Origin of the sequence: Pseudomonas syringae group sp. J309-1 (genome assembly GCF_032582135.1) — a bacterium.
GTDB classification, from domain to species: Bacteria; Pseudomonadota; Gammaproteobacteria; order Pseudomonadales; family Pseudomonadaceae; genus Aquipseudomonas; species Aquipseudomonas quasicaspiana.
Map to the genome: position 1 here is coordinate 113,637 of NZ_JAWHNU010000001.1, position 54,515 is coordinate 168,151.

Annotated in this window: 49 protein-coding genes, 1 tRNA gene and 6 pseudogenes (1 of these 56 only partly in view); 37 read left to right on the top strand and 19 right to left on the bottom strand. The window is 55.8% G+C overall.

The annotated features are described in order from the left end of the window. The 3 genes in view from RX972_RS00550 to RX972_RS00560 are tightly spaced (at most 5 nt apart) and all read left to right on the top strand, a layout consistent with a single transcriptional unit that may run on beyond the window. A protein-coding gene (locus RX972_RS00550) for an NAD(P)-dependent oxidoreductase (protein ID WP_316872154.1) crosses the window boundary here: on the top strand, positions 1-324 show its end. It extends 567 nt beyond the left edge of the window; only the last 324 of its 891 coding nucleotides appear in the window; its start codon lies off the left edge, out of view; it ends in the stop codon at positions 322-324. Positions 325-327: 3 nt separating this feature from the next. Beyond that, complete coding sequence (locus RX972_RS00555) at positions 328-1,845, top strand: aldehyde dehydrogenase family protein (protein ID WP_099270512.1); 1,518 nt, start codon at positions 328-330, stop codon at positions 1,843-1,845. A gap of 5 nt (positions 1,846-1,850) precedes the next feature. Next, positions 1,851-3,008 carry a M20 aminoacylase family protein gene (locus tag RX972_RS00560; RefSeq protein ID WP_316872155.1) on the top strand — a complete coding sequence of 386 codons (1,158 nt, stop codon included), beginning with the start codon at positions 1,851-1,853 and terminating at the stop codon, positions 3,006-3,008. A gap of 218 nt (positions 3,009-3,226) precedes the next feature. On the opposite strand, the gene RX972_RS00565 is transcribed toward RX972_RS00560, so the two are convergent. Continuing rightward, positions 3,227-4,603 (bottom strand): L-serine ammonia-lyase, encoded by a 1,377-nt coding sequence (locus RX972_RS00565; protein WP_316872156.1) that lies wholly within the window; start codon positions 4,601-4,603, stop codon positions 3,227-3,229. A 127-nt stretch (positions 4,604-4,730) separates the two neighbouring features. On the opposite strand from RX972_RS00565, the gene RX972_RS00570 reads away from it, so the two are divergent. Continuing rightward, a complete protein-coding gene (locus RX972_RS00570; protein ID WP_122664687.1) occupies positions 4,731-5,645 on the top strand; it encodes a LysR substrate-binding domain-containing protein in 915 nt (304 codons plus the stop codon). A gap of 194 nt (positions 5,646-5,839) precedes the next feature. Here RX972_RS00570 and RX972_RS00575 read toward each other — a convergent pair whose 3' ends face one another. Together RX972_RS00575 and RX972_RS00580 are read right to left on the bottom strand one after the other, a co-directional pair. Further along, entirely contained in the window at positions 5,840-7,168 is a 1,329-nt protein-coding gene (locus RX972_RS00575; RefSeq protein WP_099270516.1) for a DUF3100 domain-containing protein, read from the bottom strand. Between the two features lie 681 nt (positions 7,169-7,849). Beyond that, entirely contained in the window at positions 7,850-9,907 is a 2,058-nt protein-coding gene (locus RX972_RS00580; protein WP_316872157.1) for a methyl-accepting chemotaxis protein, read from the bottom strand. Between the two features lie 294 nt (positions 9,908-10,201). On the opposite strand from RX972_RS00580, the gene RX972_RS00585 reads away from it, so the two are divergent. The 11 genes from RX972_RS00585 (at position 10,202) to RX972_RS00635 (ending at position 20,020) form a co-directional block, all read left to right on the top strand. Then, a complete protein-coding gene (locus RX972_RS00585; RefSeq protein ID WP_316872158.1) occupies positions 10,202-11,323 on the top strand; it encodes a J domain-containing protein in 1,122 nt (373 codons plus the stop codon). Between the two features lie 121 nt (positions 11,324-11,444). After that, positions 11,445-11,521: transfer RNA gene (locus RX972_RS00590), tRNA-Met, on the top strand. Between the two features lie 166 nt (positions 11,522-11,687). Beyond that, positions 11,688-12,929, top strand: a complete 1,242-nt coding sequence (locus RX972_RS00595) for a tyrosine-type recombinase/integrase (RefSeq protein WP_122705608.1) — start codon at positions 11,688-11,690, stop codon at positions 12,927-12,929. A gap of 282 nt (positions 12,930-13,211) precedes the next feature. Continuing rightward, positions 13,212-14,051: a hypothetical protein gene (locus RX972_RS00600; protein WP_241154060.1), complete on the top strand. Its 840-nt coding sequence runs from the start codon at positions 13,212-13,214 to the stop codon at positions 14,049-14,051. 92 nt (positions 14,052-14,143) lie between these two features. After that, the gene (locus RX972_RS00605; RefSeq protein WP_122705606.1) at positions 14,144-14,425 is read left to right on the top strand and encodes a helix-turn-helix transcriptional regulator; all 282 of its coding nucleotides are present in this window, start codon (positions 14,144-14,146) and stop codon (positions 14,423-14,425) included. After that, positions 14,422-15,030 carry a hypothetical protein gene (locus tag RX972_RS00610; protein ID WP_122705604.1) on the top strand — a complete coding sequence of 203 codons (609 nt, stop codon included), beginning with the start codon at positions 14,422-14,424 and terminating at the stop codon, positions 15,028-15,030. The genes RX972_RS00605 and RX972_RS00610 overlap by 4 nt, the downstream gene beginning before the upstream one ends. A gap of 453 nt (positions 15,031-15,483) precedes the next feature. Beyond that, complete coding sequence (locus RX972_RS00615; RefSeq protein WP_164706106.1) at positions 15,484-15,642, top strand: hypothetical protein; 159 nt, start codon at positions 15,484-15,486, stop codon at positions 15,640-15,642. Beyond that, positions 15,639-15,920 carry a hypothetical protein gene (locus RX972_RS00620; protein WP_087264580.1) on the top strand — a complete coding sequence of 94 codons (282 nt, stop codon included), beginning with the start codon at positions 15,639-15,641 and terminating at the stop codon, positions 15,918-15,920. Before RX972_RS00615 ends, RX972_RS00620 begins: the two co-directional genes overlap by 4 nt. Continuing rightward, the gene (locus tag RX972_RS00625) at positions 15,917-16,198 is read left to right on the top strand and encodes a DUF3077 domain-containing protein (RefSeq protein ID WP_122705599.1); all 282 of its coding nucleotides are present in this window, start codon (positions 15,917-15,919) and stop codon (positions 16,196-16,198) included. Before RX972_RS00620 ends, RX972_RS00625 begins: the two co-directional genes overlap by 4 nt. After that, entirely contained in the window at positions 16,195-19,089 is a 2,895-nt protein-coding gene (locus tag RX972_RS00630) for a DUF927 domain-containing protein (protein ID WP_122705597.1), read from the top strand. The genes RX972_RS00625 and RX972_RS00630 overlap by 4 nt, the downstream gene beginning before the upstream one ends. 88 nt (positions 19,090-19,177) lie before the next feature. Then, on the top strand, positions 19,178-20,020 hold the full coding sequence (locus RX972_RS00635) for a chromosome segregation protein SMC (RefSeq protein ID WP_122705595.1): 843 nt from the start codon (positions 19,178-19,180) through the stop codon (positions 20,018-20,020). Positions 20,021-20,505: 485 nt separating this feature from the next. Here RX972_RS00635 and RX972_RS00640 read toward each other — a convergent pair whose 3' ends face one another. Continuing rightward, positions 20,506-21,432, bottom strand: coding sequence for a LysR family transcriptional regulator (locus RX972_RS00640; RefSeq protein ID WP_316872161.1), 927 nt, complete (start codon positions 21,430-21,432; stop codon positions 20,506-20,508). Positions 21,433-21,585: 153 nt separating this feature from the next. On the opposite strand from RX972_RS00640, the gene RX972_RS00645 reads away from it, so the two are divergent. Then, the gene (locus RX972_RS00645) at positions 21,586-22,791 is read left to right on the top strand and encodes an MFS transporter (protein WP_122705707.1); all 1,206 of its coding nucleotides are present in this window, start codon (positions 21,586-21,588) and stop codon (positions 22,789-22,791) included. Between the two features lie 203 nt (positions 22,792-22,994). Here RX972_RS00645 and RX972_RS00650 read toward each other — a convergent pair. Next, positions 22,995-23,333: pseudogene (locus RX972_RS00650) on the bottom strand (isochorismatase family protein); the annotation flags it as partial. Between the two features lie 1,119 nt (positions 23,334-24,452). On the opposite strand from RX972_RS00650, the pseudogene RX972_RS29340 reads away from it, so the two are divergent. The 4 genes and pseudogenes from RX972_RS29340 to RX972_RS00665 form a co-directional block, all read left to right on the top strand. After that, a pseudogene (locus tag RX972_RS29340) lies at positions 24,453-24,707 on the top strand (HAMP domain-containing protein); the annotation flags it as partial. A 159-nt stretch (positions 24,708-24,866) separates the two neighbouring features. Then, entirely contained in the window at positions 24,867-25,583 is a 717-nt protein-coding gene (locus tag RX972_RS29345) for a methyl-accepting chemotaxis protein (protein ID WP_370445645.1), read from the top strand. Positions 25,584-25,938: 355 nt separating this feature from the next. Further along, a complete protein-coding gene (locus RX972_RS00660) occupies positions 25,939-26,211 on the top strand; it encodes a hypothetical protein (protein ID WP_122705586.1) in 273 nt (90 codons plus the stop codon). Positions 26,212-26,246: 35 nt separating this feature from the next. Beyond that, positions 26,247-26,438, top strand: a pseudogene (locus tag RX972_RS00665) (hypothetical protein); the annotation flags it as partial. A gap of 377 nt (positions 26,439-26,815) precedes the next feature. On the opposite strand, the gene RX972_RS00670 reads toward RX972_RS00665, so the two are convergent. Both RX972_RS00670 and RX972_RS00675 read right to left on the bottom strand, forming a co-directional pair. Beyond that, on the bottom strand, positions 26,816-27,106 hold the full coding sequence (locus RX972_RS00670) for a hypothetical protein (protein ID WP_122705584.1): 291 nt from the start codon (positions 27,104-27,106) through the stop codon (positions 26,816-26,818). Between the two features lie 194 nt (positions 27,107-27,300). After that, entirely contained in the window at positions 27,301-27,576 is a 276-nt protein-coding gene (locus RX972_RS00675; protein WP_122705582.1) for a hypothetical protein, read from the bottom strand. Positions 27,577-28,551: 975 nt separating this feature from the next. Here RX972_RS00675 and RX972_RS00680 point away from each other — a divergent pair. The 4 genes and pseudogenes from RX972_RS00680 to RX972_RS00695 form a co-directional block, all read left to right on the top strand. Then, positions 28,552-29,085, top strand: a complete 534-nt coding sequence (locus RX972_RS00680; RefSeq protein ID WP_316872163.1) for a hypothetical protein — start codon at positions 28,552-28,554, stop codon at positions 29,083-29,085. Between the two features lie 430 nt (positions 29,086-29,515). Further along, positions 29,516-29,926: pseudogene (locus tag RX972_RS00685) on the top strand (Fic family protein); the annotation flags it as partial. A 254-nt stretch (positions 29,927-30,180) separates the two neighbouring features. Then, entirely contained in the window at positions 30,181-30,525 is a 345-nt protein-coding gene (locus RX972_RS00690; RefSeq protein ID WP_316872164.1) for a hypothetical protein, read from the top strand. 125 nt (positions 30,526-30,650) lie between these two features. After that, positions 30,651-30,850: pseudogene (locus tag RX972_RS00695) on the top strand (IS5/IS1182 family transposase); the annotation flags it as partial. A 45-nt stretch (positions 30,851-30,895) separates the two neighbouring features. Here the strand turns inward: RX972_RS00695 and RX972_RS00700 are convergent. Further along, positions 30,896-31,342 (bottom strand): hypothetical protein, encoded by a 447-nt coding sequence (locus RX972_RS00700; RefSeq protein ID WP_027901250.1) that lies wholly within the window; start codon positions 31,340-31,342, stop codon positions 30,896-30,898. Next, a pseudogene (locus tag RX972_RS00705) lies at positions 31,339-31,737 on the bottom strand (hypothetical protein). The gene RX972_RS00700 and the pseudogene RX972_RS00705 overlap by 4 nt, the downstream one beginning before the upstream one ends. A gap of 474 nt (positions 31,738-32,211) precedes the next feature. On the opposite strand from RX972_RS00705, the gene RX972_RS00710 reads away from it, so the two are divergent. After that, on the top strand, positions 32,212-32,946 hold the full coding sequence (locus RX972_RS00710) for a hypothetical protein (RefSeq protein WP_316872165.1): 735 nt from the start codon (positions 32,212-32,214) through the stop codon (positions 32,944-32,946). Positions 32,947-33,134: 188 nt separating this feature from the next. Here RX972_RS00710 and RX972_RS00715 read toward each other — a convergent pair whose 3' ends face one another. From RX972_RS00715 to RX972_RS00725, 3 genes are all read right to left on the bottom strand, one after another. Then, complete coding sequence (locus RX972_RS00715; protein ID WP_027901252.1) at positions 33,135-33,425, bottom strand: type II toxin-antitoxin system RelE/ParE family toxin; 291 nt, start codon at positions 33,423-33,425, stop codon at positions 33,135-33,137. Further along, the gene (locus RX972_RS00720; protein WP_027901253.1) at positions 33,418-33,663 is read right to left on the bottom strand and encodes a type II toxin-antitoxin system ParD family antitoxin; all 246 of its coding nucleotides are present in this window, start codon (positions 33,661-33,663) and stop codon (positions 33,418-33,420) included. Before RX972_RS00720 ends, RX972_RS00715 begins: the two co-directional genes overlap by 8 nt. 242 nt (positions 33,664-33,905) lie before the next feature. Next, positions 33,906-34,169 (bottom strand): hypothetical protein, encoded by a 264-nt coding sequence (locus RX972_RS00725; RefSeq protein WP_027901254.1) that lies wholly within the window; start codon positions 34,167-34,169, stop codon positions 33,906-33,908. A 388-nt stretch (positions 34,170-34,557) separates the two neighbouring features. Here RX972_RS00725 and RX972_RS00730 point away from each other — a divergent pair, with 388 nt between their 5' ends. The 8 genes from RX972_RS00730 to RX972_RS00765 all read left to right on the top strand — a co-directional run bounded on the left by RX972_RS00730 (position 34,558) and on the right by RX972_RS00765 (position 41,489). After that, positions 34,558-34,773 carry a type II toxin-antitoxin system prevent-host-death family antitoxin gene (locus RX972_RS00730; RefSeq protein ID WP_095100015.1) on the top strand — a complete coding sequence of 72 codons (216 nt, stop codon included), beginning with the start codon at positions 34,558-34,560 and terminating at the stop codon, positions 34,771-34,773. Between the two features lie 285 nt (positions 34,774-35,058). Beyond that, complete coding sequence (locus tag RX972_RS00735) at positions 35,059-35,520, top strand: hypothetical protein (protein ID WP_122705576.1); 462 nt, start codon at positions 35,059-35,061, stop codon at positions 35,518-35,520. A gap of 94 nt (positions 35,521-35,614) precedes the next feature. Then, the gene (locus tag RX972_RS00740; protein ID WP_316872166.1) at positions 35,615-36,049 is read left to right on the top strand and encodes a RidA family protein; all 435 of its coding nucleotides are present in this window, start codon (positions 35,615-35,617) and stop codon (positions 36,047-36,049) included. A 704-nt stretch (positions 36,050-36,753) separates the two neighbouring features. Beyond that, on the top strand, positions 36,754-37,473 hold the full coding sequence (locus RX972_RS00745) for a gluconate 2-dehydrogenase subunit 3 family protein (protein WP_122705571.1): 720 nt from the start codon (positions 36,754-36,756) through the stop codon (positions 37,471-37,473). A 36-nt stretch (positions 37,474-37,509) separates the two neighbouring features. Next, a complete protein-coding gene (locus tag RX972_RS00750) occupies positions 37,510-39,279 on the top strand; it encodes a GMC family oxidoreductase (RefSeq protein WP_316872167.1) in 1,770 nt (589 codons plus the stop codon). Positions 39,280-39,290: 11 nt separating this feature from the next. Beyond that, positions 39,291-40,667 carry a cytochrome c gene (locus tag RX972_RS00755; protein WP_316872168.1) on the top strand — a complete coding sequence of 459 codons (1,377 nt, stop codon included), beginning with the start codon at positions 39,291-39,293 and terminating at the stop codon, positions 40,665-40,667. Between the two features lie 257 nt (positions 40,668-40,924). Next, entirely contained in the window at positions 40,925-41,179 is a 255-nt protein-coding gene (locus RX972_RS00760) for a type II toxin-antitoxin system RelE/ParE family toxin (RefSeq protein ID WP_316872238.1), read from the top strand. Continuing rightward, entirely contained in the window at positions 41,118-41,489 is a 372-nt protein-coding gene (locus RX972_RS00765; protein WP_316872169.1) for a helix-turn-helix transcriptional regulator, read from the top strand. Before RX972_RS00760 ends, RX972_RS00765 begins: the two co-directional genes overlap by 62 nt. 241 nt (positions 41,490-41,730) lie before the next feature. Here the strand turns inward: RX972_RS00765 and RX972_RS00770 are convergent, their stop codons facing one another. Both RX972_RS00770 and RX972_RS00775 read right to left on the bottom strand, forming a co-directional pair. Beyond that, positions 41,731-42,294, bottom strand: a complete 564-nt coding sequence (locus RX972_RS00770) for a GNAT family N-acetyltransferase (protein ID WP_316872170.1) — start codon at positions 42,292-42,294, stop codon at positions 41,731-41,733. 180 nt (positions 42,295-42,474) lie between these two features. Continuing rightward, complete coding sequence (locus tag RX972_RS00775; protein WP_027899651.1) at positions 42,475-42,846, bottom strand: PH domain-containing protein; 372 nt, start codon at positions 42,844-42,846, stop codon at positions 42,475-42,477. 90 nt (positions 42,847-42,936) lie between these two features. On the opposite strand from RX972_RS00775, the gene RX972_RS00780 reads away from it, so the two are divergent. Next, the gene (locus RX972_RS00780; protein ID WP_027899652.1) at positions 42,937-43,251 is read left to right on the top strand and encodes a hypothetical protein; all 315 of its coding nucleotides are present in this window, start codon (positions 42,937-42,939) and stop codon (positions 43,249-43,251) included. Here the strand turns inward: RX972_RS00780 and RX972_RS00785 are convergent. After that, on the bottom strand, positions 43,242-44,573 hold the full coding sequence (locus RX972_RS00785) for a PLP-dependent aminotransferase family protein (protein ID WP_316872171.1): 1,332 nt from the start codon (positions 44,571-44,573) through the stop codon (positions 43,242-43,244). The two genes, RX972_RS00780 and RX972_RS00785, sit on opposite strands and share 10 nt — an antisense overlap. An 87-nt stretch (positions 44,574-44,660) precedes the next feature. On the opposite strand from RX972_RS00785, the gene RX972_RS00790 reads away from it, so the two are divergent. Then, a complete protein-coding gene (locus tag RX972_RS00790; RefSeq protein WP_099270532.1) occupies positions 44,661-45,557 on the top strand; it encodes a DMT family transporter in 897 nt (298 codons plus the stop codon). A gap of 458 nt (positions 45,558-46,015) precedes the next feature. On the opposite strand, the gene RX972_RS00795 is transcribed toward RX972_RS00790, so the two are convergent. The 4 genes from RX972_RS00795 to RX972_RS00810 are packed head-to-tail and all read right to left on the bottom strand — an operon-like array spanning position 46,016 to position 51,305. Next, positions 46,016-47,782: an ABC transporter ATP-binding protein gene (locus RX972_RS00795; RefSeq protein ID WP_099270533.1), complete on the bottom strand. Its 1,767-nt coding sequence runs from the start codon at positions 47,780-47,782 to the stop codon at positions 46,016-46,018. Then, positions 47,772-48,887 carry a beta-glucosidase gene (locus tag RX972_RS00800; RefSeq protein ID WP_316872172.1) on the bottom strand — a complete coding sequence of 372 codons (1,116 nt, stop codon included), beginning with the start codon at positions 48,885-48,887 and terminating at the stop codon, positions 47,772-47,774. The genes RX972_RS00795 and RX972_RS00800 overlap by 11 nt, the downstream gene beginning before the upstream one ends. A 49-nt stretch (positions 48,888-48,936) precedes the next feature. Beyond that, positions 48,937-50,127 carry a UDP-galactopyranose mutase gene (gene glf / locus RX972_RS00805; protein ID WP_316872173.1) on the bottom strand — a complete coding sequence of 397 codons (1,191 nt, stop codon included), beginning with the start codon at positions 50,125-50,127 and terminating at the stop codon, positions 48,937-48,939. Further along, the gene (locus RX972_RS00810; protein WP_316872174.1) at positions 50,115-51,305 is read right to left on the bottom strand and encodes a glycosyltransferase family 1 protein; all 1,191 of its coding nucleotides are present in this window, start codon (positions 51,303-51,305) and stop codon (positions 50,115-50,117) included. The genes glf and RX972_RS00810 overlap by 13 nt, the downstream gene beginning before the upstream one ends. A gap of 333 nt (positions 51,306-51,638) precedes the next feature. On the opposite strand from RX972_RS00810, the gene galE reads away from it, so the two are divergent. After that, positions 51,639-52,664, top strand: coding sequence for a UDP-glucose 4-epimerase GalE (gene galE / locus RX972_RS00815; protein ID WP_027899658.1), 1,026 nt, complete (start codon positions 51,639-51,641; stop codon positions 52,662-52,664). Between the two features lie 150 nt (positions 52,665-52,814). After that, positions 52,815-53,651, top strand: a complete 837-nt coding sequence (gene yghU, locus RX972_RS00820) for a glutathione-dependent disulfide-bond oxidoreductase (RefSeq protein ID WP_316872175.1) — start codon at positions 52,815-52,817, stop codon at positions 53,649-53,651. Positions 53,652-54,515 lie beyond the last annotated feature (864 nt).

Sequence of the window (54,515 nt, forward strand, 5' to 3'; positions counted from 1 at the left end):
GTGAGCATGGCTGCCAAAGCGGGCGTCGATCCGGAAAAACTGATGCTCGGCCTTAATGCCGGTTCCGGCCGCAGTGGCGCCACCCAAGTGATGTTCCCGACCTGGGTACTGAACAAAACCTACAACTCCGGCTTCACCATGGGTTTGATGCGCAAGGACGTCGGCCTGGCCAGCGATCTGGCTGATAGCCTGGATATGGACCTGCCATTGGCGCGCATCGTCGCCCAACTGTGGGCCGCCAGCAGCGAAACGCTGCCAGATAGTGAAGACTTCAACTGCATCGTCCAGCGGACCGATGCCCAGCTGTTCGGCAAAGGGGAATAACCGATGAGCACGCAAAAATTGCTGGACTTGATGCGCCCGTACTGGGGCGACCGCAACACAGTAGCCAGCTACGTTGGCGGCGAATTCGTAGAAGGCCATGGCGAGCCGGTGGAAGTGCGCAACGCCCACGACGACAGCCTGATGTTGAGCTTTCCCGATGCCGACGCATCACTGGTCGCAACCATCGATGCCGCGGCGAAAACCGCCCAGTCCCAATGGGCAGCCCTGACTGCTCAGGCCCGTGGCCGCTTGATGTATCAGGTCGGCGCGCTGATTCGTGAGGAAGCCGCCAATCTGGCGCAGATCGAATCCATCACCGCCAACAAGCCAATCCGCGATGCCAACGTTGAAGTGGCGAAAGTCGCCGAAATGTTCGAGTACTACGCCGGTTGGGCCGACAAGCTGCATGGCGAAGTCATCCCGGTGCCGACCTCGCACCTCAACTACGTAACCTACGAGCCGCTGGGCACGGTGCTGCAAATCACCCCATGGAACGCGCCGATTTTCACCTGCGGCTGGCAGATCGCTCCGGCGATCACTGCTGGCAACGCCGTGATCCTCAAGCCGTCCGAGCTGACTGCTTTGTCTTCGCTGGTGGTCGCGGTGCTGATCGAGCGCGCCGGTGTGCCAAAAGGTCTGGTCAACGTCGTGGCCGGTTTCGGCCACACCATTGGCCAAGCGCTGATCGCCAAGGCTGATATCCGCAAAGTAGTCTTCGTAGGTTCCCCCGCCACCGGTCGTCACATCGCGACTGCCGCCGCGCAACGTTGCATTCCTTGCGTGCTGGAGCTAGGTGGCAAGTCAGCGAACATCGTCTTTGAAGACGCTGATCTGGAAGTCGCCCTGCGCGGCGCTCAGGCCGCGATTTTCTCCGGAGCTGGTCAAAGCTGCGTATCCGGTTCACGCCTGCTGGTGCAGGAATCGATCTTCGAACGCTTCACGACTGCGCTGGCCGCGGCAGGTAAACAATTCAAGGTCGGCGACCCGAGCGATCCGGAAACTCAGATCGGTCCGATCAACAACGCCAAGCAATATGCACACGTAAAGAGCATGGTCGAAAACGCGCTCCAGGATGGTGCAAAGCTGGTGGGTGTCGATGCTGATCCGCTGCCGAACGTGCCGGGCTATTACGTGAACCCGACGGTGCTGGCGGGTGACAACGCACTGAACTGCGCGCAGGACGAAATCTTCGGTCCGGTTGTCGTAGCAATTCCGTTCAAAGATGAAGCTGAAGCGATCCGTATTGCCAACGACAGCCGCTTCGGTCTGGCAGGCGCGGTATGGACGCGCGATGTTGGCCGCGCTCACCGCGTCGCCAAACAAGTGCGCGCCGGGACCTTCTGGGTCAACGGTTACAAGACCATCCACGTCAGCTCGCCTTTCGGCGGCTACGGCGACAGCGGCTACGGTCGTTCGTCGGGCCTCGACGCACTGCGCGAATACAGCGAAGTCAAAAGCGTCTGGGTCGAAACGGCTGCCGTACCTGCGGTCAGCTTCGGTTACGGCGCGAGCCTGGAGTGAATCTGATGAAGCTATCCCAAACGTTGATCGAAGACGCCACGGTATGGCGTCGCGACTTCCACTCGGCCCCGGAACTGGGCTTTGAAGAACTGCGCACCTCCGAGCGGGTTGCGCAGTTGCTCGAAAGCTTTGGCATTGAAGTGCATCGCGGCCTGGGCGGCACGGGCGTGGTGGGTACCTTGCGCACCGGCGAAGGCCCAAGTATCGGCATTCGTGCCGACATGGATGCCTTGCCGATTCAGGAGCTGGGTACCCACTCCCACGCGTCGACGCACAAAGGCTGCATGCATGCCTGTGGTCACGACGGCCATACCGCGATTCTGCTGGCCACCGCTCGCCACCTGAGCGAGACCCGCAACTTCAAAGGCACCGTGTATTTCGTGTTCCAACCCGCGGAAGAAAACCTCGGCGGCGCAGGCAAAATGATTGATGACGGCTTGTTCGAGCGCTTCCCGATGGACGCCATCTACGGTCTCCATAACTGGCCGGGCGCCCCTGCCGGGCAGGTGATCATCAATCCGGGGCCGATGATGGCTTCGCTGGATACCTTCGAAATCACCCTGACCGGCAAAGGCAGCCACGCCGCCATGCCGGATAAAGGTGCCGATCCGATTGTTGCCGCTGCGCAGTTGGTGCTGGGCCTGCAGACCATCGTATCCCGCCGCCTTTCGCCACTGGACTCAGCAGTGGTCAGCATCACTCAGTTCAACGCCGGTGAAGCGATCAACGTGATCCCGGAAACGGCGGTGCTGCGCGGTACGGTGCGCTGCCTGCAAACCCCGGTGCGTGACAAGGTCGAGAAGTTGATTGGCGAGTTCGTCGAGCAACTGCCAGTCGCCTTTGGCGTGACCGGCAAGCTGGCTTACAAAGTGGGCTATCCAGTCACCGAGAACAACGTCGATGCAGCGGCCACGATTCGTCGTGCAGCCATCACGGCGGTGGGTGAGGAAAACGTGCAGTGGGGTTGTAACCCGTCCATGGCGTCCGAAGATTTCGCCTACATGCTCCAGGCTCGCCCCGGCGCTTACATCTGGCTGGGCGTGGACGGTGAAAAACCATCAGCGGCGTTGCACAACCCGTACTACGACTTCAACGATCAAGTGATCGGCGCAGGCGTGGCGGTGTGGACGAAGCTGGTGGAGCAGGAATTGGCTGCGGGCTGAGAAACTGGTGATTTTCTTCGCCCAATTGTCCGAGTTGAAATGAGATCCCCTGTGGGAGTCTCCCCGGTGTCCCTGACACCACGCTGTCGCGCAGCAAACACGGACCCTGTAGGAGTGAGCTTGCTCGCGATTCGGCCTGTCAGTCGATGAATATATTGCCTGTGCTGGAGCTATCGCGAGCAAGCTCTGCTCCCACAGGGACATTATTCCGAGCTGGATTAGCACTCCACCCACTTCACCGCCAACCCACCCCGTGACGTTTCCTTGTATTTATCAAGCATGTCCGCGCCGGTGTCGCGCATGGTGCGGATGGCCTGGTCCAGGGAAATGAAATGCTCGCCGTCGCCACGCATGGCCATTTGTGCGGCGTTGATCGCTTTCACAGCAGCAATTGCATTGCGCTCGATACAGGGTATTTGCACCAGACCGCCAACCGGGTCGCAGGTCAGGCCCAGGTTATGTTCCAGCCCAATCTCCGCAGCGTTTTCCACCTGCTCAGGCGTCGCGCCAAGAATCTCTGCCAGGCCCGCTGCCGCCATGGCACAAGCAGAACCCACCTCGCCCTGACACCCCACTTCCGCACCGGAAATCGAAGCGTTCTTCTTGCACAGAATGCCCACCGACGCCGCACTCAAAAAGAACCGGACAATGTCATCTTCATTGGCATCCGGATTGAATTTCATGAAGTAGTGCAGGACCGCCGGGATGATCCCCGCAGCGCCATTGGTAGGCGCCGTCACCATACGCCCGCCTGCCGCATTCTCTTCGTTGACCGCCAGTGCGAACAGGTTGACCCATTCCATCGCGCTGAGGGTCGAGCTGATCACGTTGGGCTTGCCCAGCTCCTGCAAACTGCGATGCAGCCGGAATGCACGACGCCGCACATTCAGGCCACCGGGCAGGATGCCCTCTTCTCTCAGGCCTTTGTTCACGCAGTCCTGCATGGCGGCCCAGATGTGCAGGATCCGCGAGCGGATTTCCGCTTCGGTGCGCCAGACTTTCTCGTTCTCCATCATCAGCGCAGAAATACTCAGGCCGTGCTTTTTGCACAGACGCAGCAGCTGGGCGCCGCTGGAGAAATCGTAAGGCAGCTCGGTGGTATCGCTGTCCAGAATGCCGCTGGCGGCTTGCTCGGCATCAACGACAAACCCACCGCCGACCGAATAATAAGTCTGCTCATACACTTCACCAGTGGCACCATAGGCGCAGAGCGTCATGCCGTTGGGGTGATAAGGCAGGCTCTCTTCCAGCAGACGCATGTCGCGCTGCCATTCGAAGGTAATGCGCTGTTCGCCGCCGAGCAGCAGAACCTGTTGCTCCAGCACAGCGTCTACACGAGGTGCGACCAGCGCCGGGTCCACCTGATCAGGCCACTCGCCCATCAGGCCGATAACCGTCGCACGGTCACTGCCGTGACCAATGCCGGTGGCCGACAACGAACCATACAAACGTACCTCGACGCGCTCGACCTTGTTCAGCAGATCCAGCTCGCGCAACTGCACGGTGAAGATCGCGGCAGCACGCATGGGTCCGACCGTATGCGAACTAGAGGGGCCGATGCCGATTTTGAACATGTCGAAGACGCTGATAGCCATACGGTTTGCTCGATTCGTGAGAGGCTGTCGCCTCGAAAGACACTTTGTTATGTGCTGGTATTTTTAGGCTCCAGCCAAGCGATCCACAAACGAAACTTCCTAAGCCATGGTTAAGCAGAACTGATAGATGAGCAAAATCCTCAACGCGCAAATGCACGCATGGCTTCAGGTCTTCGCCTGTGCTGCCCGGCACCTGTCGTTTACCCGCTGCGCGGACGAACTGCATGTAACGCCCGGTGCGATCAGCCAACAGATGCGTCAGCTCGAAGAGCGACTGGGGTTTGCGCTGTTCCATCGGGTCGGTCGTGGTCTTGAACTGACCGCCGAAGGGCAGCGGCTGGCCATCGTTGCCAACGAGGTTCACAGCCGTATTGATGATGAGTTGAGGCTGTTGCACTCGGGCCGCATCGGCGGCGTGTTCAAGCTGCGCTGCATCCCTTCCTTTCTGAGCAAATGGCTGATGCCGCGCCTGCCGCAACTGGAACAGGCGTTTCCGGACATTCAGCTACGAATCATTGCCGAGGACAGCAGCGGCTCCTTGCGCGATGACGATTTCGACCTGGCCATCGACCTCAACGACGGCAGTTACCCGGGGCTGATGACGACTTCTTTATTGGAGGAAGAGCTGTTCCCTGTCTGCTCGCCCGCGCTGCAAGCCGGCAAGCCACCGCTGGATACTCCCAGTCAACTGGTGCATTACCCATTGCTGCACGACATCACTGCCTGGCGCGGCAGCTATGAATACGCCGAGTGGGAGTTTTACCTGAATGCTATCGGCGCTTCAGGCGTTGATGTGCGTCGTGGTCACACGTTCAATCGCAACCACCTGACCATTGAAGCGGCGATCATGGGCATGGGCGTGGCGATTGCGCGCAAGGCGCTGATCACCAACGAACTGGAAGAAGGTTCGCTGATTATCCCGTTCGGCCACCCGATTGCAGCGCGCAAGAAGTATGTATTGGTCTACCGCGAAGGCGCCCTGCAAACCCCGGCACGCCGGGCGGTGCATGACTGGCTGGTGGAGCAGGCGTTGGGGATGTGATGGGGTAATGCTTTTTCTGCATTATTGACCTGTGGGAGCAGGGCTTGCCCGCGATAAACGATAACGCGGTATGCCTACTGGCTGCGTCTCATGCATCGCGGGCAAGCCCAGCTCCCACAGGATCTCGACCATGCAGTGGGAGCGGATTTTACCGCACAGTCCTGCTCCCACAGTGATCATTCACAACTCAAGAGTCAGTGAAAGAACTCAGCAATCAGCACCGCACCAATGAACGTACCGAAGTTGGCCAGGAACGACACCAGCACAATGCGCCAGCCCAACAGGCGGAACGCTGGCAGGTCTTTGGCTACCGACAAACCGGCGAACGCCAGCATCGGCGTGATCACGGCGAGCATGTTGATCGAACCCACCATCTGCGCGATTTCTGCGGCCCAAGGGCACGCTGGCGAAGTCATGAACATGGCAACCAGAGACACGGTGCACACCGCCGGGATCTTGCGGCGCAGGGCAACACAGATCATTTCGCCAATGAACACCGCCAGGATCATCACCGCGATACCACCGAAGGCCGCTGGCGACAGCGTCTTGTAGCCGACATAGTTGGCGATCAACGCAAGCGCACCGGCTGCCAGCCATGCACTGATCCGACCGCCCCAACCCAGTTCCTTGACCTCAAGGGACACCTGGTCATGCTTCAGACCCGTGCTCATCACCGAAGCCTTGGTCGTACGACCGATGATCGGCTCAAGCACACGGTAACCCCAGACCGCCAGCGGCAAGGAAATGAACAGCGTGAAGTAGGTGCCGATGGTCGTGGTGATCAGGTTCGACGCGGCGGCAAGCGCCATGACTTCCTTGGCCACTTCCGGGGTCTGCTGCGCCGCAATCGCGCCCGCTGCCGCTGCCATCATGCTGCCGGAACCGATGCCTGAGCCCATCGCCAGCGAGTTGGGATGGAAGATCCCGAGGCTGGTAATGAAGCCTGCAACAACGGCAATGAACAACGCGCCGAACAATGTCCCGGTCAGATACTCGGCCAATACACCGCGACCTTCCGGGGAGTCCATGCCGTAGCGCTCGCCTATGATCGCCAGGCTTGGCTCACGACCGACAGAGAACGTCGCACCAATGGCTTCTCGCTTGATACCCAGCATCAGCGCCACTGGCAGACCGAGAATCACGGTGCCGACAAAGTGGCCAAACTCCTGGAACAACAGCGCCCAGCCCGAAGCAAACACCAGCGGCAAAGAACCGCCGACGACCATGCCCAATTTGGCGATGAACACCAAAAGCGCCGGTTGCAGGATGGAAGCAGAACGCACCTGATCGCCGAGGCTCAGGCCGATCGGGCCCGGCATACGGCGGCTGAAAATGCCGATGCCCGCGCCGATCAACAGCGCCCAGACCATCGGCAGCAGAACGACTTTGCCAGGGCCGAGGGGAATACTGATCGCACCGATTGCCTCGGCCACCACGAGAATGACCGCTGCCCAGATATACAGTTTGACGGTCGATGAAACGGCACGATTTTCGCCCAGCGTCGCAGCGTGAGAATGTTGCATGGTTGTCCCCTCACCTGTTGACCAATCGTCATGCGACTGGCCAATAGTTGTTGTTTTTTCAGGAGGTGCCGACGGCACCCAGGGCAGATTCAAAGTCCATGTCAGGCATGGAGACTCGCGTGCTGCGAGCGGTAAAACTTGATGCTCTCGCCTGCTTTATGACGCCCCTTGTGAGGGTTGCTCCGTCAGCAGATCCGGCCTTTCGCCCCCGGCTGGTGGCGTCGGGGTGCAGTTCGAGTATGGGTAGGGAGAGGACACGCACCAATATTACAGAATGAATTTATTGTTGCCTAAAAGAGAACACCAAATGAGGCGTGCGCTCTGTTGAAAACTAGATGCCCGCCCGCGAACTGATATGCGACGCAAACCCTGTGGGACCGGCTTCAGCCGGGAGAGCGGTATTTCTGACGAGGAATATGTAGTGAATGTCCCGACGCCCTCCCGGCTAAAGCCGGTCCTACGGAAGAGCGCAATTTCATGTGGGAGCTGGGCTTGCCCGCGATGCATGAGACGCAGCTTTAAAACACACCGCATTATCGTTTATCGTCGGAATGCCGCCCAGACCAAGCCCTGCTCCCACAAGGGAAAGCATTCCAATGCAAGGAAGGGTTAACTGAATTGAATGGGTAATTTTACAGGACAACCCCCGAATTGCTCGGGGGGGCGGGTCTCACTCAACCCTCAATCCAGCTGAAAGCGCGACGTGTTATCGCTCAACGCGCGGCTGCCTTTGCTCAACGTATCGGCAGCCTGATTCACAGCCCGCGCACCTTCAAGCAAACGTCCGGCGGCCTGATCGACCTGCTGAATGTTGCCACTGACTTCGTCGGCCGTGCTGGCCTGCTCTTCAACCGCAGTGGAAATCTGCGCCAGGGTATCGGTCACGCCCTGCACCGCACTGGCGATTTCAACCAGACGCTGACCCAGATCAGTTACCGACTGCGCGTCGTTGACCGCCTGACCGCACGCCGACTCCATCAAGCCCACCGCCTGGCTCACTGTAGAGCGCAGGCTATCGACAGTGCTGGCAATTTCCGCTGTAGACACCTGAGTCCGTTGTGACAGGCTGCGAACCTCATCAGCAACCACCGCAAAACCACGCCCCTGCTCACCCGCTCGCGCCGCTTCGATGGCTGCGTTAAGCGCCAACAGGTTGGTCTGCTCGGCGATACCACGAATCGCATCGACTACCGACTGAATCTGTTGCCCTTGCTCACTGACTCGGCCCAACGCCGCAGCGGTGTCCGTCAGGCGTTGATTAAGCTGCTGAATGCTAGTCGTCGTGCGCTGGCTGTCACGGCTGCTTTCCTCAGCGATCTTGCGAGTCTGCCGGGCGCTGTCGGAAGCCTGCTCACAACTCTTCGCCACGCCTTGTGAAGTTGCCGCCAGCTCAGTTGCCGCTGCTGCGATCTGGCTGATCTGGTACTGCTGCTCTTCAACCTCATTCAAGGTGCCGCTGGATTGGGTGTTGAGGGTCAACACCGCACTGCCCAGTTGCTTGGTCTCATGATTCACGCCCAGCAGACTGGTGCGCAACTGCACCACTGCCACGTTAAGCGCCGTGCTGATCGCCGCCAGTTCATCGCGACCTTGCACTTCAACCTGAACACAGAGATTACCGTCACGCAGCGACTCGGCGAGCGTGGTTATGCCGCTGGCACTGCGACGGATCGAGGCTTGCAGGCAGGCGAACAGATACATCGCGGCCAGCAACAAGACGCCAAAGCAGATGCCCATCGGAATGAACTGCATGTTGGATTTCTGGTGGTAATACGCGAGACGGGCGTCCAGCGACTGCAACGACTGATTGCGCAAGTTCGTCAGATCGTTGAGCAACGCATCGACGCTGCGCTCGTACGCAGGGGCATCAAGTTTGATCGTCGCGCCGAACACTCCGTCATCCAGTACCTTCAACTCGTTAGTGAGCCGTTGCATGGTGGCGTTGTAGTTTTCGGCCCACGGTTTCATTTCGGCAGGAAGCTTGGCCTGCAGGAAGTCGCCAGTCTTGATCAGTTGATCCCTGGCATCGCTAATCCGCCCGCGCAGCTCACGCATCTGCAAACGGCTTTGCAGGCTGAACTGCCCGGTGACCACTGACGTCTGGCCAATACTCGCCATACGACCGATACGCTCGACCAGATCAGGGATTTGCTGGGTCGACATCTGCATCAACAGATACGTCTCCAGCCATGGGTCAAGGATCAGGCCGCTGTCCGTCGCAATTTGCTCGCGCAAGGCCTGCACATTGCCCAAGGCATTGGTGAACCGGTCATAACCATCCGGCCACCAGCCGACGGTGCGCAGGGAGGCGATGTCCATGCCGGTCACCGAGCCCTTCAGCGTGTCGTAACGCTTGAATGCATCAGCGCTGGCTTCTTCTTTTCTGAGCGAGGCCCCGAGCGACTCAAGTGCCTGCGCGATACGCGGGCCTGCGGCGTCCATCGCCGTCATCGCGGCTTTGGCGGCGGGCGTCGGCTCCTTCAGAATGTCAGAGGCCTTCCAGCGCGCAGCATTGTCCCGCTGATGGGAAAGCTCGCTGTCGAGCTGATCCAGTGCCAGCAATTGAGTCACACCCGAGCGCTCGCCCACGATCGTCTCGAGTTTGCTGCGATAGTCCTGGCCGATCATCCAGAGGCTGCCCACCAGCGGCAGCATGAACAGAAGAAACAGCATCTGAAACTTACGCGCGAAGCCAAAACGGCTAAGCATGCGCATACCCGGCGACAAAATACTGTACATGACCGACCTACTCCCCCAGAACACCCGGCAGAAACGGCAGGAGCCATTGCAGATGTCTTCGAAAAACTACTACCGGCAAAATGCCATGTTATTGATTGGATTACGATAGCCGCCCAGCGCTTCTTGATTGGCGCCATTGCAGAAACCGTCAACTTTACGATCACCTAGCAATATTCAGACCGTGTAGGCGATTGCTGTTTTCACCAGTAGGAAGCTTCCCGCTTGGTGGACAGCCCCTACAAAAGTACGTCACCAATGGTTACGCTTTATCATTTCCCGGAGGAGAGACCCCAAATGGTCGGCAAACACCCCCAGCTAAGCGTGGCGCCCCAACCCGCCGGAGCCAAACCCAATCCTCAGCAAAAACGCTTTAATAGCCTGCTGAAAAAGATCGAAACCCACCGAAGCACGCTGGAAGGCTGGAGCACCGCTGAACAGGCGTACACGCAACTCTGGGCTGAAGAGTTCACGCCAGCCGTTGAGCAGCTCAGTGCTGTGCAGCTGGAGTTGCTGCGCACGGTGGACGCCGCCAGCTCGCAGATAAAACTCAGCAAACAAGACCGGGCAACCTTGACTGACATCGTCTGTGGCCTGGTCGAAGACCTCATGGACGAATCGCATCCTGACAGCCAGGAACTCAAGGAGATTTTTGCCAGGCATTCCGGCGAAGACTTCGACGACGTTCAGCAAGAGGAACTGGCGCACTTCAAAGCGCATATGGAGCATAAGTTTGATCTCGACCTCTCGGACGGTGATCACATCACCTCTGAACATGAGTTTGTCGAATTCCTGCAAGAGAAACTGTCGAGCTACGCCGATGCCGCCGACCGCGATGAGCAGCTCTCAGAACCGCCGAAAAAGTCAGCCCATGAACGGCGCAAAGAAGAGGACCAGGCCAAGAGTAGCCAATCCGTACGTGAGGTCTATCGCAAACTCGCCAGCGCCCTCCATCCCGACCGGGAAACGGACGAACACGAGCGTACGCGCAAAACCGACCTCATGCAGCGAGTCAACAAGGCCTATGCCGAGAAAGACTTGCTGAGCCTGCTGCAACTGCAACTTGAGATCGAACAGATCGACACGGACCATATCAGCAACCTGCCACTGGAACGCATCAAGCACTACAACCGGGTGCTGGCCGAGCAGGTCAAGGATCTCGAGGAAGAGATCCACGTGCAGAACATGATCTTCAACGGCCGATTCGCCCTCCCTCCGTATGAGACCACCAAGCCCGCGCAGGTACCACGTAAGTGCAACAAAGTGCTGAACGAGCTGGATGCCGAGCTTTTCGATATGGAACAGGAGGTCGCCTTCCTGCAAGAGTCGCCGAAAAACATCAAAGTCTGGCTGCGCGCGCAACGAAATCAGCTTGACGATATGCTGGACTCAGGCCTGCTGGACGATCTTTTTCGCTAGCGGCAACCGGGTTTCGTCCTTGCATACCGGGGACGAGACCCTAACCGCTTGATCACACGCATAAAATTTTCAGAGCAAGGGTTGACACATATCTCTTATCCGCGAATAATGCGCGCCACTTGGCTACATAGCTCAGTTGGTTAGAGCATAGCATTCATAATGCTGGGGTCCGGGGTTCAAGTCCCTGTGTAGCCACCAAGTACCGATCCATAGATGTCTACAGCAGTCTATGAATCACCTCAAGAAGCCCGCCTAGTGCGGGCTTTCTTGTGTCTGGCTGTCCACTTCTATCTACCCCTATACCTACACACCGTGTATGCCCACGTGTATGCTTCAGAAATAATTGAACTGGAGGCATACACGGATGAAACGCGCCGATATAAAGCGACGCCCTCTCGCGGATACAACACTTTCCAGCCTGGAGCCTGAGGCGGGGGCATATCGCGAACTGGACAGCCCAGGGCTGTATTTCAGGGTCAAACCAAATGGCCAAAAGTCCTGGGAGCTGCGCTACAAAAAGCCAGACGGTAAATGGTCATGGCTTGGTCTTGGCGGCTACCCGGAAGTAGGCGGAGCTTTCGCTCGGCAGAAAGCGGCCGATCTCCGGGCAGATGCATCGGAAGGCAAAAATCCAATCACCTCCAAGAAAGCTCGTCAGGCTGCTGATATCGACGCAGCCAACGATACCTTTGAAGCACTAGCCAGGGAGTGGCACACGTCTCGCCTAAGCGGCTGGGATGCTGGCACCGCCAAAAGAATACTCGGCGCTCTTGAACGCCATGTATTCCCCTCGCTCGGTAAACGTCCCTACACCTCGATCATGTCTATGGAGTGGATGGATCTATTGAGAGGTCTTGAACGTCAGGGGATTTTGGAGCAGATGAGCCGGGTAAGGGCTTACTGCAAAGATATCTATGATCTGGCTCGCGTGACCGGCAGAGCCGTCAACAACCCGTTGGAGGGGGTGCATAAATTTCTGTCCTCGGGAAAGGCGGAGAATTACGCCCACGTATCCCCCGATGAACTTCCGGGGTTACTTCGAGCGATACGCTCCTACCCCCACGCCAGAGATGTTCAGCTCGGCCTAAGGCTGTTGACCCTCATGGCCGTGCGGCCCAGCGAACTCCGAGAAGCACATTGGGTAGAGTTCGATTTCGACAAAAAGCTGTGGACCGTTCCAGTAGAGCGCAAGGGTCGTAAAAAAGGTCGTGAGCACCTGGTACCGCTATGCAATCAAGCAATCGAAGCACTATTGGAGCTTCAGCAAATCACCGGCGCTTACCCACTCCTGTTTCCCGGTAGAAGCGACCGCACCAAACCCCGCAGCGATACCGTATTCCTGATGGCCCTTAGACGCCTTGGTTACGAAGGACGCCAGACCGGCCATGGCTTCCGCCATATCGCCAGCACAATTCTCAACGAACATGGATATTCTGCGGACCACATTGAGGCCCAACTCAGCCACAAGCCACAAGGTGTTCGGGGGATTTACAACAAGGCTCAGTACTTCGAGCAACGCAAACAGATGATGCAATGGTATGCAGATCATCTGGATGCGCTTGAAGCTGGCAATGTAGTGCAAGGCCAATTTGGAAAGGCAGTATGAGAGCGCATATCCATCCCCCTTTTAAAACCGGTGTAACGAGTGTTACTCGTGTAACGCATCTCGTAGAAAGCCCGGTTTCATTAGCTTTCATGCCTGTTACACGCCTTGGCGATCTGTCGTGCACCCGATGTAACGCGCCCCCTGCGTGTAACACCAAAGTCAACGTCAGGTTGCTGAGGGCTGGTGCTCTGCGCCTGCGCTTAAAGAGCGATTTTCGCTGGGCTCGGTTTCCGAACGTAGGGCGCGGGATCCCCCATGACTCGGTGCTTGAGATACTTGGCGATGACTGAAAGCCAGCCTATTTTGCAGTCAGTACTAAGCGGTGACTTGTTCAACTCTCTCTCAGCAAAACCGCTCTTTGAGCTTTGCCGCGAACAGATCGCTGACGCGTGCCACCTGATTGACCAATGCTGGTTGCGCATACATCGCGACGATATAAACAAAGACCTCAGCAGCATGTGCATTAAAACAACAATGCACGAAGAGACAATCTTTCAATATGCCTCCACCGGCCCCAATGCCTCCCTTGCGCACTGGGTCCGCATGTACAGCGGCTGCACCAGCGCGTCAGAGTACGAGGCACATGCCGCCTACATCATGGCCTGCGCCATCAAAGCGCTGGAAACACTCGCCGAATGGATGCAGACCACCGATAAAAAAGCCTGGTCTCATACATCTGCCCCCCCGAATGACTGGACGCGGGATCTCTACTGTCAGTTCGTTGAGATGCATGTCGATTCGGCTGAGCGCATCGAGGCGCTTGATCAGTATGCCCTCTACCTAGAACCGATTACTTCCCTGCCCTGCCTCATTGACGATGAGCTGAGACCTGTGGCTGATCAAGCTATCAAGAACGTCCACCGTAAAAAAGGCGGCATCATCAGCGGCATGGAGCGCAATAGGGAGATTAGCGCTCGAGACGCGGCTATCGTTAAGCAGGGGCGTCACTACCGGGCCGCGGGAATGCCTGACCGTCATATTACAACTAAGGTGCATGCCTGGCTTAAGAGTGAGGTTGCCAAGCCACTCGAAAGGCGACCTGAGTGGATCACTCTCGAAACTGAGAAAGGACTCAGCCGCAAGAGTGTGGAGGCAATCCTCAAAAGCAATTTCGTACTTTAAACCTGAAATTTCAATTGGAAGTGAACTGCTCACAGCTCGCAATTCTCTAGACCATTGCTCTCGCCAGTCCAAATCAAGCGAGAGCAATACCTATGAACACCTCCGTTACCGAAATTTCCCACAAATCATCCGCCAACGCCCCTTCATTGTTTGATGCAGCCTCGACCCTGATTCGTATGCGCGAAGTGGAAGGGATCGTGGGCATGAAACGATCCACCATCTACAAGCTCATGCAGCGTACTGATTGCGGCTTCCCCCAGCCCGTCAAGCTGAGCAACAGCAACGCTCGTGGCGCTCCGGTTGCTTGGGTTCTGTCTGAAGTGCAGGCATGGGCACGCAGTCGTATTGAGGCGCGTGATCAGGTGGCAGCATGACTCACCGCACCTCAAGCGCCGCTGGGCCATTTCTCGATTCTTACAGCGTTGGCTTTCGACTGTATCGAAAAGACGAAATCAACTGGAAGCATCGCACGATTGCAGGCGTCAGCTGGAACGGCCAAGAGCAGGAAGCGTTCTTTTTCAACGCAGAAGGCATGGCTCTCCCCCTCAAAGCCGACCCATGGAGACTGCCCGAGTGGATCCGCGAACATGCAGTCCGACGCGAATTTGCAAGCGTGCATGGCGACGGTTATTTCGCGATGAAAGAAGGTCGCCGCAAAGCGTTAAAGGCTGCCGGGTTAAACGACTGGGTGACCTACTGGCTCGTCGATCAATCGGGCGGCTTTGCCAACGACGCCGAGGTCTGGCAACGCCATGTCGATGCAGACCTAGCAACCGAGCGAGCCGGGTGCGAAACAGTCCACACAGAAATGCGCCTACAGAGTGACCGAGCAGAATACATCCAGCAGTGCGTAGCTGAGCGCCTTGAGCTTCTGGCGGTAACGCATCGTCGACGGTGCGCAGAGGATCAGAAGATCCTGGCCTGGTTGAAAAGTGAAGTCCCGCCGCCGCTGTTTGCAAAGGATGGCAACGCACCATGACCTTGCACCCGGTCCCGCAGCGCCTTGTCCATCTGGCGCGCCGCATCATCCGCTCGCCTTCCACTCGACGCCTGCACTAACGAAAACGCCCCCGGCGGCAACCGGAGGCGTTGAGGTAAATCTGTATGCCCAGACAATTTATGCCGCATGAAAAAAATCTGCAAGTCCTCTGCCTAGTTGCGCTTTCAAAAAACGGACGGTACTCTTTGCCCGTCGCTGCCAATTCAGCGACCGGACGTCGCGGTCCGATCAACAGTAGGCGCACAGGCGCCCCCATTACGATTGCAGGCGCTTTTTTTGTGCCCGCCGTTCCGTTTTATGGTGGCTGTGCGTGGGAGACCTTCGGGTCTGCCGGGTTCCTATTGTCCCGGTCCGCGAACCCGCGTACAGCTGCCACCCTCTATCGTTTCGCGGCGATTCGTGGCAGCTCCTCAACAATAGGAGTTTCGCCCCATGCACGCCCTCAATCCGTCCAAAATTCGCGCCGCAGCTCATCGAGCAATGGCTCTCGCCGCTTTACACGCCAATTCCAGCCTCGCCACTCGCATCGCCCGTTACAACGCCCATATGACCAAAGCCCGTGCCTTGGAAGCTACTGGGGGCGTGCAATGAAACAGACACTGAGCCACTCGACCCCCGAAGACATTTTCTCCCTGACTGACGTCGAAGCCGGAGTGCCCATCGACGCAATCACCTGCGCCATCAGCCGAGCCGATGCCGTCCTGCTCTTGCTTGAGGATCAGTTCGAAGACGAACGCCCCAGCCTGTCGAACCACGTGATCGCGTCCGCGCTTTGGGACGTGCGCGGCACACTGGGACTAATTCACAAATTAGCCATGCACGCTGACCGTACCTCCGCACCTGTCGCACACGTGGAGGCTGGATCATGAAAACCGATCATCACCTTAAAACCGTCGGCAAGACTTTGTTTGGCCGATACGACGCCGAGAACATCCCATTATTCTCTGTCAGCGCGGGGGTTTCGATTGAAGAGGCGCTGGAACACGCCTCATGCCTGATGGGCTGTGTCCGAGAACTGACCCTCGTTGACTCCGTGGGTGGTGATGCAGACGTACGGGTATGGTCAGCACATTATCTGGGCGAGATGGCGAAGGCCATCATCGACGACGTGACGATGGGCCTCAAGCATTCGAGGACTCGCCCATGACGTCTCCCTCGAATAAATCAGCCAAGCGCCCCAGTTTTGCCGAAGTGAAGCGCGCCGCCGTGGGTGCCGTTGAACAGGTACTTGCCCAATGGCTTCCAGGCGGCAAACGTGTAGACGGCGGCAAGGAATACACCGCGCCGAATCCAACACGGGCCGACAAGCGTGCAGGCTCTCTCAAAGTGAATCTGGCTAAAGGAACATGGGCCGACTTTGCGACCGGCGATAAAGGCGGTGACCTCATTGATCTGGTGCGCTATCTGGACGGCGGTACTGACGTCGAGGCCTGCAAGAAGCTGGCTGACTTCCTGAACGTAGTTGCCGATAGCTCGCAGTCCGCTTCTCATCCCAGCAAAAGTAAAACTCCGGAATGGGTCGCTATTCAGCCGATCCCTGACGGGGCCATGAAGAGATGCCCTGCTAAACACCGGCAGCACGGCACGCCATCAAAGGTGTGGGTTTATCGTGACCCTCAGGGCCAGCCGGTCATGGTGCTTTATCGTTTTGACTTGGAGCGGGACGAAGACGGCAAGGCCCGCAAAGTATTTGCGCCTCTAACCTGGTGCCAACGTGCCGACGGCCAAACGCAGCAATGGCGCTGGCAGGGCTTGCCCGAGCCGCGCCCTCTTCTTCGCCTTGATGAGCTGGTGCAGCGTGCAAAGGCTCCGGTCGTGCTGTGCGAAGGTGAAAAGGCCGCAGATGCGGCGGCAGAGCTATTTCCAGAATACGTCGCCACCTGCTGGCCAAACGGCTCGAACTCCTGGCACAAGGCAGACCTTTCCCCGCTTACGGGACGGCATGTGGTGCTCTGGCCCGACAATGATGCTACCGGCAAAAGCTGCATGGAGGCAGTTGCCAAACAACTACAGAAGCTCGGCGTTGAGTCGGCTCGCGAGATCGATCTGGCCTTGTTCAAGCGTAAGCCCACGCTGAAAAATGGCGCACCCGGTTTCGCAAAAGGCGGTAGCTGGGAAGACGGCGACGATGCGGCAGATGCTCTTGCCAAAGGATGGTCAGCCGCTCACATGGCAGAGTTGGAACGTAGTGGTGAGCTACTCGTTGCCGGATCCGACTCACCAGTGGCGACCCCGGCAGACCCCAAGGCCAAGCCTGCCCCTAAGCGAGCCGCAAAGCCCAAAAATGACCTGATGCCGGGCGGCTTCCGCCTGACGCCAGAAGGCGTGTTTTATTCGGGTGACGATGGCGAAGCCCGCCCGGTGTGCTCACCTCTGGAGATCCTCGCTCGCACCCGCGACGCGCAGGGGCATAACTGGGGCTTGCTCGTCGAGTTTGACGATCCCGACGGCGCGAAAAAACGCTGGAATATCCCTGCCCGCACCATGACCGGTGACTTTGGTAAGGACGTACTCGGCCCACTGGTGGACATGGGATTACGGCTGGCGGGTAGTCGATCCGGACGCAACGCACGCAATGACCTGCAGAGTTACCTCGGTGGTTTCGACAGCGCCCAACGAGCACGATTGGTCACTCGCCTAGGCTGGCACGACAGCGCCTTTCTGCTGCCCGAGCAACAGGTCGGCTCTCATACCGAACATCTGCACTTTTACGAGGCCGGAGCCCAACTGCCACCGATCAGCGAATCAGGCACCTTGGAACAATGGCAGGAGCAGATTGGCGCTCTGTGCATCGGCAATCACCGCCTCGCATTCGTGGCCAGCGTGGCGTTCGCGGGTCCACTGCTGCACATGCTGGGCCATGAGTCGGGTGGCTTCCACTTATACGGCGACAGCTCAGGCGGCAAGACCACGCACCTGCAAGTTGCTGCCTCAATTTACGGCGGGCCACGCCTTGTCCGTTCGTGGCGCTCGACAGACAACGCGTTGGAGTCCATCGCCGCCGCGCACTCTGACGGCCTTCTGGTGCTGGATGAGATCGGCATGTGTGATCCGCGCATCATTGGCGAAACGGTTTACATGCTGGGCAATGGCACCGGCAAGGCCCGCGCCAATGACCGGGGGCAATCAGGCCGTCAGGTTCAGGAATGGCGCTTGCTGTTCCTGTCGACCGGAGAGAAGACCTTGGCGCAGCACATGGCCGAAGCCAATAAGGAGCTCAAAGCAGGCATGGAGGTGCGCATGCTCGCCATTCCAGCGGACGCAAGCAAAGGCATGGGCATGTTCGATCAGCTCAACGGCTTTGATGATGCTGCCGCCCTCTCCGACGCGCTCAAAGCGCGCGTGGCAAAGTTCTACGGCACACCCCTGACCGCCTTCCTGTCAGCGCTGTGTGAGCCCAGTAAACGGCACGGCTGGTCATCCATCTTGCGCCATACCTTGGAGGCGTTTGTTGCCAGAGCGTTGCCAGCATCCGCTAGCGGGCAGGCACACCGCGCCGCTGCCCGATTCGGATTGGCAGCTGCCGCAGGCGAGCTGGCCACCGCCATGGGCATTACAGGTTGGCCCGATGGCACGGCTACCACTGCTGCGCGGGTTTGCCTAAGCGCTTGGCTCAATGAGCGCGGCGGCGCGGGTAACTTTGAATCGGACGCCATTCTGGCGCGGTTGCGCCAGGTCATCGAACGCTTCGGTGAAAGCCGCTTTACACGCTGGGAGTCGGCGGCCGCCAAGATCGATGAGCACGGTCCGCGCACCATCGACCGGCTGGGCTTTCGCAAGTCTTTGGAGCATGGCCTCGGGGATGAATTGCACACCACCAATACTTACTACGTTTTGCCGGAGGCATGGCGTTCAGAGGTGTTCAAGGGCATGAACATCAACGCAGTGAACAAGGAGCTGATACGTCGCGGCGTCCTTGAGCCGGGACCAGATGGCAAAGCCTCTTGCACCGTGCGCCTGCCAGGCTTGGGCGCTCAGCGTTGTTATGTAGTGAAAACAGTACCGGGAACGGATGAAAGCGAGGCAAAGGCCGCCTGACAGCAGCCTATCGAATGAGGTTGAACCGGCCCGCTCTGGCCTCGCCAGCCAATCCAAAACTTCCCTCTAGATAACACAGGACATACACATGAATAGCATCGAGCAATTGAAAGACAACCGCGCCACATTGGTCACTGAAATGGAGGCCATCCGAGCAGAACTGCCCTCCCTGGAGGCAGCACTTGAAAGTGACGAGGTAATCAACAACGGTCGCGAATCCCACTTTAGAGATGAAATCAGCAGCCGCAAACTAAAAATCGATGCGATCAATCAGCGAGTTTTCGTATTGGATCAGAAGCTGCATCGCGTGGAGAAGCTAGCCAACAGGGAAACCTTGATGGCGCAATACATTGCTGACATGGCGGGCTGGGCTGATGACGAGGTCGAACTCAAATCCAAACGTCAAAGCCTGAGCACACGCTTGGAAGAAGTCCGCCAGCAGGCTCAGGAAGAAATAAACAACGCGCGCCAAGCTGAAACGCTGGCTGCTACGGCGTATGCACAAGCTGTGGCGTGGGGCGATGCCGAAGGTGAAAAAACGGCGAATAGCGATGCTCAGAAAGCTGCGAAAAACCTCACTGCCGCCACCGAGCAACATCGTCGCAATCAGCTGATTGTCACTGCCCTGGAGCAGGAGCTGAAGACCGTTGACCAGCACATTACTGAGGCCCAGGAACAACATAAAAAGCTAGAACAGCAAGCCCTAAACCTTGCGCTGTACACCTACGAAGAAAAGTGGAACGAAGCGGCTCAAGCGCTGCTTGACGTCGGAGGCAAACTTTATGCAGTACAAAGCAAGATCGGCCGTGAACCAGTAGCGTTGCTCAAGCTGGACATACCTGAGCAGGGTGAAAACCACGGCAGTTGGAAATGGCGTGACTTAGCAGATCGGTCGAGCGGTCATCGCACGCAAGACTTGCTCTCGATTTAACTGCCCCCCCTGAAGCAGCCTGCGTTCGCGGGCTGTTATCACTTCGATGATTTAGCCCAGCTTCTCATCAATCCGAAACGGCTATCCAGACACCTAGCGCTGAGGGCAAGGACTCCTCAACTGACCGCCCTGCCTAGCCGCATGAGTAACAAAAATGACAAAGCACAGACGTACAGAAGCTCACCGCCACTGCTATACATACAGAATTGGGCAAGCCTAGCGAAGGCGAAACGAACGTTAGCGCAAATAGACGCAGGGGGCCCTGCCCTAAATTTTTGACAGGCCGCTCCAGGCCGATTCTGTTGAAAAAGTCGGCTTCGAATTCCACGCTATAAAAGTACGCGCCTGAGATTGAAATCTGAATTTTTGGCAGAAGGTTCAGTACTCGGATTTCACGTAGCGGCGGGTAACAGAGGGGTTTTCATCCATCAAATTTCGAGTGTTTTGGGAAAACCGACTTTTTCAACACAATCTGCCATAAGCGGTCATTGAGTTTTGCTAGCAGAAGGCGCCAAACTAGCGGCAAGTGCCTCCAATAATGCACTGACCTTGGGAAGCGCCTGACGGCTCTTTAGCCAAATCAGATTGATAGCCTGACCATCGGTTGCCAACTGGGGAAGCACTTCAACCAATGACCCCTCTTCAAGCTGACGTTTGATCAACCATGACGGTAACTGCGCTATCCCACATCCCTCCGACACCGCGATTAACAGACCTTCGCCATCTCCCACAACGAACTTAGCGCCTATAGCTCTGCGTTCAATTTCGCCCGGATGCTTTCCCGAAAAACTCCAAGGGCTGACTGTTCCATCCGCCCAGCCGTAAGCGATGCATTGATGATGTTCCAAATCGCGATCGGTCACGGGTGTGCCGTGCTTACTCAAATATGCGGGAGATGCACAGAAGATATGCCACTCACTGCCCAGGTAGCGGTGCCCCAATGTGGCGGGCCAAACGTCTGAACCACCGATACGTAGGACGATATCGACACCTTCCTTGATAGGGTCGATGAAACGGTCGGAAAACGAAATGTGCGGCAGCAGCAGCGCATGTTCCTGGGCAAATCGCAGAATGACCGGAAGTGCATGCAGGCGGCCGAATGCACCTGGAAGGTCAATGCGAATCCTGCCACGAGGCTCAGTGTTTTCGGCAAGTAGGGACAGCTCAGCCTCTTCGAGCTCAGCTAGCACACCTATACATGTGCGATAGAACGCAATCCCCGCATCCGTCAGTGACAAGCTTCGAGTTGTTCGGTGGAACAACCGAGTTCCAAGCCTGCTTTCTAATCGAGCTATCCCTTTACTAATTGCCGAAGCCGTCACACTCATCCGCTCGGAAGCGCCTTTGAAGCTCCCGGCGTCGGCGACGCAGACGAATACATCAATGCCCTTTAAACGTTCAGAGGAAAACATGGACGCCCCGCATTCATGAATTGAGTTCTGTCGATCAAATAAAAAACATCATAAATGAGAAAACAATTCAGCAGTAAGCTTGATTCTCGCATCAATCAACACTTTGCGACTGACAAACACGATCAAAACAACCTGCAGAACGATGAGGCAAGGATGCTAACCACGCTAAAAAACTATCCGAAGACAATAAATTTGCTGCTATCGGCCTCCCTGATATTGACCTTGGCGCGAGCAATCACGCTGCCCTATCTGGTCATTTACCTTTCCGGCAGTTTCAGCTTAAGCGTCGCCGATATCGGCCTGGTTATAGGCAGCACACTGATCATTGGGTCAATATTGAGTCTTTACGGTGGTTTTCTGGTCGACAAGATGTCCAGTTACCGGCTGATCCTGGCCTTCAGTGGCGTGTTCACGCTGGGGTTTCTCGGGACTTTTCTGGCTCGCGAACTTTGGCTGTTCTACAGCTGCCTGGTACTGATCAACCTGGCTTATGCGGTCATTGATATCGCGGTTAAATCAGGGTTTGGCAGCCTGCTTCCCGTCACTCATCGCAGCGAAGTTTTCTCGATCAAATATACATTGACCAACATCGGGTATGCCGTCGGCCCGTTTCTTGGCGCTGGCATGGCCAAACTGGATATGAGCTTGCCATTCCTGTTATCAGCCGGGCTTGGATCAGGATTCTTCTTCATCTATTTCGTTTGGGGCAATAGAGACCTGAACGCCACCGATTCAGCTCAGAAACCAGTACCGTTTCTGGCTGTGGGCAAACTGTTACTCCAGGATTATCGGTTGGTGTGTTTCACCCTTGGTGGGCTGCTCAGTGCGGTGGTTTTTGGCCAGTTCACCGCTTATCTCTCCCAGTACCTGGTGGTCACCACTACACCAGAATCCACCTACCAGGTTATCAGTACAGTTGTGGCGACCAATGCGCTGATGGTCATCAGTTTGCAATACTCCATAGGCAGGAAGATATCTCATAGGCATCTGAATCTGTGGCTGGTCGCGGGACTGAGTATGTTCCTGTTGGGGTTGGCGGGTTTTGCCCTGTCAACCTCTATCCTGCTCTGGGTCATTTCCATAGCCATTTTTACGGTCGGCGAGATCATCGTATTCCCCGCCGAGTACATGTTTATCGACAAAATCGCTCCGGACAAACTGCGCGGCATGTATTACGGAGCACAAAACCTGTCCAACCTCGGCGCGGCGCTGGGGCCGGTGCTTTGCGGAATCGTATTGGCGACGCAGCCTCCCCACTACATCTTCTACATGCTCGCGCTCTTCATTTTTGCAGGTGGAATGTTTTACTTCCTGGGAGCTTCCAATTTATGCGCTACAACCGATATGAATCCTGATTGAAGGGCAGCAATGAGAAAGACGATGAGGAATCAAAATTTCACCTTAAAAAGGTCCGCTTTTGGTTCGATTTCGTTCTATCGAGACAGGCAGGAATCGACCCAAAGCGGTCATTCATGTGGATCAGCTAACGGTCACCAGAGGGCTGTAGCATGGAAAGCACCAAGGACTGATCGACCCTGTACCGAGTCGATCATGGGACTTGACTAGAAACTCCATTCCTCAGCCTGGACGACTCGGCAGAATGGCCCGGATAATGTTGCATTATGGTGGGCAATGATGGCCTCTGCTTTGAGTGCTGGAGTATCAGAGCAAGTATGTCCGTTGGCGATGAGCACAGCATCAAAGCCGCAATCGCGGGCAGCCCGGCAAGCGCTGTCTACACAGTATTGAGTTTTCATGCCTGTAACAACGACGCCCTCACAGCCGCGCTCGCGTAGCTGAACTGCTAGGTCAGTCTGAGCGAAGGCATTCAGGCGTTTTTTCTCGAAAATCACTTCGTCACCGATTAGCTGTAACTCCTGAACAATCTCGGTGAGCGGGCTATCCATGCATTCCTCCCTACAGCTTCGCCCGGTTCAGCCGATAGTTTTCGTACCAAGAGAAGCGCGGCAATTCGATCCTGTAACAAAGGAGGGTAAGCGGCTTTTGAGGAAGATCTCTTGGAATGCTTTCATTACCTCATAACCATAAATGAGAGATGGGCACTTATTAACGCCTAAGAAAGCACTCACAGACCTTGAGTGATCGAGAACCAGATGAATTTATTAGCACCTGCCCTGTTCGTTACCAACCGTGTTCGATTCCCCATGAAATTCGTAATTTTGGGATTTATTGTCCTGATTCCTCTGCTCCTGCTAGGCACCCGGGTGATGCTTTCACTGAACACGAGCATCACGGGCATCAAGCATGAACAGGTGGGTCAACAATACTTGTTGGACGTCACCCCTATCCTGCGTCTAACCATGATTCAAAGGGCGCTGACACACGGCATGCTCAGCGGTGACACCAACGCAGTAGGCAATGCAGCACGCAACGCTGAAAAGCTCAACGACGCCTATGCGACTCTTGCTGCGCAGGACGCAAAATCTAGCGCCCTACTGGAAACGACAGACAGAGTTCAGAAGCTGCGTACCGCTAGCTTGCAACTGGTTGAACGCGCCAAAGCAGGCGAAGCACCTTTGGTGATATTTGCCGCGTGGAACGACCAGCTGACCGATCTAATGAATTTCGTTTACTACATTACGGCCACTTCCGGCATGATTTTGGACGAAGAAGCGGGTTCGTTGTACCTCATCGATCTAAGCTCTATACGTCTACCTCGGCAAATAAATCTAGTCGGACAGATTCGCGGCCTCGCCAGCGGTTTTAGCACTGACCGTCCTCTGGACGACACCACTCGTATTTTTGCCCAGACTTTGTTGAAACAGGAGCTGCTAATACGTCAAGAGTTGCAGCAAAGCCTTTCCCTGCTTCGCCGAGAAGATCCGAAATTATCTGGTGTAGTAGAGCCGTCTGTAACAACAGCCTTTACGGACCTGGAAAACCTGCGTAGAGACCTGGCGGACTACCTTGATCCGAGCAAGCGCTCAACCGTGAATGCCAACACCTTGGGCGAGCGTGGAAACGCCGTCGTTGCTCAGTTTTACAAAGCCCAGGATCAGATGCAGGAATCGCTGCGAATTCGAATTGATGAGCGTCTGAATACACTGAGTAATGAGCGTACTTTCGGCACTGAGCTATTTATCGCCATTGCAATACTGCTGCTCTATGCGTTCGTCGGCATCTACAAGGCTCTGCGCATTGGGGTTGATGAGCTCCTAGCTGTGACGGCACGTATTGCTCAAGGCGATCTGAGCGCGCGCGTTCGAATCAACAGCCACGATGAAATCGGTGATGTAGGCGAGGGACTTAACCGCATGGTAACGGCCTTCTCGGGCTCACTGAGCCAAGTGGAGCGTAGCTCGCATTCAGTCTCCGATGCGGCAAAGCGACTAGAGATCTCCATAGGCCAAGCCAAAGTCTCAATGAACTCACAACAGGCTGAAACCGAGCAGGTTGCTACTGCCATCAACGAAATGACCGCGAGCGTTGCCGACGTGGCCCAGAATACCGAGGGCGCAGCACGTGCCGCTGAATCTGCAAGCAGTGCGTCTAACGACGGCTTGAAAGTTATGATTGAAACAAGTGCCGCTATTGAGGCGTTGGCCAACGAAGTGGAGCTCAGTGCAAGCAAAGTCGAAGCGTTAGCGACACACAGCAAAGAAATCGGTGGTGTCATCGAGGTCATCAGTACCATCGCGGATCAGACTAACCTGCTGGCCCTTAACGCGGCCATCGAGGCGGCGCGAGCTGGCGAGCAAGGCCGTGGTTTCGCGGTCGTGGCTGACGAAGTGCGGACTCTGGCCTCGCGCACACAAAACTCCACAGAAGAAATTCGACGGATCATCCAACAGTTGCAAGGCGCTACTGATGCCGCTGTTCAACAGATGAAGGCTGGGCAAACCCGTGCTAGGGAATGCATTCAGGCAGCGAGCCAAGCGTCTGGCAGCCTGAACCAGATCAATGAAGCAGTAGACGGAATTGTGGGCATGAACACTCAGATCGCAAGTGCGGCGGTGCAGCAGCATTCGGTCTCAGAGGATATCAATCGCAACGTTATCGGCATTCGAAACAGCAGCTTAATCGTCATGGAAGGCGTAGAGGACAACGCCGTTACGGCTGACGAGCTTTCACTGCTCGCTAATGAACTTCGCAGCGTAGTCGGCAAGTTCAAGTTATCCAGCAACGCTTGAAAGGAATCTCAAGCGTTTCAATTGTTGATAGCACGATAAAGTGCTTTGATCAGGTCTGACTGGGTGATGATGCCCGGCAGTCCCTGATCGATATCGAGGGCTGAGCTTCATCGTTGCGCAATCTCGTAAAACAATAGAGCCAGCTACGCTAGATGACTTGCCCGGACGGTTACGGGCATACGGTGCCGCACTACCCATAACGGGACATTCGTTAAATAGACCCCCACAGCAAAGCCCACCCCGGTGGGCTTTTTTGCGCCCAGTGGTCACCAGTGGGTGTGGGGCTGGCCTACCGATGGGGTGATCGGGTGGTGTGAGGTCGTGCCCGATCCTGCTCAATATATGGAGGTGTGGCATGACCGAAGACACTGTCTTTGCACGCTCCGTCGCGCTCGATGCGAGCGCCGTGCTCAACGAACGACACATCGGCTGGTCCGGACTCTGGAGCCTGATGGGCGATTTTGTGATCTGCGCGCAGTGCATCACCGCCCAGGCCATTGGCCGGGTTCACGAACCGTTTGAACACCTGCCTGACTGCGTCGCCCGTGAATACAGCCTGCCCCCTGGCATGAGCTGCAACGCCTGTAAAGCCAGATCCCACCGTTGTCCCAGGAGCAACCTCCATTGACTGCCAAAGACCTAAAAGGAGAGACGCTGCGCGCCATGATCGAGGCCGGCGTGGTGCGCGAAGTGCTGATCAGCCGGCAGGACGATAAATGGGGCCTGGCGATTCGCCTGGGCGGCGCCGGTAGCCGTTTGCTGCCGGTGCGCTCGCGCCGTGAGGCGCTGCGCACCTGGGCCAGCCTGACGGCGTTGGGTCGTTTTGCCGAGTCGGCGGGGATCCGTGCTTTCAGGTCGAAATTTGAGATCGGTAGCCACATCTTCGAGCGATTAGTTAAGGGAGCCCTACATCTACGCTTCGAACTCAGGCGCTGAGCGACCGCAATCGGCCAATTCTGTTGAAAAAGTCGACGTCACTTTACATGGACGAAAAGTACACGTCTGAGATCGAAATCTGGAATTGTTGCTGAGGTATTTGGACTTGGATTTTACGTAGCGGCGCGTAAAAAAGACGTTTCCACCCATCAGTCTTCTGGCGGGTTGAGAAAAACGACTTTTTCAACACAATCGGCCAAAAGCAGACGGTCGTGAACACAGTCGGCGCATTTCGCCTACAGGGCCGCCCTAGAGCATGACGCTCAGGGCTTCCTACTGGATACCTTGCGAGATGATTAAGCCAGCTTCCTGATCCGGTCGGTAAATTCACTGACCTGCTCGGGCGATAGGCAGTTCAAGTTTCCGAAGGTCTCCAGGTGCTGGATCATGGCGTCCCGGCTACGGGGCTGGCCCGCCACGATACGTCGGCAGGTCTTCTCGAGAATCAAGCGGGCCAGCTGCGGGTTTTCGATGTTAGACGCATCAAACGCCAGGGCGATCGACATGGCCAAGTCGCCCAGCTCTGGGGCGGTGCGTTGCAGTGCGCGCAAGGCGTTGAGTTGCCGGGCGGTTATGGGTAACGACACGCTGACCTCCTGGAGATACGTGGTGCTCAGACCATGAGCATGGTAAATGGTAGATCAGAGAGCCGGGGTCTGGTTTCCAGCAGGCGCTAAAAAGCCCACCTAGGTGAGCTTTTCTGTAGCGGGTTATTTAACGAATGTCCTGTTATTCGAATCGTCGCCTGCTCACTTCGAGCATTTGAATTCAGGTTGCCTTTTTATAGGCCCAGTCTGAAATCGCCGTGTACAGCCGCCCACAACTCCCGAAGCTGAGTCCTAAGGAAACGGCAGATACGCTCATCGACACCCTGAGTGTCATGGAGAGCCTGCACGAATCCACTGCAAAACTCATAGTTCTTTTCGCCTTCGGCGAAGGTCGAGCTATTACGCACACGGCTCAGGGCGGCCCACCACGTCGCATAGGTCTGATCCGGCAGTCCTTGGGGCAAGCCCGAGGCATCCAGTGACGCAGGTAGGTTGGTAGGTGCAGCCATGATAACTCCCTGAGCTTACGCATACTGATGTGCCGTGCATGTGCGGCACATTTTACGCCAAGGATGTGAATCTTCATAACCCCCCCCCAGCAGCACGTAACAAGGCTGTCACGCCACCAGCGGTACGCGGCCTGCGTGAATCACCACGTAACAAGAGATCTTGTAACTCGTTGATTCGTATGCTTAAAGCAGCTTCCTTGTAATCAGTTACTCTCGAGGGCCAGACCTAGCTGCCGAGTTTTCTCGGCATTCCAAAGGGATCAGCTAAAGGACTCTTCGCACTCGCCACAAACAGCGGCAATTCAGCTGCTTGCGATCTGTTCTCCTTCCGAGGCATGCATGGGGATGTAACACCTTTCTCGACTCGTAACACCCGAGCCAAGAGAAGATACACCCGTGTGTAACAGGATTAAAAATCAATAAAATCATACATTTAAAAAATTCGTAACACCAATAACACCTGTAACACGCTTTTCGAGCCCCACACCCCATTGGCGATGGCAGCAGCCAGCGAAAAGAGTACCGTCTCGGCGGCTTCCTAGGGACCCTGCAAGATGCCTATCGGCACGGGGTAGGAAACCCGCGCGTTCGTGTTAGCGGCTGGATTTTTTAAGTTAGTTGACAGGTTGACGGAGTTGACCTGGTTGACGAGCGCCATGCGTGTGTTATCAGCAACACAAAGGGGCATCTTTACCATCAAGGTAACGATGCCACTTTTTCGTCAGGATCCTTTCAATTTTAACGTTGAAATTTCAGTAAGGTGGGATGTCTGTCGCTAGCAAGATGTCGCGGGTTTCCGACCCCGTACCCTTTGAACATCACCAGGGTCCCCAGCGATTTTCGGACTTCAGAAGCCGCAGGACTATTCGCTGAGCAGCATGCAAGTGTCGGCGATCTGCTAAAAGACTTTGCAGCCTCTGCAGGTAGTGGAGGTAAGCGCCATTCAAAGACTCGCTCAACCCGATGGAGTAAAAAATGGATCTGGATTTGATATCGGCGGCACTACTCGGAAGCGCCGGTGGCATAGCAGGCATGGGTATCGTTCTCTGGCTGCTCAGAACGTGGTTCGCGGAGAGAATCAAGCAATCTATCGGTCATGAGTATGCGGTGAAACTGGAGGAGTGGAAGAAATCTGAACAGATCCGAGTTAAATCGGAAGCAATCGCTTCTCTGCTGGCGGAATGGATGAGCTTTCCTGACGACCAGAGAAATCTTAACAAGCTTACATTTGAAGCCTATCTATGGCTTCCAACGGATATCCTCCGTCTGCTCACCAAAACCCTAACCCATTCCGCCACTGCACCAAATGCCAGAGACATACTTTGGCACGTCCGAAAACACTTGCTGGAAGATGAAACGTTACCGGCTTCGGAAATTGTGATTTTCAAACAGGAGAGCGAGCGTCGCGCTTTCCAAGCCAAAATGAAGGAGATGTCGACCTTCACACCATTCACTACCCCGAACTCTCTTGGCATGAAGGGACACAGAGGGAAAAACCAGCCCAAATAGGTGACTGTCTGGTGATGGCTTTTTTAGCGGTTCCACCTAAAGGAGAAGCCAGAGAGACCTGGCTTGTATGCCTGCATGTATGCCTAACCCAAACAACAATCAATAAACCCAATAAATACATTAACTTGCATATTCAGTTCAAATGACTGTGTACCACCAAGTACCTGCTTCATGACATCATCGATGCTCATGAAGCAACAAGAAGCCCGCCTAGTGCGGGCTTTCTTGTTTCTGGGATTGCTCCTTTTTATCACCCAGATACCTTCCCTCCGCCCTCCTTTCTGACACCTGAGCATTACTCACTTTTGAGTTAGCTCAAGACTGAATTCAAGATAATTTTTAGAGCATGCTGAGCGCATACCCTTTAAATACGCTGATCTCCGGTATCTTTTTCAAGATAACCTTTCTGCCGGTTCGAGATATTTTCTATATGCCCACGTTTACCCATCAAGACCTTGGTCTTCTCAATCCGTCCTTTGACTCGGACCTTGTCGATGTATTGAGCGATCTGGAACATCTGCGCCGCCCAAGGCTTGAAGGCGATACGCCGCCGCAGGTGTTCTATCAAATCAAATCGCTTTACCATGCACTGGAAAGCCTTGGTTCTGCCCGCATAGAGGGCAATCACACTACTTTGGCGGGCTACATAGATAGCAAGGTAGAAGGCAAGGCTCAGGACACGGACCAACTGCGCGAGGTTGCCAATATTGAAAAGGCGATGGATTACATTGAGGAGATCATGGCTCCCGGCGCGGCGCTGACGAGCAGACGATTCGAGAGCTACACCCGATGACCGTAGACGATCTGGTACGTGAGGGCGACAACGCCCGGAGCCTATCGCATGAAGGTTCTGGTGCATGACGGCTTTGGAATATGACTGGCGGTACACCGGTTGAACCAAGGCAAATTCCACTGCCTTGGCATTCGCCATGGTTATGAACAACTGGGTATCACTACGAACAGACTGGCAGGCTATTACAACTCGTTGACGGACCAGACCATAACTCAAGACATTTGGATTATTATGCCAAAGGACACAGAGGAAGAAAAACCTGGGGCGGCGGTTTTACTTGCAGATAAACCTTTGGAGATGTGATGAATAGCTACAGATCAATACACGAATTATTTAAGAACCTTTCCCTGTTAGATTCGGGGGAGTGGATTTATGCAAAAATAGCTACCTGGAAGAGCAATCCAGAAAATACAGACTTTTACTACATCCCATGCGACTACATCCAAAACCTGGACGATGACGAAATATATCTGGATGAAGAAGACATGGAGATGCCTTTGGCAGTCAGAGGATTAGAGCTGAGAGGTTGGATGTCGGTGAGCTCGCTGAATTATATAGCCAGCAACAATCCACACAGTGGAAAAGACAGCAAATGGATTGTCGAAGAGATCAATTACTACAGGGACAATGATACATTTAGAACCTAAAACTTACAGCACGGAGTTACAAGAGTTTTCCATGCTCTCCAGACGAGTGTTTCAAATCAGGATTACGATGACACATTCTTATTTTTGCAACGTTGGAATAGGCGTCAAACTGGAAGCAGATATACCGCAAAATCGAGTTGCCGGATGCTCAACTGCGCGCCAAGGTTGAGCATACGTTTCGAGTGATCAACCGCCAGCTTGGTGATACGGAAGTACGCTCCCGAGTGTAGCTGAAAAACGCTGCACAGCAGACCCCGCTGTTTGTTCTTTCCAATCTGTGGGGGTGCGAAAGCGATTACTGAATGCAGGAGAGGTGCGCCTGTAATACGCACAATGAGTGCTGAAAAGCGCTTGTTCGCAGGGAGGGGGATCATTTTTTCGGTATCGATCTTTCAAGTTGATCACCGATGCAGCCGTCAAGGTTCGGGCCGATATAAATAAATCCGGCAATGACTTTCGGTATGGTTTTATCTCCCCAGTATAGAGTCCCACTTGCAGATTCCAAGTCATAGATGTGACTTTCTCCGATTAACTCTCCACTGCGGTTGTCATACAAACGATAAAAACCTGGGTGGCTCCACGATGGCAACATTTTGGGTGGTATATCGTTATTTGGATCAGGTTTTCTATGAAGCATCATGGGTAGCACCCAGAATGGCGCAAAGGTTTCAACTCTATAGCACCCATTGGGGCTAATGTGAGCGTGGCCCAACTTTTTGGCTAACCCTTTTTCCCACCACTCCGATGCAGTCCAGAGACCGCCTGCAATGGACAGATAAGTGAGAAAAAGAGCCCAGCGACGTGACGTTGGTTTCATTTCGGTTTCTCATGGGTGGGTCGATCACGCATGCAATCAGGAACGTTCGGGCCTATAGGGATCAGCCCTGAATACACGAAACCCGAGCCTTCCCCCCAGTCCATTCCCCATGCCCCGGATTCACGATCATAAATCTCGGTCTCTGAAATCAATTGACCGTTTCGATGATCGTACAGTTTGTAAAAACCGGGGCTGCCCCACCAAGAAAACCATTTCTATGATCTAACTCCGTTAAGGTCCGGTTGTGGGTGGAGGATGTCAGGCAGCACCCAAAAGGGCTTGAAAACTTCCAGTCGATAGCACCCGCCGGGGCTGATTAGCGGGGTTCCTGATCTTTTGGCTAGCGCTCTTTCCCACCACTCGGAGGCGGCCCATAGACTGCCAGCTACAATGATAAATTATTCGTTTTTGTGATGTTTTCAAGGCCGCATACCTAGATCAATAGTGATCAAATTTCTTCCACACTGTGTCCGCCAGAAAATGGGCGAAGCAAAACCTGATTTTCGATTGAATCGACGCTTTTTGAAAGCCTGAAGCGTAGCAGCCAGATCAAGCCGCATCAGATATAACACCTGTGCTTTGAGAAAATTATGAAACTTAAATACTTCAAGCACACCACACCACCGTGAGTGACCTTGCTTTAAAAGATAATAAAAAACATGAACACCCAGCTACCAGACAACCGCTGGGCAGATAACTTTGTCAAACCAATTTTGCGGAGTGGCACGCCTCACCCAATAGTCCGCCTGACAACACATTCAAAAAGCTCGAGACATTTGATTTCTTCAAGCGAAATTACTATTGTACCGCTGCCGAAAATGCAATTCATGACCGCACCCCCATTCGTTTTTCACTGGTAGGGATACCCGATGCGCTGCCTTTTAGCACTGAGCTTGTTGTTTTTCCCATTCCTGGCCTCTGCTGCCTCTCCGAACTGCGAAACATACCTGTCGGGCTGGGCTAAAAAATTGCATCCGACGCTAGCCTTTGACAAGCAGCGTTCCGCGTGTAAAACGGCCAATGATGATCCCGACCAGACACTGGCAGTTCTGGTTCTTGAAGAAGAAAGAGTTAAGGTAGAAGACGAGCCTGAAGATTGGGTCACCTATGGCCTTGAGATCATTAGCGCTAAAAAAGGGATGATAGAGAGCCATGTTTACGAGAGCAATGCTATCGATATTTCTCTGTTCAAGTTTTCCGGACTTAGTCTTGATACGGCCAGCTATCAGCTCACCCCGGGCGCTCATACTTTTGAAGTCATTTTAAAACATGATATGGCGATTGAGCCTCTCACCCGCTCCTTAACACTACTTTATCTGTATACCGATGAAGGAAAAAGGATGCGAAAAATCCTTGAATTGGAAAAAGACATAGCGTCCGCCGAACAAAATCCCGACAGCTGCGCGGGCAGTTTTTCAGAGGCGCACCTTACTCTAAGTATTGGCAACAACAGCAATCACGGGTATGCCGATCTGGAGGTGGCGGAAAAAGTAATCGCTACCGAAAAAACGGATACGGGTAATGGCTGCACTAAAGAAGAAAAGCCTACCTCGAACGAATACGTACTGATCTATAACGGCGAACGCTACAACCCAAAGTATTGATAGATAACTCTCAGCACCGCGGCGGGTTGCGGGCTTTCTTGTTTTTGGCGTTCGCCAATCTCAACACTGCCTCATCCTGCGTGCTGATACATACCGTATCCATGCAGGTCCAGCCGGGCAGCAGTACGTCTTAGGCGGAAGTGCTTTTTCAGTGAAGCAAGTTGCCCAAGACGTTTGACGCAAACTGATCACACATAACGCGGTGCATCCATTCGGTCATGCAAAATACGAATGATCGCAATCCCGTACGCCGAGATTCGGAAGTAGATTACGTGTCGCTCTACGGTGCGGCGGCGATAGCCCGGCCGAATAAAATCGCAAGCCGGTGCGATTTTAGGTGACTGCGCCAGCTCCGCGAGAGCTGTCGTGATGATGTCGATGTAACGATTAGCCTGCGCCACGTCCCATTCTTGAAACGTGTGGGTCCAGATCCCTTCCAGGTCACGCTCAGCAGCAGGCGTAAGACGATATTCAGTCATGCGCTCTCAACATTCTCTGCTTGAATTCATCAGCACTGAATGGACGAGCTTCGCCGCTCGATTCGCCTTCAATAAGTGCAAGGCGGATTCCCTCGATCTGAGCACTGCGCTCCTGCTCGCGCCGAATCAAATCGCGGATATATTCGCTGTCATTCGTGTAGCGGCCTGCCTCAATCTGCGATTTGATCCAGGTATCTTGCTGGTCAGTGACAGTGATGGTTTTGCGTACGGTTCCCATGACGAGCCCCCTGATTCGATTATAGATGGTGGTTAGTTTGTCATACTATTGATGCAAAAATGCGCACCGCTGGGCGGTAAGGCGTAGATCAAAATCAACGGCGACGAGGGCGTCCGAGCTCAACACGATCTAACTATCTGAAAGATATACCTTTATGAGAGCTGTGCTTGCCCGCGATCAATGATTACCCGCTATACCTGATGCCCGGGGAACCTGAATCGCAGACAAGCATGCGCGCTCTATCAGGCGCTCAGTTTATCCAGCCGGACTTCCATCAACTCCAGCACATCACAGCTGTCTTGCAGCAACAGAAAAGCGGCCTCAGCGACGTGAGCCAACTGGTTCTCATCGGAGTCTTTGGTCGTGGTGCTAGCCAAGCAGCTCATCAGATTTTTGACTGCGCGCAAGCGTTGTGTGGCGCAGAGGTGCAGGTCGGCCATTGGGGCTTCGGGATTTATGAAGAGGACGGTATTGGGAAATTGATTCAGCGGAGTATGTTGGGTCATTAAGGAATCCAGAGGGTAATGGCTAAACGCGCCACCTGTCTCGTCGCCAAACGAAATCAGGTGGCAACTGTGCGCAGGTTGGCGAACCGGTCATACCCACCCGGCAGACCCGAAGGTCTCCCGCGCACAGCCGCCATAAATGTCGCCCGCACGAAGTGAAGACAACCAGCAACTGAAGCTGTTGAAAAGGTATGAGCCGGATCGCCAAATCCGGTCGCTGATGTGCAGCGACGGGGCGAATGATAGGTGCGGGGTTTGCTTGGCGCAACCGCTGTTAAATCGATGTTGAGACTGAGTGAAATCGCTTCATTGATAAGCCTGGATCTGAACCCACATGATGCTGGTCTAGAATCAGCACTGACGCTTGATGGCTTACAGGAGCACCACCGTGAAAACTCACAACGTCCATGGAGACAAGAAACACCTGACCCAGCCTGTCGTTGCGGCTGCGGATGGTGAAACAATCATCATTGCCAAGACTGAATCTCCAGTCACTAAACTGATGCCTACAACCTCTAAGCGACGCGGAATGCTGCCCGATATGAGGTTTAATGCTGAGGCTTTCGAAGCCATGGATTCAGAAATTGCTGATTTGTTTAAGTAAAAAATGAAGCTGCTGCTCAACACTTACGGGACGATCACACAGACCAGCCTCATCTTTCCGTGCAAGAGGGGCCGTCCCGTCTTCGACGCTGCGTTGTCGCGTGGCAACAGGCTCCTACAGTCGAAAAGTATTTCATCAGATGGTTAAATTTTGTTTGATGAGGCCCCGGCAACGCGGGCTTGATCCCACCCGCTCAATAACCGCAAATTACTCAAGTAAATGCCCGACCTGCGGACATTCTGTGAACGCAACCTTTCGTTCAATCAGCTGAGGCAGCAAACCCCGATGGCCTTTGTATTAGTTTTCATTGGTTTTCTGGCCTTTGTGTCGGGCTACATTGTGTCGCTTGAAGACCGGCTTCAGCGCGACGGAAAATTTTGCCCGTTCAGTGTGCGCACGAACCTCAAGGCATCTGTGCGAGCACGCAAAACCCTGACCTGGCTGGGAATGCTGATCTGGGTGATAGCGGGTGCATGTTATCTCTGGGGACCGCCAATTGAGGTCGCGCCTGATGAGCAACTCGGTGGGCTGGGCGTTATCGGGCTTATCTTCGCGTTCATGTATTGGGGCCGTGCAAGAGAACATGAATTCCAGAAAACCGGAGCCTCGACCGACTCATATGCTTATCAGGATGCAATCGAGCCTCATGAATGGTGGCCGATTACGTTCCGGGCTTTGATTGATGTCGCGAAAATCCTGCTTTTTCTGATCTTGATGTACGGGATTAAGCGGCTGATCAATCTCTAGTTCAGAGCGGTAAGAAAGGGCGACTCTCACACCCGCTTGACCTCAACCTAACTAGAGGTCTGAAACTGCCGACTCTTTCATCAGGAGTCAGCCTATGTCCAAGCTCGATATCGCCCCTGCTTTCCAGTTATCCAATCCACCAGGCCTGTACGATCCGAGTCCGAATGGTTATTCCCACGTAGCCCAATTGCAGCCGCAGGCGCAGCTTCTGTACATCGCCGGGCAAGGTGGTGAAGACCAGCAGGGTCAACTGTCTTCAGTGTTTGCCGAGCAGGCCAGACAGGCGCTCGCCAATCTCGCCATTGCGCTGCAATCCAAAGGCGTCGGCCTGAATGAAGTATTCAAACTGACGCTGCTGATTGTCGATCACGACCAGGAAAAGCTGCGCATTTGGGTTGAAGAAGCTGATCGAGCGTGGGGAACATCGATGAAGCCCGTGTGCACATTGATTCCGGTGCCGCGCCTTGCGCTGGACGGGATGCAGATTGAAATTGATGCTATTGCGGCGTTACTGCCAATGCAGCAGTAAGAACTGACCAGGGTCTCGCAGCAAACGCAAGACGCTGTGGGAGCAGAGCTTGCTCGCGATGCAGGTGACTCGGTGTGCAGCCTTGGACCGAGCCATCGTTCATCGCGAGCAAGCTCTGCTCCCACAGAAAATAACGCGACGCGGCCTGAAAATCATCAGGATGATCCCCATCGTCGCCAATCTGGCCGATATGCGGCATGGAAATACCGAAAGCGTCCCGGATGCGACACCGCAACACCTTGACAAAAATCGGAAATAATTTGTCGCATCTTTTTCAAACCTGATAGCATCCTGCTACCCGTGATGAGCAGACGATACTTGAGTATCGCGCCTCAATGCTGTGCTGGATGAATGTTGTTCATGCAGTCGCACCTACGCAAACGATCACAATTAGAGCAACCCTTGAGGTCTGCCAGCCCTGTTCCAGATTGCGCGCTAGCGCTTGAGATGATCGCGAGTTGTACGTTGACTGGTAACGTATGCCTTTTACGTTAACCATCGCAGGTTGGAAAGAACCACCAACCATCGCGTTTCGTTGAAACGATCCGGAACCTGAAAACGTCGCCGTCAATGTCCTTCAATCGAAGGCGCATCCGGCTGCGCGCTATTTACGTTGGCTAAAGGGGTTGCACAGCAGGTCGAGGCTTTCGATTTCCGATAGCACCGTCCGGGGTTTTCTTGTGAGCATTCATAGGGGCCTCACCATGTTGTTGAATAAACCAACGTCACGAAGGAAGTTTCTGCTTTCTTCCTTGATTGCACTACCTGCGATAGGCGTCGCCATTAAAGGCCTGAGCGCTGCGGAAGCAGCGGAGATGGTTGCGCCAAAACTTGAAGAATATCGCCCGACTTTTTTCAGCGCGGCTGAATGGGCTTTCATCATGGCGGCCTGTGACCGCCTGATCCCGGCCGGTGGCCGTGGGCCTGGCGCGCTGGAAACCAACGTCCCGGTGTTTATCGATCAGCAACTGGCCAGCGATCTGGGCAGCGAGATCTATCTGGAAGGTCCTTTCAAACTCGATGCCCCGGCGGAAATGGGTTATCAGATTCCGTACCGTCCGCAAGAGATTTATCAAAAAGGCATCAAGAGCGTTGACGCCTTTTGTCAGGAGAAGCACCAGAAGAACTTCGCGTCTCTGGATGCAGCCAAGCAAGAAGACGTCTTGAAGCAGTTGCAGAAAGGCGAAGTGAGCTTCAAAGCGTTTGGCGAGGACGTGCTCAAGTCCAAGCAGTTCTTTGGCGAACTGTTGAACCACACCAAGCAGGGTTACCTCTCGGACCCGATCTATGGCGGCAACAAGGGCATGAAAGCCTGGATCGCCATCGGTTTCCCCGGAGCCCGCGCCAGTTACGTGGAGTGGGTGACACAGCACAACGTCAAGTACCCCCTCGGCCCGGTCAGCATCAGCGGCCAGCGCGGTTGATCTCCCTTCGCCAAGCATTTCCAGGATAGATTTCTCATGGCAAATATTACTAACGACGAAGTCGACGTAGTCGTCGTCGGCCTCGGCTGGGCTGGCTCGTTGATGAGCATTGAACTGGCTCAGGCAGGTTTGAAAGTACGCGCTCTGGAGCGCGGTGAAGATCGCAACAACACCGACTTCGCCTATCCAAAACCAGCGGATCAATACGCCTACGGCATCCGCAACAAGATCATGGCCACGCCAAAAGCGGCGGCCATGACTGTTCGCCACACCGCCAACGACGTTGCTCTGCCTACCCGTAAATGGGGCGCTTTCGAGCCAGGTACTGGCGTGGGGGGCTCGGGCCTGCACTGGACCGGCGTATTGATTCGTCCGACCCCGACCGACATCAAGCTCAAGACCTATGCAGACCAGGCTTACAAGCCGGGCATCCTGCAAGAAGACATGCGCATCGGCGATTACCCGTTCACATGGGATGAAATCGAACCGTTCCTGGACAAGTTCGACAAGATCTGTGGCCTGTCGGGCAATACCGGCAACCTGCAAGGTCGCATCATCGAAGGCGGTGACCCGTTCGAAGGGCCGCGCTCCAGTGCCTTCCCGCTGCCGCCCCTTGAAGACACCCTGAACTGCAAGATGTTTGCAGACGTGGCGCGCAAGATGGGCTATCACCCGTTTCCGAACCCGTCGGCAAACGTCTCTCAGGCGTGGACCAACCCGTACGGCAATCAGATCGCGCCGTGTAACTACTGCGGTTATTGCAGCAAGTACCCGTGCCTGAACTACTCGAAAGCCTCGCCGCAAACCGCGGTGCTGGATTCGCTCAAGCGCATGGAAAACTTCTCGTACCGGGTTAACGCCAACGTACTCAAAGTTGAGCTGCACCCGGACGGCAAGACCGCCAAAGGCGTGACCTACGCCGACGCCGACGGCAACCTGGTATTCCAGCCTGCTGGCATCGTTGTGTTGGCGGGCTTCCAGTTCGTCAATGTGCGCCTGATGCTGTTGTCCGGTATCGGCAAGCCTTACGATCCGATCACCGAAACCGGTACTGTTGGCCGTAACTACGCGTTCCTGAGCAACGGCGGTTCCACGCTGTTCTTCAAGGACAAGGAGTTCAACCCGTTCGCCACCGCCGGTGCTACCGGGCAGATGTTCAACGACGTTTCGCCGGGCAACTACGACGGCGCAGCACTGGGCTTCATTGGCGGCGCGAAGATTCACAGTTCTCAAGCCACCGGTGCACCTATCGGTACAGCGCTGCCAAGCGGCACGCCGGATTGGGGCCAGGGCTGGAAAGAAGGCATGCAGGATTGGTATGGCCACTCGATGAAAGTGAGCATCACCACCAGTTGCCAGTCTTACCGTGGTCACTACGTGGACCTGGACCCGACGTACAAGGATCCATGGGGCTTGCCACTGCTGCGTATCACCTTCGACTGGAAACAGAACGAGCTGAAACTGCAGCAGCACTTGCGCAAAATCGTGCTGGATATCACCAAGGAACTGGGTCCGGACAGCTACAGCGAAAGCTTCCTGGCGATGGACTCTCATTGGGATATCACCAAGTACGTATCCACCCACAACGTGGGCGGCGCGGTCATGGGCGACGATCCGAAAACCACGGCACTCAATCGCTATCTGCAGAGCTGGGACGTGCATAACGTCTTCGTACCGGGCGGCAACGCCTTCCCGCAGAACTTCCAGGCCAACCCGACGGCTTTGATCGGCGCATTGACCCTGTTCTCGGCTCAGGCCATCAAAGACCGCTACATCAAAAACCCTGGCCCACTGGTTCAGGTGTGAGGAGCGAGAACATGAAATCCAGATCCCGCTCCCCGCTGCTGGTACTTCTGGCAGTTTGTGTAGTGCTTGCCCTGCTAGCCTGGCTGGTCAGTGTGTTCCTCAACAAATCGGGTGACGCATCTGCGCAGATGACTCAGGAAGTGACACCTGAACTCATCAGCAAAGGCGCTTACCTGGCACGCGCTGGCGATTGCGTGGCGTGCCACACCGCTCACGATGGCAAAACCTTCGCGGGCGGTCGTGGTATCGAGTCGCCAATCGGTACGATCTACGCCACCAACATCACGCCGGATAAAGACACCGGTATCGGTAGCTGGACCTATGGCGACTTCGAGCGCGCGGTACGTCGCGGTGTGGGTCACGATGGCAGCGCGCTGTACCCGGCGATGCCGTTCCCGTCGTATGCCAAGGTCTCGGATGAAGACACGCAAGCGTTGTATGCGTACTTCATGAAAGGCGTTGAGCCAGTCAAGCAAGCCAATCAGGCCAACGATATTCCGTGGCCACTGTCGATTCGCTGGCCGCTGGCTTACTGGCGCACGTTCTTCTCGCCGACACCTGAGTCCACTGTTACATCTGTTGCGGGCACCGATCCACAGCTCGTTCGTGGCGCGTATCTGGTACAGGGCCTGGGCCACTGCGGTTCTTGCCACACACCGCGTGCGCTGACCATGCAGGAAAAAGGCCTCGACGAGAAAAGCAGCGACTACCTGACGGGCGCTCTGCTTAACGACTGGGCGGTGCCTTCGATCCGTGGCGTTGCTCACTGGTCGCAAGACGAAATCGTCGACTACCTCGGTTCTGGCCGTAACGCCAAAGCGTCGGTTGCTGGTGAAATGACTGACGTTGTAGCCAACAGCACGTCGCACATGACCGATGAAGACCTGCATGCGATGGCGGCTTATTTGAAGTCGTTGTCCGGTGAAGCTGGCAAGAATGGCGAAACTGTTTATCAGCACAACGCTGAACGTAGTGCAGCAACGGCCAGCAAACTGACCGCAGCCAAAGACCTGACACTGGGCGAACGTCTGTACCTGGATAACTGTGGCGCCTGCCACTTTGTCAAAGGTGAAGGCGCTTCACGGATCTTCCCGCGTCTTGACGGTGCTTCGATCATCAACGCCGAAAACCCGACCGCGCTGGTTCACGTGATTCTCGCTGGCGCAAAAACGCCATCCACCGCGAGAGGCCCGTCGATCCTGCCGATGCCAGGCTTTGCCGAGCGCATGAACGACGCAGAAGTTGCCGAACTGGCCACCTTCCTGCGCCAGGGCTGGTCCAACCAGGCGCCTGCGGTGTCTGCGAAACTGGTTCAGGAAGTCCGCACGGCCTTGGCCGAAGGGCATCCGAAGCAACAGAAAAAGCTTGAGGCCAGTAACGAGAAGTAAGTTTTACTCGTTGTAGTCAGAGCTGTTCAGAGAGCCCGCCTTGTGCGGGCTTTTTGTTGGTGGGCAAACCAACCGTGAACACCCGTAGGAGCGGCTTTAGCCGCGAGGCTCTCCGCCTGAAACCGGTCCTGAGAGCTCAATTGGGCGTATGAGGTAATTGGTCTGGGCGGCAACATATGCAAGGGTGTGATCATTGGCAAATTCAGACTTATAAGTAAATATGCGAGAATTACTTATAAAAGACCTATATATTGCCTGTGAATACCATTAACTGGACCCGTAAGGCCGTTAAGCAACTCCTGAAATTGCACACGCCACATCAGGTTCAGATTCGCGATGCGGTGACCATGCTCACGGTTATGCCGGACGTAGCCAACGTCAAGATGCTGGTCCGACATGAACACGGATACCGGTTGAGAGTTGGTAACTACCGAGTCCTGTTCGATTGGGATGGCACAGTCAAAATCGTCAGCATACAAGAGGTCAAGAAACGTGACGGACGCATCTACTGACGTTCAAATCATCAACGGTCCGGATGGAAAACCGGCATTCGTGGTGATCCCGTACGCGCAATACGTGGCTCAACACAAAAATCAAAGCGACTTGATCCCCCATGAGGTGGTCAGTCGCATCGTCGATGGAGCCTCCCCTATTCGCGCTTGGCGTGAGCACTTGGGACTGACTCAAGAAGATGTCGCCCAGCGACTGGCCATCACCCAACCGGCTTACGCGCAACAGGAAACTGTCGCCAGGCCGCGCAAAGTTACCCGAGAAAAAATTGCGCTGGCATTTGGTATCAGTGCAGATCAACTGGAGCTTTGAGAGTGTGATCCAAATAAAGCAGTGAAATACTGTTTTGTTGAAATCGCGCCCGGTGCGACAACAGGATGCAAGTCCAGGCAAAGCTCACAAATATTGGTACTCACCTGTAGGAGTGAACTTGCTCGCGATGAACGGTGACACGGTGTAGCTGACAAACCGAGTCGCCTGCATCGCGGACAAGCCTCGCTCCCACAGGTTTGCAGGCCAACATAGAATCTCCCACAGGGCCGCAATATCAGGCCTATTTGCGCCGCGGCCGCGACACCACCGACTCGATATTCTTGCGCCCGATCAGCATCGGCTTTTGCGGCTTTTCTTCGGCCAGCCACTTGAACATCACCAGACAATCCACCAACCCCAACCGCGCATGCTGGTAAGCACGTGGCAGTCGGCCGACGACGTCGAAACCGAGCTTCTGCCACAACGCCACCGCCACTTCATTACTCGCAACCACTGAGTTGAATTGCATGGCGAGGAAACCGCTTTCAATGGCTACCTTCTGTGAGTGCTCGCACATCAACCGCGCAACCCCACGCCCGCGCGCCGCTTCGGTGACCATGTAGCCGCAATTGCACACGTGGCTGCCGGGACCTGCGGCGTTGGCTTTGAGGTAGTAGCTGCCGAGCAGTACGCCCTCCTCTTCGGCGATGAAGGTGTGCAGCGGCATTTCCAGCCATAGGTGCAGGGCCTGCTCACGGGTCAGTTGCGGATCGTAGGCGTAGGTTTCCCGGGCAGCGATCACGCTCTGAAAAGTGGGCCAGAAAAGCTCGAAGTCTTCGGCGGTCATGGGCCGGATGTTGATCATGGGACAACCTTGAAGATGTGGGTCAAAGGGGAAGTTTCAGGCCTGGCGCGCAATGTGCCAAGAGGCGAACTCGCTGGACACACCACTGTAGGAGCTGCCGCAGGCTGCGAATAGCGGTGTGTCAGGTATAACTGATCGCAGCCTTCGGCAGCTCCTACAAGGGCCGCCTATCAGTTGAAACTACCCCAACAGATGTCTGGATATCAGCCTGGAAATCTCAACCATAGAAGTCTTCCCGGTGAACTCGAACTTCACTTTGCCCAGTGCGGAAAAGTAGATTTCCAGCTCCGAGTCCAGGTCGAAGGTGCCGGAGGTTTCGATGGAATACGCGACGATATTTTTATACGGCAATGAGGTGAAGTCTTTCTTGCTGCCGGTCAAACCTTGCACGTTGACGGCGATGATGCGCTTGTTGGTAAACACCACGCCGTCGCGCATGGACTTGTATGAATCAATGACCTGCTCACCTTCCAGCAAAAGCGCCGTCACACGCTCGGCGTATTCATCGTTCTGCTTGAGTTTGAAGAAGCCTTTGTTATTGAAATCGATCATCCACCGCGCCTCGCCTGTAAAGTAATCTTCCCGGATTGCTGCGGGCATGTTCAGGCAGTGCCGCATCGGTTTCAACAAGAGAATATCTGTATGGTAAAAAGCACTACCGACCTGACGGCCCGCGACGTCTATCAACTCCTGAAAGACATCGCCCTCGAAACGCGAACGTTGCACACGGTGAAAAGCCGAAAAGGGCAAATCGAAATCGAGGTGGATGGCTGGCAGCTCACACTGGTCAGTGAGGAGAACAAGCTGAGCCATTGCCAGGCCTGCCGGTCACCCGAAGGCAGTCACGGGACCGCAGACAGTTGGCAGCGCTACGGCACCGACCCGGTCAAGCTGCTGAGTATCTGGGAACATGAACAACTGCAGCGCCTGCTGAAGTTGTCCACAACTCAGGAATAAGCCCCAACGACACGGTTCACCGTTTTCAGTGCAGTACGTAGCGTTGGCATGTCTACAGAGCCGAGTGCCAGGCGGATCGCATGCGGCACGTGTACGGACACCGCGAAAGGCTCGGCAGTGGACACCGAAATGTTCTCGCGCATCAGCGCCGCCGCAACCTGATCCGCTCGTGCATCTTCGGCCAATGGCAGCCAGGTGAAATAAGAACAGGGATGGCGAACGCAATTCACTCCCCCCAACAGCTCATCCGCCAGCAATTGTCTGGCTTTGGCATCCGCACGCTTTTGCGCCTCCAGCCTGCTGACAGTGCCGTCATCCAGCCAGCCGGTAGCAATCGCCGTCATCACCCCGGCAGTGTTCCAGCTTGTGGCTCTGATCGCGCGTTCGAGCACACTGACGCGGGAGGCCGGAGCAGCAATGAATCCAAACCGCAGCCCGGTGGCGACGCTCTTCGACAGGCCGGAAACATACACTGTGCGCTCCGGAGCCAGGTGCGCCAAAGGCGGTGGCGGATTGGGCGCAAGAAAAGCGTAAGCCGCGTCTTCGATGATAGACAGCGCATGTTGTCGCGCAATCTGCACCAGCCGCTCGCGCTGCTCGATACCCATCACCCAGCCCATGGGGTTATGCAAGGTCGGCATGCTGTAGACCCCCCGCACTGTTCTGCGTCGGCAGAGTTCCTCCAGTGCATCCAGATCAGGCCCTGAGTCCGTCACAGGAACAGGCAAAACTTCCAGGCTCAGGGACTCAGCCAACACCTTGAAACCGGGATAGGTCAACGCATCGGCCGCCACCACATCACCGGGCTTGAACAGCGCCATCATCGCCACCGTCAAACCATGCTGAGCGCCGTTGACCAACAACACCTGACCGGCCTCGACGGTCAGCCCGCGACTGCGTAGATGACGCGCCACGGACGCCCGCTCATGGCTTCGCCCGGCATGCGGCTGGTAGCGCAACAGCGATTCCAGATCACCTGACAATGCCAACTGGCGCAGCGCAGTGCGCAACAGCTCGGCCTGCCCCGGCAATGACGGATAGTTGAAATTGAGGTCGATAACGCCGGTTGCGACGTCAGGCTGATCAATGCCATGCCCCGCCGGCAATGAGGTCTCCCGAACGAACGTGCCCCGCCCTGCTTCCCCACTCACCAGCCCCATGGCCTCCAGCTCCGCATAAACCCGCGACGCCGTAGCCAGCGCCAACCCCTCAGCGGTGGCCAGGGTTCGGTGTGTGGGTAAGCGCGTTCCCGGCGGCAAGCGCCCCGAACGAATATCCGCGGCGAACGCATCCACCAGTGATTTGTAGCGGGCGTGTGGCATGTCGAACTGTATCCATGACAATTTTTTGATTGTACTGATACTCGGCCCCAGGATGCCTTTACGCAACCCGACTTGAGAGTGGCCCGCATGGAACAAGCATCTGCCCCAAAAATCGTTCCCATGGAAAATGCCACCCGGGGCTGGATCAACGGCTTTATCGGCGTCGTGATTTTCAGTGGCTCGCTGCCTGCGACTCGGGTTGCAGTCCTGGAATTCGACCCGGTGTTTTTGACCGTCGCCCGGGCAACCCTGGCAGGCGTGCTTGCGCTGTGCGTGTTATTGCTATTCAAAGAGCAGCGTCCGGCACGCCACCAATTACTGTCTTTATTGATCGTCGCCATTGGCGTCGTCGTCGGCTTTCCGCTATTGACCGCGCTGGCGTTGCAGCACGTGACGTCAGCGCACTCCATCGTCTTCCTCGGCTTATTACCACTGGCCACGGCAATATTCGGCGTGCTGCGCGGAGGCGAACGGCCCCGTGCAGCCTTCTGGTTATTCTCGGTGCTGGGCAGCCTGACGGTGGTCGGCTTCGCCCTCTCTCAGGGCCTGAAGGCCTCGGCCACCGGCGATGTCCTGATGCTATTGGCGATTCTGGTCTGCGGCCTGGGTTATGCCGAAGGGGCCAGACTCTCCAGAACACTGGGTGGCTGGCAGGTGATCAGTTGGGCGTTGGTGCTGTCGCTGCCGTTCATGGCGGTGCTCAGCGTTTTGCTGAGTCCACCGTCGTTTTCGAGTATCAGCCCGCCCGCCTGGCTGAGTCTGGGCTACGTATCGCTGTTCAGCATGCTGATCGGTTTCGTGTTCTGGTACCGCGGCCTCGCACAAGGCGGGATCGCTGCAGTTGGGCAACTGCAACTGCTACAACCGTTTTTCGGGCTGGCGCTGGCGGCGACGTTGCTGCATGAACAGGTCAGCGCGGGGATGCTCGGGGTAACGGTTGCGGTGATTATTTGTGTGGTGGGTGCGAGGAGGTTTTCCAGGTAGCGGGTAGAGATTGCCCTGCACCCTGGCACGGCGCCAAACCGGCAGGAGCGAACTTGTTCGCGAGGCGTCAGGCCTGAACCAACGCGTAAAGCCTCTCGCCAACACATTGCCTCCCACCTGGAGCGGCGCTATCTGATTACCCTGCACCCTTGCGCGGCGCCAAACGGTAGGAGCGAACTTGTTCGCGAGGCGTCAGGCCTGAACCAACGCGTAAAGCCTCTCGCCAACAAGTTGCCTCCTACCTGGAGCGGCGCTATCTGATTACCCTGATCGCCCGCTGCTTGATAACAGAAAGCCGACCGAATCAATCCAGCACGATAATCCTGCCTTCGAGCGTGAGGCTGTCAGCACGCATTTCATCGGGTTCTAGTTTGCTTTGGTACTCAGTCACCTCAACTTTTTTACCCACCGCAAGTTTGGCTGCGGAACACGGTGAAAACGTTGAGCATCGAACGCATTCACTCCTCCGGGGCATTCATGCTTTGCGTCTGCCAGAGCGTTCGAAATATCCCGTCCTGACTGCGCAATTCAGTTGGCGAACCGTCCTGCACCACACGGCCGCTTTGCAGCACCAGAACCCGGTCAAAGCTGGCAATGGTCGATAATCGGTGGGCGATGGCCAGCACCGTGCGCCCGCGCATCAGATTGGCCAGCGCCATCTGGATAACCTTCTCGGATTCCGAGTCCAGCGCAGACGTCGCCTCGTCCAGAATCAGGATCGGTGAGTTACGCAGAAACGCCCGTGCCAGGCCAAGCCGTTGCCGCTGGCCGCCCGATAACATCACGCCGCGCTCGCCCACTTGCGTACCGTAGCCACTGGGCAGCGCGTTGATGAAGTCTTCGCAATAAGCCTGCCGCGCCGCATCGATGACCTGTTGCTCAGTAGCCTTGGGTTGGCTGTAAGCAATGTTCTCATAGATGCTGCGATTGAACAGGGCGGTCTCCTGGGGGACCACTGATATCTGTCGGCGCAGGCTATCCTGACTGACCGAGCGGATGTCGCGGTCGTCGATCAGGATGATGCCGCTGCGCACGTCGTCCAGGCGTTGCAATAGACTGATCAGCGTCGATTTACCTGCACCCGACACGCCAACAATGCCGACGCTTTGCCCCGCCGGTATCTCCAGAAAGAAATGCTTGAACACCGAACGCCCGTCCGGGTAGCTGTAGCTAACGTCGATGAAGCGAATATTGCCACGCGTCGGAGCCAGTTCTTCGTGGGTATCGCTCAAGCCATGGGGCTGGGCAATAATGCTGAGCGTCTCAGCGATCACGCCCATTTGTTGGGAGGTATCCACCAGAGCCAGGGCCAGATCCCGCGAGCCGTGAAGGATGCGAAAGGTCAATGCGCTGACCATCACCACATCACCCGCTGTCACCAGACCGTCGACCCACAAGTCTATGGCCCAACCGAGCATGCCCCCGGCCATCACCGACAGGCAGACGTCATGCAACACGCGGGCTTTTTCCAGATAAATCCAGCTGCGGCTTTGGGCCTTCGCTTCGACACCTATGGCTTTTTCCAGCCTTAAACGCTCCCGCTCACGGGCAGAAAAAGCTTTGATGCTCCACACGTTGGACACGAGGTCGACGATCTCGCCACCCACCCGCGCTGACTGCGAAGCAAAGGCAATGTGCTTGGCCCGGCCGTTTATACCAATCAACGTGATCAAGGCGGCGACCGCGATTACGCAAGCGATCAAAACCAGCGCCATGGACAGTCGCACCGTACACAGCACGATGACCGCGCCGAGAAAATCGACACACGGAGGAATGATTTTCCACGCCAGCCCGCCGTAGATGGAACCGGCTGCAGCACCCGCAGATGAAATCCGGTTAGCCAGTGCCCCCGCAAAGTGTTGAGAAAAGTAGCGCATCGGATGCCCCGTCAAATGGCTGAACAAGTCGATGCGCAAATCCGCGCAACTGCCAACCACCGTTCGACATCCGAGCCAGCCACCTGCCCGCCAGAACAGGTTTTCCAGCACGATGAGCGCAATAAACAACACAAATGGGAACCACACATGACCTGCCGCGCGATCCTCTATGGCCATGGCGTCCACCAGCAGCTTCATGCCGTATTGCACGGCAACCGCACAACTCGCTGCCCCCACAACCAGAACCAGCATGGTGCCGAAGTGCCAGGGCCGTACCCGGACGTAACGCCAGAGAAAAGGCACTGGAGTATCAGGCAGCGGGCGTTCCCGTATTCGGCTATTGATCATGGCAAGTCGAAAGCGCCTGGATCTGCACGCACAAAGGATGATGCGGTGCCCGATTGCCCTCGCCGTCCGCATAACCAAACAGGCCTGCCGGGCAGTATCGACCGTCGTCCCAGCCGGGATAGTCCAGAAATGGATACCAGCACAGCGCCTCCACTTCCACGCCCCGCTGCCCGGCCAGAACGATTTGCGTGCTGATGTAGTCGAGCCAAGGCACACGCTCCTCGTCTTCGGCACCGGTCTCCGAAATTAATAACGGTCGCTGGTAACGCTGCTGCACCTCCTTGAGCATGCCCGCGAATGGACGATAGGCAGGCTCGCCGCGCAGGATTTTCCCGCCGTTGAGTACCCACTGGTTTTGCGGGTAGAAATTGACCCCGACGATGTCCAGGTATTCTTCTCGCCCACCCAGGCCTGGCCACTGACGACCCGTCAACAAATCCCAGCCTTCAAACTGCGCCAATCGATACTGTTCGGCCTGATTGATCTCGTCGCTTCGACTTGATCCCGCCACCACATTGATCAATGGATCACACTGCACAAAACGCGCGTCCGGCGTGCGCTGACGAATCGACTCAATCGCCGCGATACTGGCGCGTACCAATTGATGTTTGAGCTCCTGCCCTCGCCCGTGGGTGCAAGGGTTGAAATAACCCACGTCACCGCCCGCCCAGCTCCAGAAAGAGAGTTCGTTGATGGGCGAGAAAAACGGTACGTCCATGCCTTCGTCTTTCATCAGTTGGGCAACCGCTCCTGAAAACCGGGCGAAGCGCTCCACGAATTCAGGCCTCCAGATATCAAGCCCGTCGGGATAGCCGTAATGACACAGATCCCACACCACCTGCACGTTGTAATCGCGCGCAGCACGCAGCATCGGCAGAAAGCTGCTCCAGTCGTAATAGCCCGGTCGGGGCTCGATCAGATGCCAGCGCAATCCGTCGCGTGCGCAGGCAATGCCCAGTGCCGCCAGTTGGGCGTAATCCTTTTCAACACTTCGGGCGTGGCCGGTTTCGGCGAGCATGTCCAGCCGCCGCCCATCCCGGCGACGGTGTGAGGAACACTCATAACCGGCCATGACAAACGAGTTGAACAACCGAGCGGAGGTCATCACTGCCACCCGCGAAAACAACTCAATGGCAGCGCTTGCCGGCCGCACATCAGAGTGACCCGACTGCGTGGCTTAGCGCCGCGTTAGACTCCTTTTCGATACGTTGATAGAGCGCCAGCGCCTGCCCCACCACCTGATCCATGTTGTAGTACTTGTAAGTACCCAGCCGCCCCAGAAAAGTGACGCCCTCGGTTTCATCCGCCAGCGCGCTGTAGCGCTTATACAACTCTGCGTTTTCCGGGCGAGGGATCGGGTAGTACGGGTCGCCTTCAGCACACGGAAACTCGTAGCTGATGCTGCTCAACGGATGCGTCTGGCCGGTCAACTGTTTGTACTCGGTGATTCGTGTGTAGGGCACGCTCTGATCGGGATAGTTGACGACGGCCACCGGCTGGAACTGTTCGACAGGCAGCGTCTCGTGTTTGAACTCAAGGCAGCGATACGGCAACCGGCCAAAGCAGAAGTCGAAATACTCATCGACCGGCCCGCAGTAAATGATCTCCCGATAGCTGACCTGATCCCGGGCTGCGGTGAAGTCAGTATTGAGCAACACGTCAATGCGTGGATCATCGAGCATGTTTTCGAACATGCGGGTATAGCCATGCAGCGGCATCATCTGGAACGCGTCAGTGAAATACCGATCATCATTATTGGTACGCGTGGGCACGCGAGAAGTGACGGACTTGTCCAGTTCCGAAGGATCCAGGCCCCACTGCTTGCGGGTGTAGCCCTGAAAAAACTTCTCGTATAATTCACGCCCGATCTGGTTGATCACGACGTCTTCAGAGGTGCGAATATCCGCCACAGGCTCTGCGCGCTCCGCCAGAAAAACCTCGGCTTCGTGCTCGTCCATAGCGCGGCCATACAGCGTATTCAACGTGGTCAGATTGATCGGGATCGGCAACAGATGTTCGTCCACCTGTGCCAGGACCCGATGCTCATAAGGACGCCATTCGGTAAACAGCGACAGGTAGTCGACGATGCGTTGCGCATTGGTGTGGAAGATATGCGGCCCATAGCGGTGGACCATGATTCCGGCTTCATCCAGGTGGTCATAGGCGTTACCGGCGATGTGCGAGCGCCGGTCGACTACCAGCACATTCTTGTCGAGGCCCTGCGCCAGACGTTCGGCGATCACCGATCCGGCAAACCCTGCGCCGACGATCAGATAATCGTAAATGCGATTCTCACCTGCCTGCGACGGGCCTTTTTTTGCGTTTTCCATCGTTACCGTAGGCATTCGATCTGCTCCTTCATGAGGGCGCAGGTTTTATCCCACGACATGCCATCCAGCACTGCGTCAGCGCGTTGGTTGAATGAGACGTCAGCCCTGGATTTCAGCGCAGCCTCAATTCCGGCAATGAATGCGTGCGGCGAATCGGCGATGGTGACTACACCTGAATTGCCATAGCAGCTGATCACGTCGCGAATGGGCGTGGACACTACCGGGCAGCCGCCCGCCAGGTATTCCGGCGTTTTGGTCGGGCTGATAAATCGCGTCGATTCGTTGATCGCGAATGGCATCAGCGCCACGTCCCATCCCGACAGATACAGCGGTAGCTCGGCATAACTCTTGGGCCCCAAATAGTGAATATTGGGCTGGCGCGGCAGTGAGTCAGGGTCGATTTTTACCACCGGACCAATCAGCACGACCTGCCAGTCAGGTCGTTGGCTAGCCAGTTCGCTGACCAGTTCGATGTCGAATCGCTCATCGATGACGCCGAAGAACCCCAGTCGGGGATAACCAATGCCAGCCTGGTCCGCGGGTTCTGGAAGCCTGTCACGGGCCGCTGCGAAGTGTGCAATATCGACGCTGCTGGGCACGGGATGGGCGTTGCCATGCTGAAGTTTCTTCGCCTCCCACAAGCTGTAGCCGCCGGTGAACACCACATCGGCCCTGGCCATCAACTGACGTTCTTTTTCCAGCAAATCAGACGGTGCGCCCTTGAAGGCCGACAGCTCGTCCATGCAGTCAAAAATCGTCACGCGAGCTTTCAGGTGGTCGGTGAATGACAGGCTCATGGGTGTGAGATACCACAGCAGCAGCTCTTTGGCCGAGAGTAGGTCTTTGCCCGAATGTTCGGCCAGATACCCGTCAAGCAATTCGCGTTGCCATTCCACTGCTTGCGCAGCGCTGGTGCCATGGGCAAAAAGGGGCACGATGACGGTAATGCCCGTTGCAGGTTGCGAGATATCGAGTGCCGGCTGAGGTGTGTCCGTGAAGATCGGCTCTTCAAAGAACAACACATCGTAATCCTTGGCCAAACGCGACATGACGTGTTGCGGTCGCTGATAAACGAACCCCCAGCGCAAATGAGACAGGCACAGCAAAGTAGGTCTGGCCAGACTGATTGCACGTGATGGGGTGTCGATTTTCACCAGCGAAAGGGCGTCGTCAGGCTGCTCTGGAAAATTCATGTCGGATTCCTTTTGAAATATGGATCCGAGACTGAAGCCAGCTTGATCGCGGCCTCGAAGACACTCGTCTGTTGAATAAAACGCTACTCGGTGATTGAGGATCACGTTCTGCGCGCTTCATAACTTGGAGGCCTGCCGTTCCCGCAGCGTTCAACACGCCCCCACGTAAAGCCGATGAACAGCAGGTACCGGTGAGTAAACGCCTTTGAACTCCCGCGGCACCTGGAGCCCATAACTTCATACACCTCATCGTCACGCTTGTGACAGTGAGCCGAAATACAGGCTCGGCAGGTAAGTAGTCGCCGTTCACACAGTGAATAAATGAGGCGAACTATGATCCTGGTGACTGGCGGTGCGGGCTATATCGGTGCTCACGTAGTGCTGGAACTGATGGAGCAGGGCGAAGACGTCGTGATTCTCGATAACCTTTGCAATAGCTCACGCTCGGTTGTGGAGCGGATTGCCAAAGTATCGGGACGAAGACCTGTCTTCATCTTTGGAGACGTTCGAAATAAAGGCCAGCTAGATCTGCTGTTCAACGAATACGCCATTGATGCCGTGATTCATTGCGCCGGTTTGAAAGCCGTCGCTGAAAGCGTGCGGGAACCGCTGCGCTATTACGATACTAACGTGGGCGGCAGCGTGACGCTGTGTCAGGCCATGGCAGACGCCGAAGTGTTTACGCTGGTATTCAGCTCATCCGCAACGGTCTATGGCGACTGTGCAGTGATGCCTATTGATGAAAGCTGCGCCACAGGTCAGCCCTCGAACCCATACGGCCAATCGAAACTGATGGCGGAAAACGTCATGAACAGCATGGCCGCATCCGATCCTCGCTGGTCGGTTGGGCTGCTGCGTTATTTCAATCCGATTGGTGCCCATGGTTCGGGGGAACTTGGCGAAGCACCGACCAACACACCGAATAATCTGTTGCCTTATCTCCTTCAAGTCGCCAGCGGTGAACGCGCAGCACTGGGGGTGTATGGCAATGATTACGCAACGCCGGATGGCACCGGCGTCCGCGATTATGTGCATGTGATGGACCTTGCCGAGGGGCATCTGAAGGCATTGCAGGCGTTACGACAGCTCCATGGCGTGCGGGTCTGGAATTTCGGCACGGGTCAGGGTTATTCCGTGCTGGAAGTGGTCAAGGCGTTCGAACGTGTCAGCGGTGTCGCCGTGCCGCTGACGTACGAGCCTCGCCGTGCCGGTGATATTGCGCGTTGCTGGGCAGATCCGGGCAAAGCCGCTGATGAGCTGGACTGGCGCGCCGGTCGCTCGCTGGACTGCATGCTGGCCGATGCCTGGCGCTGGCAGTGCAGCATTCAGCCGGAGCGAATTGACACGCTGGTGGGCTAGGCTTTCGTCGTGATTCATTGGGTTTGTTCGAATTCAAATGCGCAGGCAGCATTGATTCCGCGTCACGGCGCTGGCAGGGTAGTCCACCTGAACTGACGTGGCGGCTGCCTGCGCCTCGTTTTCGAATCGAATAGATCGGGAGATTCGCACATGAGCAACGCACCTTACGTTCCGGCCAAGGTATGGAAAAACGAAGCAGTGGGTGGCCAGTTCGCAAGCATCAACCGGCCCGTCGCCGGGCCGACCCACGACAAGACACTGCCCAAGGGCAAGCACCCTTTGCAGCTCTATTCACTGGCGACGCCCAATGGCATCAAAGTGACTATCTTGCTCGAAGAGCTGCTCGCGCTGGGGCATACCGAAGCGGAATACGATGCCTGGCTGATCCGCATCAATGAAGGTGATCAGTTCTCCAGCGGCTTCGTCGATATCAACCCCAATTCGAAGATTCCAGCATTGGTGGACTACAGCGCCGAGCCGCCCATTCGCGTGTTCGAGTCGGGTTCGATCCTGCTGTATCTCGCCGAAAAGTTCGGGCGCTTTCTGCCGACCGATCCAGCAGGCCGCACTGAAACCTTGAACTGGCTGTTCTGGCAAATGGGCGCAGCGCCGTACCTTGGCGGTGGTTTCGGACATTTTTATGTCTACGCGCCGGAGAAAATGGAATACCCGATCAACCGCTTCACCATGGAGGCCAAGCGCCAACTGGATGTGCTGGATCGCCGCCTGAGTGAAAGTACTTATCTGGCGGGCGATGAGTACACCATTGCCGATATCGCAGTCTGGTCGTGGTACGGCCAGGTGATCCTTGGCGGTCTGTACTCGGCGGCTGAGTTTCTGGCGGTGCACGAATACACCCACGTGCAGCGCTGGGCGCATGAAATCGCCAAACGTCCTGCGGTTATTCGGGGCACCCGAGTCAACCGCACCTGGGGCGATGAAGCGACCCAAGTACCGGAGCGGCATGACGCTGCGGATCTGGATTGAGGGAGAGGTAACAATTAAATCCTGTGGGACCGAATTCATTCGGGAAGGCGGCATTCCTGATGACACAGATACATCTAATGTACCGGCCTCTTCGCGAATGAATTCGCTCCCACGGGTTTTCGCACGGTCTCGGGTTCACGACGAGCCAGTTCAGTGGGACCGAATTCATTCGGGAAGGCGGCATTCCTGATGACACAGATACATCGAGTGTACCGGCCTCTTCGCGAATGGATTCGCTCCCACGGGTTTGCGCACGGTCTCGGGGTCACGATGAGCCTGCGGGACCGAATTCATTCGGGAAGGCGGCATTCCTGATGACACAGATACATTGAATGTACCGGCCTCTTCGCGAATGAATTCGCTCCCACGGGTTTGCGCACGGTCTCGGGTTCACAATGAGCCTGTGGGACCGAATTCATTCGGGAAGGCGGCAATCCTGATGACACAGATACATCGAATGTACCGGCCTCTTCGCGAATGAATTCGCTCCCACACAGACTGTGTGAAAACCCTCAGACAAAAACAAACTGCGCGCGCTCACGTGAAATCTTTAAAAGTTTGTGTGGGTCACAGACCTCAAACTCACGTAGGAGCGCGGTTTTTTGAGCGTTTTTTAGCCAGCTAATTGGCTCGTGAGGTTTTCACACAGCCTGCACGGGTTGTCGCACGGTCTCGGGTTCACGACGAGCCTGTGGGACCGAATTCATTCGGGAAGGCGGCATTCCTGATGACACAGATACATCGAATGTACCGGCCTCTTCGCGAATGAATTCGCTCCCACGGGTTTTCGCACGGTCTCGGGTTCACGACGAGCCTGTGGGACCGAATTCATTCGGGAAGGCGGCATTCCTGATGACACAGATA

Coding starts and splice junctions, on each gene's coding strand:
- RX972_RS00635 (WP_122705595.1), top strand. CDS start 19,178: ATGAATAGCATCGAGCAATTGAAAGACAACCGCGCCACATTGGTCACT.
- RX972_RS00640 (WP_316872161.1), bottom strand. CDS start 21,432: ATGTTTTCCTCTGAACGTTTAAAGGGCATTGATGTATTCGTCTGCGTC.
- RX972_RS00725 (WP_027901254.1), bottom strand. CDS start 34,169: ATGACCCAACATACTCCGCTGAATCAATTTCCCAATACCGTCCTCTTC.
- RX972_RS00680 (WP_316872163.1), top strand. CDS start 28,552: ATGGATCTGGATTTGATATCGGCGGCACTACTCGGAAGCGCCGGTGGC.
- RX972_RS00610 (WP_122705604.1), top strand. CDS start 14,422: ATGACTCACCGCACCTCAAGCGCCGCTGGGCCATTTCTCGATTCTTAC.
- RX972_RS00780 (WP_027899652.1), top strand. CDS start 42,937: ATGGTAAAAAGCACTACCGACCTGACGGCCCGCGACGTCTATCAACTC.
- RX972_RS00645 (WP_122705707.1), top strand. CDS start 21,586: ATGCTAACCACGCTAAAAAACTATCCGAAGACAATAAATTTGCTGCTA.
- yghU (WP_316872175.1), top strand. CDS start 52,815: ATGAGCAACGCACCTTACGTTCCGGCCAAGGTATGGAAAAACGAAGCA.
- RX972_RS00750 (WP_316872167.1), top strand. CDS start 37,510: ATGGCAAATATTACTAACGACGAAGTCGACGTAGTCGTCGTCGGCCTC.
- RX972_RS00580 (WP_316872157.1), bottom strand. CDS start 9,907: ATGTACAGTATTTTGTCGCCGGGTATGCGCATGCTTAGCCGTTTTGGC.
- RX972_RS00565 (WP_316872156.1), bottom strand. CDS start 4,603: ATGGCTATCAGCGTCTTCGACATGTTCAAAATCGGCATCGGCCCCTCT.
- RX972_RS00795 (WP_099270533.1), bottom strand. CDS start 47,782: ATGATCAATAGCCGAATACGGGAACGCCCGCTGCCTGATACTCCAGTG.
- RX972_RS00720 (WP_027901253.1), bottom strand. CDS start 33,663: ATGGGAACCGTACGCAAAACCATCACTGTCACTGACCAGCAAGATACC.
- RX972_RS00745 (WP_122705571.1), top strand. CDS start 36,754: ATGTTGTTGAATAAACCAACGTCACGAAGGAAGTTTCTGCTTTCTTCC.
- RX972_RS00800 (WP_316872172.1), bottom strand. CDS start 48,887: ATGACCTCCGCTCGGTTGTTCAACTCGTTTGTCATGGCCGGTTATGAG.
- RX972_RS00560 (WP_316872155.1), top strand. CDS start 1,851: ATGAAGCTATCCCAAACGTTGATCGAAGACGCCACGGTATGGCGTCGC.
- glf (WP_316872173.1), bottom strand. CDS start 50,127: ATGCCTACGGTAACGATGGAAAACGCAAAAAAAGGCCCGTCGCAGGCA.
- RX972_RS00700 (WP_027901250.1), bottom strand. CDS start 31,342: ATGAAACCAACGTCACGTCGCTGGGCTCTTTTTCTCACTTATCTGTCC.
- RX972_RS00715 (WP_027901252.1), bottom strand. CDS start 33,425: ATGACTGAATATCGTCTTACGCCTGCTGCTGAGCGTGACCTGGAAGGG.
- RX972_RS00600 (WP_241154060.1), top strand. CDS start 13,212: ATGACTGAAAGCCAGCCTATTTTGCAGTCAGTACTAAGCGGTGACTTG.
- RX972_RS00740 (WP_316872166.1), top strand. CDS start 35,615: ATGTCCAAGCTCGATATCGCCCCTGCTTTCCAGTTATCCAATCCACCA.
- RX972_RS00570 (WP_122664687.1), top strand. CDS start 4,731: ATGAGCAAAATCCTCAACGCGCAAATGCACGCATGGCTTCAGGTCTTC.
- RX972_RS00810 (WP_316872174.1), bottom strand. CDS start 51,305: ATGAATTTTCCAGAGCAGCCTGACGACGCCCTTTCGCTGGTGAAAATC.
- RX972_RS00620 (WP_087264580.1), top strand. CDS start 15,639: ATGAAACAGACACTGAGCCACTCGACCCCCGAAGACATTTTCTCCCTG.
- galE (WP_027899658.1), top strand. CDS start 51,639: ATGATCCTGGTGACTGGCGGTGCGGGCTATATCGGTGCTCACGTAGTG.
- RX972_RS00585 (WP_316872158.1), top strand. CDS start 10,202: ATGGTCGGCAAACACCCCCAGCTAAGCGTGGCGCCCCAACCCGCCGGA.
- RX972_RS00765 (WP_316872169.1), top strand. CDS start 41,118: ATGGCACAGTCAAAATCGTCAGCATACAAGAGGTCAAGAAACGTGACG.
- RX972_RS00690 (WP_316872164.1), top strand. CDS start 30,181: ATGAATAGCTACAGATCAATACACGAATTATTTAAGAACCTTTCCCTG.
- RX972_RS00735 (WP_122705576.1), top strand. CDS start 35,059: ATGGCCTTTGTATTAGTTTTCATTGGTTTTCTGGCCTTTGTGTCGGGC.
- RX972_RS00625 (WP_122705599.1), top strand. CDS start 15,917: ATGAAAACCGATCATCACCTTAAAACCGTCGGCAAGACTTTGTTTGGC.
- RX972_RS00710 (WP_316872165.1), top strand. CDS start 32,212: ATGCGCTGCCTTTTAGCACTGAGCTTGTTGTTTTTCCCATTCCTGGCC.
- RX972_RS00615 (WP_164706106.1), top strand. CDS start 15,484: ATGCACGCCCTCAATCCGTCCAAAATTCGCGCCGCAGCTCATCGAGCA.
- RX972_RS29345 (WP_370445645.1), top strand. CDS start 24,867: ATGACCGCGAGCGTTGCCGACGTGGCCCAGAATACCGAGGGCGCAGCA.
- RX972_RS00770 (WP_316872170.1), bottom strand. CDS start 42,294: ATGATCAACATCCGGCCCATGACCGCCGAAGACTTCGAGCTTTTCTGG.
- RX972_RS00605 (WP_122705606.1), top strand. CDS start 14,144: ATGAACACCTCCGTTACCGAAATTTCCCACAAATCATCCGCCAACGCC.
- RX972_RS00595 (WP_122705608.1), top strand. CDS start 11,688: ATGAAACGCGCCGATATAAAGCGACGCCCTCTCGCGGATACAACACTT.
- RX972_RS00555 (WP_099270512.1), top strand. CDS start 328: ATGAGCACGCAAAAATTGCTGGACTTGATGCGCCCGTACTGGGGCGAC.
- RX972_RS00675 (WP_122705582.1), bottom strand. CDS start 27,576: ATGGCTGCACCTACCAACCTACCTGCGTCACTGGATGCCTCGGGCTTG.
- RX972_RS00775 (WP_027899651.1), bottom strand. CDS start 42,846: ATGATCGATTTCAATAACAAAGGCTTCTTCAAACTCAAGCAGAACGAT.
- RX972_RS00575 (WP_099270516.1), bottom strand. CDS start 7,168: ATGCAACATTCTCACGCTGCGACGCTGGGCGAAAATCGTGCCGTTTCA.
- RX972_RS00790 (WP_099270532.1), top strand. CDS start 44,661: ATGGAACAAGCATCTGCCCCAAAAATCGTTCCCATGGAAAATGCCACC.
- RX972_RS00755 (WP_316872168.1), top strand. CDS start 39,291: ATGAAATCCAGATCCCGCTCCCCGCTGCTGGTACTTCTGGCAGTTTGT.
- RX972_RS00785 (WP_316872171.1), bottom strand. CDS start 44,573: ATGCCACACGCCCGCTACAAATCACTGGTGGATGCGTTCGCCGCGGAT.
- RX972_RS00630 (WP_122705597.1), top strand. CDS start 16,195: ATGACGTCTCCCTCGAATAAATCAGCCAAGCGCCCCAGTTTTGCCGAA.
- RX972_RS00660 (WP_122705586.1), top strand. CDS start 25,939: ATGACCGAAGACACTGTCTTTGCACGCTCCGTCGCGCTCGATGCGAGC.